Genomic DNA, 47,588 nt, shown 5'->3' on the forward strand with positions numbered 1-47,588 from the left:
CGGGTTCCTAAGTGCGACGGGATGGCTTCGCTCAGCGCACCTTCGCCAGCCCGACGCGGGAACACCATCGGTGTCGGCTGGCAGCAATGCGGACAGACCATGCAAGGATAGGACAGACCAGCGGACCGGGTCATGACTTTGTCCACGTATGGGCGCCGAGGGCCCGACTCCGGAACGTCTCAGGGGACCCAGAGTGAGATTTGATAGGGCAGTGATGATCGCGGTGGACCGACAATGCAAATTGGTCGTTCCGAGCTACCAGGGTAGCGGTTCACGGTCGTTGAAGAGTTGGCCGGTGGGTCCGTCGTCGGGGAGGGTGGCCAGCCAGATCGGGGCGGTTCACTCTACCAGCCACAACGCTTAAGTCACTGGTATTGAGGCTAGGGCGGGCAGTTTTCGTCGACCGAGGCGCTCTACCAGGACGGTGTGACAATCGAGGGGCGACCGGGATCAGTTTTCGCCGCGTTCCCGATGCTGTCGGAGCCGCTTGTCATCCGCCCCGCTTCCTGCACCCGCAGTGTCGGCGGCGGCCAGCCAGTTCAGGGCCCTCGCCGTAACTATGCCCGCACATGGCTGGATTACGCCCACACGACCATCGGGAAACCGTCCCAGCCTCAACCTTGGCGGTGTCACAAGGCACCAACGGGGAGGGTTACGACGTGGACGCTCTCACGACGGCTGTGCGCACGCTTTTGGAGGATCCGGACGCATCTGTGGAAGTGGAGGTGTCGACGCCGGAGGAAGCGGCGCGCGCCGTCCGGCTCTTCAATCAGGGACTGCGTAGCGGTCGCGGGGTCCACCGCAGGATGGCTGAGGGCGCTTTGCGCGGCGCCGAGACGCTCTCGACGGACCGCCTGCAGGTCCTCTCCGAGTTCGTCCAGAACTCCGATGACGCGGGAGCCGGCCAGTTGCGCGTCCTGCTTCGGTCCGACGACATGCTGGTCGCCCACGACGGAGCCGGCCTGTGTCTGGCCGATGTACTCCCGCTCGGCATGCGCTGGCTCACCGGCAAGACCGCTGACGCCGCGGCCACCGGCCGGTTCGGCATCGGACTGTCCACGCTGAGGGCCCTCTCGACGGTGTGGGAGGTGCACTGCCACCCGTTCCACGTGCGCTTCTGCGGAACCGACCTCGAGCCCGCGCCGCCGCCCAATTTCCCCGACGAGATTTCCGGTCCCGAGTGGACCGTCTTCCGTATCCCACTGGCCCCCGGAAAGCTGACCGCGGCCCGGCTCTTCGAATGGTTCGACGACTGGAACGACGCTTCCCTGCTCTTCCTGTGCCATCTCCGCGATCTGGAGGTGACGGCCGGCGAGCACAGCGCCAGACTGACCCTGGCCTGGACTGACGTGGCACGGCATCGGCTAACGGTCCAGGGCATCGAGCATGAGGTGAGAGTGCGGCACGCCCGGACGACCGACGAAGCGGTGTGGCGTGTGTACACGGCGCAGGTGGAACCGCAACCGGAATGGGAACGGAGCCACAAGGCACTGGGCCCGGTCGTGCCCGTGGGTATCGCGCTCCCCCTGGGGGGCGAGGTGTCCGGCAGTGTCCATGCCGGCCTGCCTGTCGCCCCGTTGGACGTGGCAGCCCGCGTCCATACCCAGTTCGACCCCGTCGCCAGCCGCGAAGGGTTGGCCGACAGCCGCCTCAACGCACAGCTCGTCCCCGTGATTGCCGACCTATGGGAAACCGCCGTACGCGACGTCCTGGAGAGGGTGGATCACACGGCGTGGCACCTTGTTCCGCTTCCCCGCCCGCCGGGCTCCGCACCGGCGCACCTGCTCCAGGACCGGATCCGCACCGAGCTGCTCACGCGCGCCCGGCAGTCACTCGCTGCCGACCTGGTCCTGCCGGTCGCGGGGGGTGGGCCTGCGGTCCCGCTGTCCGACTTCGCGGTCGAGGAGGCCACGCTGTCGGGGGTCCTCGACGACACCGACATCGCACGGCTGTGCGAAGCCCGATACGCCCTGCCTGCCGCCGTCCGCGACAGCGGCGGCCGCTGGCGGAACGTCCTTGCGGACTGGCGTGCGGCGGGTGCCGCGTCCCTGCGCGCAGAGGTGCGGCTCATGGATGCCCTCGTCTTGTTCTCCGACGACGAGTGGCAGGACGTCACGCGGTTCGTACGGCTTACCGCAGTCGCCCTCGAGGCTGGCCACGAGTACGCGCTGGCCGCCCGGACGTGCCTGGTCACCGCCGACGGGCGCCGCCTTCGGCCACAGCCCGTGGAGAACGCGTTTGCGGACGCGTCCGGCGGGGCCAGCGGCCCCCTGGATGTGCTGGGCGTGGTTCTGGACCTGCATCCCGCCTACGCGGAGGACAACGTCCGGGCGAAGAGCGTCATCGCCTGGCTGCGTCGCCGGGACTGTCTGGTGCGCCGCAACGACACGGCAGCCGTACTGCGGATCGTCTCCCGGCTCGGACAAGCCGGGAGACGACTTACCGACGGCGACGAGGCGACGGAGGCCGCCCGGCTCGTAGCCCTGCAGCAGGCGCTCAGCGAGCTGCCCAAGAAGCAGCGCGACCGGCTCGGTCCGGGCATCGGACGGGCCGTTCTCCTCAACGGCTTCACCTACGACAAGGACGGGACCGAACAGGCCCGCCGCGTGCAGCCCGGCGCCGCCTATCTCCCTCAGTCGCTGGAGAGCGCCGACGGGGACCGGTTCGAGGTCGCGGCACGCAGGACACCCAGTCTCATCTGGGTGCGCCGCTCCTACGCGCGATCACTGCTCCCCGCCGCCCGGGCAGGCGGTCTAAGCGGAACGGCCTTCCTCCGGCTGCTGGGCGTGGCGGGCGCTCCACGGCTCACTCCGGTGCGCGAGCTGTACAACCCGTGGGACACCAAGACGTACCCGGGAGACTCCCGTCTCGGCCTCGCGCAGAACTGCAGGTGGTCCGTCACAGGCCGGCGGTCGGAGATGGCGGCCAAGGGAGCCGACCACACCCTGGACGATCTGACCGGCGACGACCTCTTCGCCGTGGTCGAGAACATCGTCGCTGAGAAGGACGTAGACGAGCGACGCCGCCGCACAGCCGCACTGCTGCGCACTCTCACCGCACCGCTGACCGGTGCGGACCAGTCCGTCGTCCCCATGGCCCGGGGCCACTACAAGTGGAACCTCAGGGGTGAGACGGCGGCCCTCTGGGTGTGGCGGCTCCGGGAGACCGCCTGGCTGGAGGACAGCCACGGCCGGCTCAAGCCGCCGGCCCGCCTCACCTTGCGGACACGGGACACAGAAGCCCTGTACGGGCTGGAGGATCCCGGCTACCTGCACCCGGCCATTCACCAGGCGCTGGCCACCCGCACGGAGGTCCTCACCGCACTCGGTGTCTCGGGCAATCCCGACGTCCCACGCCTGATGGAACGGCTGCGGGAACTCCGCGACCGCTGCGACGACGCCGACACCGAGGCCGGCGTGCCGGACAGCCTGAGAGCTGAGGCGCTGCTGGTCTACCAATCCCTGGCCCGGCGTCTGACGCACCGCTCGGCGGACACCTCCTCGACCGCGGTCGAGAAGCAGATCCGCAACGCGTTCTCGTACGAGGACCTCGTCCTGACCGACCGGGGCTGGTCGAGGTCCGGTGAGTGCTTCCGGGGACCTGCAATCCTGCGCGGCTTCCGCCCCTTCACCCTGACCGGGGCGGACGTCGACCCTCTGTGGCAGGCGCTGGGCATCCCCGAGCCCGGGCTCGACGACCTCATCGACGTACTGAAGAAGATGTCCGCGACCGGTGCCGCCCCCGACGCCGAGCGCGAACGGGTCATGCTCGAGGCTCTGCGCCGCCTGCGAGACATGCTCTCCACCGACGACAAGCCCATGCCACCAGGGCTGCAGAGCAGGCTACGCAACCTGCCGCTGTGGACCACGGCCGGCTGGGTCAAAGGCACGAGTCGGCCGGTGTTCGCCGTGGCCGACGCCCAGGTCGAGCGAGCAGTGACGAGCCACCTGCCGCTGTGGAAGCCCGGAGGAAACGTACAACAGTTCACGGCACTGTTCGGACGGCTGCGCGTCACGCCCCTGGACGTCGCGGGTGCCCAGGTCACGTATGAGACCGGAGATGTGAACGCGGCCGAGGGGGCACTCCTGGACCAGCCGGTCGACGCGAGCCTCACTGGGGACTTCCGTCGGGGAGTCGCCGCGCTCCAGGACCTTCTGGTGCGCGACGAGCCCGAAATGGCGGAGGCTTTCACCGACTGGGCGTGGCTAGCGGGCTTGGAAGTACGGCTGTTCCCCGGTCTGCGGATCCGCATCGATCCGGGACCCAACCACGAGCCCATCACGCTCCCCGTCGACGCGCAGATCGACCGCAGCCGCAACACGCTGTTCCTAGACTCGCACGCGGCAATGACCACCAAGTCGGGAACGGGAGCGGCGATCGCCGCGCACTTCGCGGAAGCACGGTCGCGCGTGGGCCACACCTGGCGGGACGTTTGGGAAGAACGCCTGGTGCAGGCGGAGGCCGGGACGGCGCTCACTTCGGCAGCGCAGCGAGACCGCGAGGAACGGCAACGGCTCGCCGAAGAACTACGCCAGCGTGCCCAGCTGGCCCCCGTGGCTCCCACCACGCGGACGCCGAACGTGCAGACCACCCCCCAGCGGGGCACCAGCACCAGCCCTGCTGGCCCCGCTGGCCCGATCGGCTTCGTCCCGCCGCCACGCACCGGTTCAGCGCCTGCGCCCGGAAACCCTGGGCCTAGCAACCAGTCCGGCCCGCAGCACACGCCGGTCGCGCGCCCCCTAGGACCTGTCTGATAATTGATCTTGTGGTGGGTCGTGGTGAGCTGACGGATGCGGCGTGGGAGCGGATAGCGCCGCTGTTGCCGGGTGTTGACGGGCGGGGTCGTCCGTGGCGGGATCACCGGCAGGTGATCAATGGTGTGTTGTGGCGGTTGCGGACCGGGGCTCCGTGGCGTGACCTGCCGGAACGCTATGGCCCGTGGCAGACGGTCTATGAGCGGTTTGCCCGGTGGGAGGCGGACGGGACCTGGGGCCGCCTGCTGGAGGAGGTCCAGGTCCGCGACGACTCGTTCGGGGTGGTGGAGTGGACCGTGTCGGTCGACTCCACGATCAACCGGGCCCACCAGCACGCCGCCGGCGCCCGCAAAAAGGGGCGGGCGCGGGGGACGAACTGGAAGATCCGGCACGCACGCAGGCTGGCCAGGCGCTGGGCCGGTCCCGCGGCGGGCTGACCACCAAGGTCCACCTTGCCTGCGACGGCCGGGGCCTGCCCCTGGCCGTCCTGCTCACGCCGGGCAACGTCAACGACTCCACCGCCTTCGACGCGGTCCTGGACGCGGTGCGAGTGCCCCGGACCGGGGCCGGCCGGCCGCGCCGCAGGCCCGACACGGTCATTGCGGACAAGGCGTACTCCTCACGGGCGATCCGCCAGGCCCTGCGGCGCCGGGGCATCCGCGCGGTGATCCCCGAAAGGGCCGACCAGAAGGCCAACCGGATGCGGCGCGGACAGGCCGGCGGCAGGCCACCGGCCTTCGACCGCGACCTCTACAAGGCCCGCAACGTCGTCGAACGCTGCTTCAACCGGCTCAAACAGTTCCGCGCCATCGCGACCCGCTTCGACAAACTCGCCGCCCGCTACCGGGCCGGACTCCACCTCGCGGCACTCATCCTCTGGCTCCGCGAACCCCGACAAGAGCATTTGCCAGACACGCCTTAGTGGACGTGGTCGTCTTCGACGTGCTGCCCGGCAAGGTCACCCGCACTGGAGTGCCGTCCACACCGGACAGTAATTCTGCCCGGACACCGGGGGCAAGGAGATCTGCGCACCACCGACACGGCACCCCACTCCCCCAGCCCAGGCCCGGAGGCGCCCCGCCGAACAGCAAAGCCTCACCCCTCGGCTACGAAGACCACGACAAGGAGGAGCTCGTCATCCAGGCGCTCCGCCGGATCCTGCAAGAGCGGGGTGTCGAGCTGGAGGACCAGCGGGGTGCGTCAGGCGTGGGCGCCGACGCATATGACTCGACCGGACGCTACTACGAGATAAAGGCCCACGGATGTGCCGTCCCGGGTGAATTGTCCCTTACCCGTTCGGAGTTCGTACGGGCCTGGGCCGAGCGTGAAAACTACACGCTCGTGATCGCTTCACATTTGGAGAAGGGCGCCGGCAAGCCGACCCTCCGTATGGTGAACGACCCCGTGCACCGCTTCGAAGTCGAACTGCCAACGGAGGTCCGTCTCAAGGGCGTACGGGACCTGTCAGTGGAATCAACCATGCACGAGTGGCCCGGCGAGGACTGACACCGCTGGTTTGTCAGGACGCTCACGCGCCCAATGCTGACCATTTGCTGACCTGAACGGCCGCACTACGCCTCTGACCTGCGCAAACACCCAGATGCTAGATCTTCGACTTGAACATGGTACGCAGCATTGCGGCACTCCCGGTGTCTGGCTCCCTGCCTGCATCCGTGCAGGTCAAGGGCGTTTTCCGTACCCTCTGGCAAGTCGCGCGCTCGGCCGGCGTTCACCAGGTTCTGCAGGACTCTCGCTGACCGATTGCCGACTTCCTGACACGCCGTCAGGCAGGGACGGAATGCCGGCGCCGGCTCTCCGGCCCCTGCCGTGACGACCACCCCAGGGTACGCAATGCCCTGGGACCGGATCGGGCCGGCGACCGGGTGCGACGGCGCCTCGCCATGGACCGCGGGACGGACCATGCGGGCATCGGGCTTGCTGTGTGCGCTAACAGACTCGGGGAGTGCTCAAGGCCGGCCCACCGCCCGACCCGCGTGGCGTCAGGCGGTCGGGCATCCGGGCGCGGGCGGTGAAGAATTTCGGAGAATGGTCGAAAGTTTTTTGTGTTACCGATAACAACAGGCTTGTTGGGTCCTGCCGGCTGGGCTACGTTACGGTCGTCGCTCCCCGGCGTCGGCCGGGTGCCGGCGGTGACGGACAGGAAACCCGGCGCAGGATGTCATGTCCGTGACATGGAATCGCGGGCGTGCGCCGACGTGAGCGGCCTGCACGGAAGCCCGCGGAGAGCCGGGCGGTCCGCCTTCCCTCCCAGGGCGGCGGCCGCCGTCTGGGAGCGCTCCCGCTCCTCTGCTCCGTCAGAAGGGAGACGCATGGAACATCCGGTCCGGGCGAACGCGCGGCTCGCCCCCTTCCGAATGCTCCGCATGCCGAGCGTCACCGCCGAGAACGAGAGGAAGCGGGACGCCACCGAGCCGTCCCGCGGCCCGGTGTACGTGCTGGTGAACCGCAACAGCGGCACGGCACGGACCCAGGACTTCGGCCACGGTGAGCTGCTCAGGGCGAACAACGATCAGATGCTCACCTTCAATCCCTGCCGGCTGCAGTTCCTCTACCAGGGGATGAGCCCGAGCGCCGGCGGTGACCACATCCCACTGCCCTGGCGGGCACGGGTCTGCCGACCCAGACCAACTCCGCCTGCTGACCACCCGTGCCGGGTGTCCCCGCACCTGCCGCGGGGGCACCCGGCCACACCGGGGGAGCCCAGCGAGCCGGTCTCCCCACGCGATGAAGGAGGACCGCATGTCGACATATCGACCACAGAAGGGATCCTCACATGGCGAGCAGTAGGCACCGCCTGGTGCCGGTCGTCATCGCGGCGCTTCTGTCACTGGCCACCGGCGGCCCGGCCATGGGCAGCAGCCCCGAGGACGGCACACGGTCCACCGAGGCCGGTACTCATGCGGCGACCGCCGGCTGCGGCAAGACCCCGGCTCTGCGGGACGGCACACACACGATCCAGAGCGGCGGAGGACAACGCAGCTTCATCCTGGACATCCCCGACCGCTACGACAACACCCACCCCCACCGCCTGGTGTTCGGATTCCACTGGTGGGGCGCCACCGCCGACGACGTCGCAACGGGCCGGACGGTGGAGAGAGGAACCTGGGCCTACTACGGCCTGCAGCGCCTGGCCGGCGACAGCACCATCTTCGTCGCACCCCAGGGCATCGACAACGCGTGGGCCAATTCCGGCGGCCAGGACGTCACCTTCGTCGACGACATGATCGCGATGATCGAGCAGGATCTGTGCATCGAGACGACGCAGCGTTTCGCCCTGGGGTTCAGCTACGGCGGTTCTATGAGCCATGCGCTCGCCTGCGCCCGGCCCGACGTCTTCCGCGCGGTCGCCGCCTACGGCGCCCCGGGGCAGGTCAGCGGGTGCAGCGGCGGTACCCGGCCGGTCGCCTACTTCGGGGCGCACGGCATCAGGGACAGCGTCGCCGGCATCGCCAGCGGCAGGTCGCTGCGCGACAGGTTCGTCAGAAACAACGGATGCACCGCGCAGAGCCCGCCGGAGCCGGCTCAGGGCAGCCTGACCCATATCACCACCGCGTATTCGGGATGCCGTGACGGGTATCCGGTGGTGTGGGCCGCCTTCGACGAGGGTCATATCGCCGCGCCGCAGGACGGGGCCGCCGGCGACAGCGGCTCCCGTACCTGGCTCCCGGGCGAGACCTGGAACTTCTTCACCCAGTTCGGTGACGGCACCGATCCCGGCGACGACCAGGCCCCGACGGTGCCCGGAACGCCGGCCGTTTCCGCGGTGACGGCCACCTCCGCGACGCTGAACTGGGCGGTGTCCAGCGACAATGTGGGGGTGACCGGCTACGACGTGGTCCGGGTCAGCGGCGGTGCCGAGACCACGGTCGCCTCCTCCGCCACCAACCGGGTCACCGTCACCGGCCTGAGCCCGGCCACCGCCTACACCTTCGCCGTCTACGCACGGGATGCGGCGGGGAACCGCTCGGCGCGCTCCGCCACCGTCACGGTCACCACCGAGGAGACGACCGCCGGTTCCTGCGGTGTGGGCTACCGCGTGGTCAACGACTGGGGCGGTGGTTTCCAGGGCGAGATCGTCATCCGCAACACCGGCACCGCCGCCCTCACCGGCTGGACCCTGGCCTTCGACTTCACCGCGGGCCAGGCCGTCACCCAGATGTGGGGCGGCACACCGGCCCAGAGCGGCGGCACGGTGAGCGTCACCCCGGTGGACTGGACCCGCACCATCCCGGCCGGCGGCTCCGTCACCGTCGGATTCATCGGGACCAGGGGCGGCACCAACCCGGCCCCGGCCGCCTTCACGCTCAACGGCGAGACCTGCGCCCTCGCCTGACCGGCGGCGCACAGGACCGCAGCTCCGCGCGGGTTGCCGCAGGTGCCCGCGCGGAGCTGCATCGACGCCGCCGGGGCGCTCCCGGCCGCTCCGCGGGGCGGCGCATCCCGTACCCTCCGACTCGCCGAGGAGCCGCCATGCGCAACCAGGGCCTGGGGTCCTGGCCGGCCCGGCGGGCCCGCCGCACCCCGCACCGGACGGCACTCGTCCAGGACGACGGCGACGCCCCGCTCACCTACGACGCCCTGCACCGGCGCACCGCCCGGCTGGCGCACGCGCTGCGCGCCCGGGGTGTGCGGCACGGCGACCGGATCGCCTATCTGGGCCCCAACCACCACACGTTTCTGGAGACCCTGTTCGCCTCCGGGATGCTGGGCGCCGTCTTCGTCCCGCTGAACACCAGGCTGACCGCGGCGGAGCTCGGCCACCAGGTGCGGGACTGCGGCCCGGCGGTGCTGGTGCACGCCCCTTCGCACCGCGGTGAGGCGGCCGCGCTGGCCCCGGAGGCCCGGCCGGCCGTGGTGCTGGAGACCGGCCCGCGCTACGAGACCTGGCTGGCCGAGGCGGTCGACGATCCCCTGGACGAGCCCGTCCGCGCCGACGACCTGTGCCTGATCATGTACACCTCGGGCACCACCGGCCGGCCCAAGGGCGCCATGCTCACCCATGCCAATCTCATCTGGAACGCGGTCAATGTCCTGATCGACCACGACCTGCTGGCCACGGAACGGGCCTTGGTGACCGCTCCGCTGTTCCACGCCGCCGGTCTGGGCATGATCGCCCTGCCGGTGCTGCTCAAGGGAGGTACCTGCGTGCTGGCCGGCTCCTTCGACCCCGGCCGCACCCTGGAGACGATCGCCCGCCACCGCATCACCTTCATGTTCGGCGTGCCCACCATGTACGAACTGATGTGCCGGCATCCCGCCTGGCAGACCGCGGACCTGTCCACGCTGCGCCTGCTCACCTGCGGCGGGGCGCCCGTGCCCGCCCGGCTGATCCGCAGCTGCCTGGAGCGCGGACTGACCCTCCGGCAGGGCTACGGCATGACCGAGGCCGGGCCCGGCGTGCTCTCCCTGGCCGCCGAGCACACGGCGGCCAAGGCCGGTGCGGCCGGTGTCCCGCACTTCTTCACCGACGTCAAGGTGGTCCGGGCCGACCTGACCGAGGCGGCACCGGGCGAGACGGGCGAGATCGTGGTGCGCGGTCCGCACGTCGGCCCCGGCTACTGGGGACTGCCGGACGCGACCGCCGACGCCTTCACCGACGGCTGGCTGCGCACGGGGGACGCCGCCCGCGCGGATGCCGACGGCCACCTCGTCATCGCCGACCGGATCAAGGACATGTACATATCCGGCGGCGAGAACGTCTGCCCCGCCGAGGTCGAGGAGGCCCTGCTGGACCACCCGGACATCGCCGACTGCGCCGTCATCGGCGTACCCGACGAGACATGGGGCGAGACCGGCCTCGCCCTGGTCGTTCCCCGCCCCGGTGCCGGCATCGACCCCGAGCGGATACCGCCCTTCCTGGCCCGTACCCTGGCCCGGTACAAGATCCCGCGCTCGGTGCTGGTGGTGGACGAACTGCCCCGCACCGCCTCCGGAAAGCTTCTCAAGGACCGGCTGCGCGCCCGGTACGCCCCGGCCCCCGTACCGGGCCGGCCGGGACCGCGTCCTTCCTGAGCCGCCCGGCCGGCCGGGTTACCATCCCGGAACGATCCCGGCCGCCCGCCCCGCCGGCGGGTGCCGGGCGCGGGAACCGGGCGCGGGAACCGGGCGGTGAAGGGAAGCGCATGGTGGCGGGGGGAGCGGGCGCCGGGGACGGCGATGCGGCACGGGCCGTGAGTGCCCAGTCGCTGATCTTCGCTCTCTTCGGCGACCAGGTGCTCGGCCGCGACGTGGCGGTGGCAACCGGCGGCGTCATCACGGTACTCGGCCGGCTCGGCGTCGGCGAGCACGCCACCCGGGCGACGATCGCCCGGATGTCCGGCCGCGGCCTGCTGCGCCCGGTCCGCCGTGGCCGCCGGGTCTTCCTCGCGCTGACCCCGCGCGCGGACGCGGTGTTGCGCGACGGCCGCGACCGGCTGGAGGCCGACATCGTCCTCGGGGACTGGGACGGGCGCTGGACACTGCTGGCCTTCTCCGTACCGGAGGCCCGGCGGGCCGACCGGCATGCCCTGCGCACCCGGCTGAGCTGGCGCGGCTTCGGACCGCTGCGCAGCGGCCTGTGGGTCTCCCCGCGGGACACCGATGTCTCCGGGGAACTGGGCGAGCTGGATCTGCTGGAACACTGCGAGGTCTTCCGGGCCGAGGCGGCACGGTGGACCGACCCCGCCCGGATCGTGCGGGAGGCATGGGACCTGCCGGTGATCGCCGCCGGATACCAGCGGTTTCTCAAGCGGTGGTCCGGCGGTTCTCCGGTGCCCTCGGACGCCCTGTCCCGGCGGACGCTGCTGACCGCCCAGTGGCTGCTGCTGATCCGCCAGGACCCCCGGCTGCCCGGGGCCGTGCTGCCGGCCGACTGGCCCGGCGTCGCGGCGCAGGACCTCTTCCGGACGTTGCATGGCCGACTGGCCGCTCCGGCCCGGGACCTGGCCGAGGACGTACTGGAAACCGTCGCCGCCCCACAGTGAGCGGCCGGGCGTTCCGCCCTGCCCGGCACACGCCTGCTCCAGTATTTGTCGATGCCTTGACGGTCGTCATGAACATGCCTAACTTCGCAGTCGTGGGCGGACCGTCCGAGAGGAGGAAGGGTGACACGAATCAGGGCCGCGTCGGCGGCCGCGCTCAGCGCCTTGGTGATCATCATGGCCGGCCTCGGCCTGGCCACCCCGGCCACCGCCGCATCACTGGTGGAAGTGCCCGATTTCGGAAGCAACCCAGGCAATTTACGCATGCACGTCTACGTGCCGGACTCCCGCCCGGCCAGCCCTGCGGTCCTGGTCGCCATGCACGGCTGCGGCGGCTCCGGTCCCGGCTTCTTCCAGAGCAGCGAGTTCGGATCGCTGGCCGACCGGCACGGCTTCATCGTCATCTATCCGACGGCCACCAAGTCCACCGCGATGGGCAACTGCTTCGACGTGTGGTCGGACGCGTCCAAGCGGCGGGGCGGTGGCAGCGACCCGGCGTCAATCGTCTCCATGGTGGACCATGTCGTGCGGAACCATGGCGGCGACGCCGGGCGGGTCTTCGTCACCGGCTCCTCCTCCGGCGGGATGGAGACCAACGCCCTGCTCGCCCTCTATCCGGATGTGTTCCGGGCCGGAGCGGTGTTCATGGGCGTTCCCTTCGACTGCTTCGCGGGGGAGGCGGACTTCCCGCCCTGGTCGAGCCGGTGCACCGGCGGCAGTATGGACCGCACCCCGCAGTCCTGGGGCGACGCGGTCCGTCAGGCCCACCCGGGATACTCCGGCCCCCGCCCGCGGGTGCAGCTCTGGCACGGAACCGACGACACCCTGGTGCCGTACCAGCTGCTGAGGGAGGAGACCGAGCAGTGGACCAACGTGTTCGGGCTGAGCCAGAGCCCGACCTCCACCGACCAGCCCCAGCCCGCCTGGAACCGGCAGCGCTTCGCCGACTCCGGGGGCACCGTGCGGGTCGAGGCCATCTCCGTGCAGGGCGCCGGTCACAGCCTGCCCGGAAGCGGCATGGCCGCCGAAGCCATCGCCTTCTTCGGACTTGACGGCAGCAACCCCGGCACCACCGGAGGCACCACCACCGGGGGCACCACCACCGGAGGCACCACCACCGGAGGAACCACCACCGGAGGAACCGGGGACGGGACCTGCCGGGTGAGGTACACGCCGAGCAGCTGGAACAACGGGTTCACCGCCGATGTCACCGTGACCAATACCGGCTCCGGCACCGTCAACGGCTGGACACTCACCTGGAACTGGGCCGGCGGCCAGCAGGTCACCAACGGCTGGAACGCCACCGTCAGCCAGTCCGGTACCCAGGTCACCGCCCGCAACGCGGCCTGGAACGCGGCCATCGCGCCGGGCGCCGCCGTCAGCTTCGGCTTCCAGGGCACGCACAACGGCAGCAACCCGGCCCCCACCGGTTTCACCCTCAACGGGACGGACTGCACCTCGGGCTGACCGCACCGCACACCGCCGATCGCACGGGCACCGCACCGCGGTCGGCCTGCTGAGGTCCCCGGGACCGGACTCGGCCGGGTCCCGGGGACCTCGGCACGCCCGGTCAGCCGTGGGTGGCGCCCCGGCGGGCCCATGGCCTCCCGCACGGCCGCGGATTCCGCCGGCCGGGCTGAGGAGCGGGGCGCGGGAGGGTCAGCGGGCCGGGACGGGGCCGCCTCCGCTCCACTGCGCCAGCCAGTCCGCCTCCTCGCGTTCCTTCTCCCGGTGCAGCGCCTCGGACGGCTCGGACATGACGACCCGGGGGCCGTCGCGGTGGTAGAAGTCGCCTTCGCCCTTCGCCGCCCGGCGGCCGCCGAGTTCCAGGTAGCAGTGGCCGTGGCCGGTGAAGTGCGGTTCCGGCGCGTCGTGGCCCAGCGCGCGGGCGACACCGGAGGCCACCGCCTCGGCCTGCCCCCGGGCGAAGACCGCGGCCTTGGGCAGCGGCTTGCCGTTGAGCAGCGTGATGGCGGCGTTGTCACCCAGTGCCCAGATGCCGTCCGCCGCGGTGCGCAGGGTGTGGGCGTCCACCGGCACCCATCCGGCCGGGGAGAACCCGGCGCCGGCCACCGGTTCCGGGGGCCGGTGCGGCGGCACCGCCAGCAGCAGGTCGAAGGGGACCCGGGTGCCGTCCGTGAACACCACCTCGCGGGCCGCCGCGTCGACCCGTTCCGCCTGGTGCCCGGGGTGGAAACCGATCTTCCGCTCCTCCAGCGCGGAGACCACGGCCCGGCCCACCGCCGGGCCGGCCACGGGCATGGGCTGCGGCTCGGGCGTGTAGACGTCCAGCGCCACGCCGTCCCGGGCCCCGGTCTCGTCCAGCAGGCAGGCGGCCAGCATGGCCCCTTCGTACGGCGCGGCCGGGCAGCGGTAGGGGAGGGAAGGGACCAGGACGACGATCTTGCCGGAACGCATCGCGCGCAGCCGGGCGTGGGCCCGGACGGCGGCGTCGGGGCTGTAGTGGTGCACGGCGCTGCCGTCGGCCAGTGCCCGGTCCAGGCCGGGCAGGGCGGCGGTGTCGTTGCGTGCGCCGAGCGCCAGCACCAGGGCGTCGTACCGGAACTCCCCCGCCGAGGTGCGCACCGTGCGGCCGGCCGGGTCGAGGGCGGTGACCTGGGCGGTGACCCGGCGGGCGCGGCCGAGGGCCTGCCGGGCGGGGACCACCCTGACCTCCTCCGGGTCCCGCCAGCCGCGCATCAGCCACAGCAGCGAGAGCCCCTGGAACTGGCTGCCGGTGCGGTCGATCAGGGTGATGCGGTCGGATTCGGGGAGGTGCCGCTGGAGTTCCCGTACGGTGCTCAGGCCGCCGAAGCCGCCGCCGAGCACCACGATGTCGCGCTGCGCCATGATGCGTGTCTCCGTGATCTGTGGGGTGTGTGCCGTGCCGGTGCGGCCGGGTGGTCAGACGTTGATGACCTGGCCGGCCCAGAGGGTCCAGTCGGCGAGTTCCTTCATGGAGGACCGGTGGGCGCCCTCGATCAGGCCGTCCTCGGCGAGGGCGCGGGCGTCCATGCAGGTGCCGCAGCAGCCGATCTCCCCGCCCAGCCGGACCAGGCCGGACGCCATCCGGCCGGTGTTGTAGTAGCCCTGCGGTGTGTTCTGGCCCTGGGCCGCGGCGACCACGGCGTCGCCGAACAGGAAGACCTTCACCTCGTGGCCGTCCCGGCGGGCGACCTCGGTGGCCCAGCGCAGGCCGTTGTAGACCCGCTCGGTCCCGTACGGCGGATCGTGCAGCACGAAGAGGATGTTCATGTCCGCTCCCTTTCAAAAGAACTCTTGAATAGTAGAGAAGCAAGGAGGCGGTGTCCAGGCTTGCAGGGCTTGCAGGGCTTGCAGGGCACGCGGGCCGCGGGCCATGCGGGCCGGCGCCGCCGCGGCACGTGCCCGGCCCGGCGTCCGGCGTCCGGGGGCCGGGGTCCGGTGGTCCGGCGTCCGGGGAGAAGAAGAAACCCCGGGCGGGTCGCCCGGGGGTTGTTGTCACTCGGCGGACGTGGTGCTCACCGGCAGTCCGCCGGCGCGCCATTCCGGCATGCCGTCCTCCAGGACCAGGGCCCGCAGCCCGGACCGCCGCAGGATCTGCGCCGCCTTGGGCGCCAGCACACAGTGCGGGCCGCGGCAGTAGGCGACGATGTCGGTGTCCTCGGGCAGCAGCGACAGCCGCGTGCTGAGCTCCTGGAACGGAACGGAGACCGCGCCCGGGATGTGGCCGGCCTCGTACTCCTCCACCGGCCGGACGTCGATCACGCAGACGTCCCCGCTCAGCGACCGCCGGACCAGCTCCTCGCGGGTGATCCGCTCCAGGGTGCCGTCCCCGTCCAGATAGGACCGGAGGATCTGCTCCACCTCGGCGAGCCGGGATTCGGCCAGCGTCCACAGCCCGCGCAGGAAGACGCCCACCTGTTCGTCGGCGAGCGAGTAGAGCACCCTGGTGCCCTGCCGGCGGCTCTCCACGATCCGGGCGCTGCGCAGCACCTGGAGATGGGCGGAGGTGTTGCCGACACTCATGCGGGTGGCATGGGCGAGCGATTCGACCGAGCGCTCGCCCTGGCCGAGGATGTCGAGCAGCTCCAGCCGCTTGGCGCTGCTCACGGCCTTGCCGATGCGGGCGAGCTGGCCGAAGAGGTCCTCGCGTACCGCCCGCTCCGACATGGCATCCCCCTTCGCTCGCCATTCAAAAGATAACGAGAGGTCTTGAGGGCAGGCAACCCGCAGCCGGCGAGGCCCCGGGCCGCGGCGTCTGCCGCGGCCCGGGGCCGGGGTGCCGGTGTTGTCCGGCGGAAGCGAAGCGGCGTCCGGTCAGGCGACGGCGAGCGAGGCGCGGCGCAGTTCCGCCGCCAGCTCCTCGTGCACCCGGGCGGTGAGCAGGGTCCCCTCGGCGGTGTGCTCCTCGCCGAGCACCTCGCCCTCCCGGTGCACCCGGGCCACCAGGGCGCCCGCGGTGTACGGCAGCAGGGTCTTCAGCTCGACCTCGGGCCGGGGCAGTTCGGCGTCGATCAGCTCCAGCAGCTCCTCGACGCCCTGCCCGGTGTGGGCGGACACCACCATGGCGCGCGGTTCGGCCCGCAGCAGGCGCTGAAGCGTCAGCGGGTCCGCGATGTCGGCCTTGTTGACCACCACGATCTCGGGCACGTTCTGCGCACCGACCTCGCGGATGACCTCCCGGACCGCGGCCAGCTGCGCCTCCGGCTGCGGGTGCGAGCCGTCCACCAGATGCAGCAGCAGATCGGACTCGCCGACCTCCTCCATGGTGGAGCGGAACGCCTCCACCAGGTGGTGCGGCAGGTGGCGCACGAAGCCGACGGTGTCGGCCAGGGTGTACACCCGCCCGGTCGGCGTCTCGGCCCGCCGCACGGTCGGGTCCAGGGTGGCGAACAGCGCGTTCTCCACCAGCACGCCGGCCCCGGTGAGCCGGTTGAGCAGCGAGGACTTGCCGGCGTTGGTGTACCCGGCGATGGCCACCGACGGGACGCGGTTGCGGCGCCGCTCGCCGCGCTTGACGTCCCGGCCGGTCTTCATGTCCGCGATCTCCCGGCGCAGCTTGGCCATCTTCTCGCGGATCCGCCGCCGGTCGGTCTCGATCTTGGTCTCACCGGGACCGCGGGTGGCCATGCCGCCGCCCGACGACCCGGAGCCGCCGCCGCCCATCTGCCGGGACAGCGACTGACCCCAGCCGCGCAGCCGGGGCAGCATGTACTGCATCTGGGCCAGCGATACCTGCGCCTTGCCCTCCCGGGACTTGGCGTGCTGGGCGAAGATGTCCAGAATCAGGGCGGTGCGGTCCACCACCTTGACCTTGACCACGTCTTCGAGATGGATCAGCTGGCCGGGGCTGAGCTCGCCGTCGCACACCACGGTGTCGGCGCCGGTCTCCAGCACGATGTCGCGCAGTTCCTGGGCCTTGCCCGAGCCGATGTAGGTGGCCGGGTCCGGCTTGTCGCGGCGCTGGATGACGCCGTCCAGGACGAGGGCGCCGGCCGTCTCGGCGAGCGCGGCCAGTTCGGCGAGGGAGTTCTCGGCCTCGGCCGCGGAGCCGGAGGTCCAGACGCCGACGAGCACCACCCGCTCCAGGCGGAGCTGCCGGTACTCGACCTCGGTGACGTCCTGGAGTTCGGTGGAGAGCCCGGCGACGCGGCGGAGCGCGGCCCGCTCCTCACGGTCGAACTGCTCACCGTCCCGCTCCGCGTCAAAGACGTTCCACCCGGCGTCCTCATCCATCAGGGCGTCGGCCCGCCGTCCGTTGGCGCGTGGCTGGTGTTCCTGAGGAAGAGAAGTGAAAGTCAAGTGATTCCTTACGTAGCAGAGCAGGATGACTGGCTTCCGGTACAACGTGCGCACCGGCCGGGACATTCCCGTACGGCCCGTACCGGGCCGGCGGCCGCCGGAAACCGGGCTCCATAGTGGCACGGCGGTCCCCGGCCGTCATGCGGTTTCTCCGCCGCCGGGCGGGACGGGCCGCCAGCCGGGGTGGCCCGGCATGGCCGGGGTGCGCTCGCCGTACAGCCAGTCGGTGAGAAAGCCGCTCAGCTCCCGGCCGGAGACCTGCTCGGCCAGCGCGACGAAATCCGCGGTGGTGGCGTTGCCGTCCCGGTGCCGGGCCACCCACAGGCGCTGGAGCCGCTCGAAGGCGGCGGCACCGATCCGCTGCCGCAGCGCGTAGAGGGCGACCGCGCCGCCGTCGTAGACCACCGGGTGGAAGATTTCCGGGTGCCCCTCCCCCTCGGGGCCGTGCGGTGCCGCGACCGGGCCGGCCTGGGCCCGCCAGACGTCCGAGCGCTCGTAGGCGGCGCGGACCCGCTCCTCCAGGGCCGGGCCGCCGTTCTCGGCCGCCCAGGTCCACTCGTACCAGGTGGCGTGCGACTCGTTCAGCCACAGGTCGCTCCACTCGGCGGGGGTGACGCTGTTGCCGAACCACTGGTGGGCCAGCTCGTGCACCATGACCTCCTCGCGCTGCCAGTCCGGGACCCGTCCCTGCCCGGCGAGGAAGAGGAAACGCGGGAAGAGGGAGAGGGTCTGGGTCTCCAGGGCGAAGGGGAAAACGGCGTCCGCGACCAGCACCCCGTAGTGGCTGAACGGGTAGTCGCCGAGACGCTCCTCCAGCCACCGCAGATGGCCGGGGGTGCGGGCCAGCCAGGGCTCCAGCGCCTCCCGGTCGGCCCGCGGCACCACGTCGCGCAGCGCGACCGGGGACGCGGCGTCGCGGTGCACCACCGCCAGGTCGCCGAGCGCGATCTGCACCAGCTCCGGGGCCATGGCGTGCCGGGTCCGGTAGCTCCAGGTCACGGTTCCGGCGTCGCCGGGGCCGGAGTGGGAGCCGGGGCCGGGCACCCGGCCGACGGGAATGCCGTTGGCGACCGCGGTCACCCCCTCGGGAACGCTGATCCGGAAGCTGAACAGCGCCTTGTCGGAGGGATGGTCATTGGCCGGGAACACCCGGTGTGCCGCATCCGGCTGCGCCGCGGTGACCAGGCCGTCCGCGGTGCGGATCCAGGCGGTGTGCTCGGCCCCGGTGGGGCTGGTGTGCTCCACCGTGACCTGGAAGGTCCGGCCGGCCGCGGGCGGCACCGCCGGGTCGATGACCAGGTCCTCCTCGGCGGTGGCGAATCCGGCGGCCGCGCCGTCCACGGTCACCGACCGCACCTGCCCGGCGGAGAAGTCCAGGTTGAAGCGGGGCAGAGCGGTCTCCGCCCTGGCCACCAGCGTGGTCCGGCCGGCCAGCGGCCGGGCGGGGTCGCCGTCGTAGGCCAGCTCCAGGTGGTAGCTGAGCACGTCATAGCCGGGATTGCCGAGGTGCGGGAAGAGGCGGTCGCCGACGCCGGCCGCCGCGGGCGCCGGAAGCCGGGCCGCGGTCAGCGTGACCGCGGCGGCGACGGCCGCGGCGGCCGCCAGGGCACGGCGGCGGCGGGAGGACCGGGGAACAGAGGTGATCATGGCCCATCGGTATCAGCGACCCGGCCCCGCGGGCCGCCGAAACCCTCCCGTCCCACCCGATCAGGTGGCCGGTGCCGCCGGCCCGGCCACGTCCCGTACCGGCCGGGCGGCGTCAGGCGGCGGTGGTGCGCAGGGCCCGGGTGACGTCGTAGACGCCGGGCACCCGGCGCATGGCACGCATCACCTGCGGCAGGCCGCTGGCATCGGCCAGCCGGACCGTGTAGGTGTGCCGGACACGCTGCTCGCGCGGTGGCTCGACCTCCGCCTGGAGCACGTCCGCGCCGTTCTCGGCCAGCACCTCGGCCAGGTCGGCCAGCAGATGCGGCCGGCCCAGTGCCTCCGCGCAGAGCGTCACCCGGCAGCCCGCGGTGGCCGAGCGCCAGCGGACCCGGACGGCGTCCCGCCCGGCGGCCCTCATCTCCCCGGCGGCGGCGCATCCGCTGCGGTGCACGGTGACGGTGCCGCCGCGCACCGCGAACGCGGTGATCTCGTCCGGCGGCACCGGGGTACAGCAGCGGGCCAGCCGCACCTGGGCGTCCGGAACACCGGCGACCAGCACCGGGACGGACTCCCCCGCCGCGGCGGGACGGGCCCGTCCGGCCGGCCCGGCCACGGACCCGGCGCCGGACCCGGCCACCGGGACCGGGGCGGCAGCCCGGGCGGGCCCCTCGGCAGGGGGCAGCGGCCCGGGCACCACCGTGCCCTCCTCGGACCCGCCCAGCCAGCGGCGGATGGCGATCCGCGCGGCCGGCGTGCGGGCGTGCTCCAGCCACTCCGGCGCGGGGCCCGAGGTGCCCTCCGGGGCCAGGATCAGACGCACGGTGTCGCCGTCCCGCAGCCGGGTGTGCAGGGGCAGCAGACGCCCGTTGACCAGGGCGCCGATGCAGGCGTGGGCGGCCCGGCCGTGCCGGGCGTAGGCGGCGTCCACGCAGCTGGCCCCGGCCGGCAGCGGAAGCGGCCGCTGCTCCCCGGCGTGCTCCGCCACGACCGTGATCTCCCGGTCCTCGGCGAGCTCGCCCCGCAGCTCGGTCCAGAAGGTGTCCGGGTCGGGGGCCTGCCGCTGCCACTCCAGCAGCCGGGACAGCCAGCCGGGGCGGGTCGGGTCGGCGCGCTCGGAATCCTCGCCGGCCGGGCCGCCGCCGGCGGCGGCCGGGCCCGCGCCCTCGCCGCCCTCGGCGGTGCCGGAGAGCGGATCGCCCAGCGCGATCACCCCGGTCTCGGCCACCCGGTGCATGCGGTGGGTGCGGATCAGCACCTCGGTGACCGCCCCCGAGCCGTCGGCCAGCGCGGTGTGCAGCGACTGGTACAGGTTGAACTTGGGGGCGGCGATGAAGTCCTTGAACTCCGAGACCACCGGGGTGAAGCAGGTGTGCAGCTCGCCCAGGGCGGCGTAGCAGTCGGCGTTCTCCGGCACCCGGATCAGCAGCCGGGCGTAGTCGTGCGGGCCGAGCCGGCCGTCGCGCTTGAGGGCGTTGCGGTGCACCGACACCACGTGCCGGGGCCGGATCGCCACCTCGGCGGCGATGCCCGCCTCCCGCAGCACGGTGCGGACCGCGTCCGCGACCGGGGCGAGCGGCTCGCCCTGTGCCCGGTGGCCGCGCATCAGCTCCAGGGCCCGGGCGTGCTCCTCGGGGTGCAGCACCTTGAAGACCAGGTCCTCCAGCTCGGTCTTGACCGCCTGCACGCCCAGCCGTTCGGCCAGCGGGATCAGCACGTCCCTGGTCACCCGGGCGATCCGGGCCTGTTTCTCGGGCCGCATCACGCCCAGGGTGCGCATGTTGTGCACCCGGTCGGCGAGCTTGATGGAGAGCACCCGGACATCGCTGCCGGCCGCCACCAGCATCTTGCGGAAGGTCTCCGGCTCCGCGGCGGCGCCGTAGTCCACCTTCTCCAGCTTGGTGACACCGTCCACCAGATGGGCCACCTCGGGGCCGAACTGCTCCCGTACCTGGTCGAGCGTCACCTCGGTGTCCTCCACGGTGTCGTGGAGCAGCGAGGCGGTGAGGGTGGTGGTCTCGGCGCCCAGCTCGGCCAGGATGAGCGTGACGGCCACCGGGTGGGTGATGTACGGCTCGCCGCTCTTGCGCATCTGCCCGCGGTGGGCCGACTCGGCCAGCACATAGGCGTGCCGGAGCGGGCCGAGGTCGGCATCGGGGTGGTGCTGGCGGTGGGCGCGGCCGATGTGCTCCACGGCATCGGGCAGCGCGCCGCGCAGCGGGCCGGAGAGCAGAGCGGCCCGTCCGGCCCGGATGAGCCGCCCGACGTCGATGCGGTTGCCCCGCCAGCGACGGGGCATGGTCGAGCCGGTCGCCTCTGCGCTGCTCATGGACACCTCCGCGGCCTGTCGGATGACCGGGCTCTGCAGGAGCTCAAGGAGGCGGCGGCGGGTGGCCTGGGTCAGGGGCCGTCGTCCGCGCGTCCCACACGCTGTAATCTCCCCGTAGTGGCGCCGGTGCTTGATGGTACCGAGCCCACCACGGGCCATTGGACGGGGGCCGCCCGGATCCGGCTGCTTCACCCGTTCGAGGGACGTTTGTCCGCGGCGAAGTGGCCGAAACCCGCCGGTGGGGTGGCCGGTCGGACGGTGGGCGTGATCCGGTTCAGTCCGGCAGGCCGAGCCAGGCCGGATCCAGGATGCCCTCCGCCACGATGACCGCCGGTCCGGTCATCTCGACGGAGCCGTCGGGGTGTTCGGTGATCTCCAGCCGGCCGCCGGGCACGTCCACGGTGTAGTGCACGGGGGTGCCGTCCACGGCCGGGTCGCGTCCGTCCCGGCGGGCGGCGGCCACCATGGCGGCGCAGGCCCCGGTGCCGCAGGAGCGGGTCTCTCCGGAGCCGCGCTCGTGCACCCGCAGGGCGATGTGGCCGGGGCCGCGGTCGGTGACGAACTCCACATTGGTGCCGTGCGGGTAGGCGGCGGCCGGGGTGACGGCCGGGGGCTCCCGCAGCGCGCCCGCCTCGGCCAGGTCGGCGACGAAGGCCACCGCGTGCGGATTGCCCATGTCGACATGGCGGGCCGGCCAGCTCCGGTCGCCCACGGCCACGGTGACCGACTCGCCGGGCCCGGAGGGCAGCCGGGCCGCGCCCATGGCCACCGTCACCGCGCCGTCCCCGCCGTCGCCGGTGAACCGGACGTGGCGGATGCCGGCCCGGGTGCCGATCGGCACCTCGCCGCGCCCGGGGCCGATCAGCGCGGCCCGCTGCAGGTAGCGGGCGAACACCCGGACGCCGTTGCCGCACATCTCGGCGACGGAGCCGTCCGCGTTGCGGTAGTCCATGAACCACTCGGCCTCGGCGGCCAGCGCCCGGCCCTCCGGAACGGCGTCGCAGCGCACCACCCGCAGCAGGCCGTCACCGCCCAGCCCGGCCCGCCGGTCGCACAGCCGGGCCACGGTGGCGGCGGACAGCTCCAGCCGGCCCAGCGGATCGGGCAGGATGACGAAGTCGTTCTCGGTGCCGTGCCCCTTGAGGAAGGGCACCGGCTGGCTCGGCGCCCGGCGGTCGCGGTCCTGCTGTACGTCCTGCTGTGCGGTGGTCACACCCCCGATCGTACGGCGCTGCGGCGGCGGTGCCCGCCCTCCCCCGGGCGCGCGCCGGCCGGGGGCCGCCGGTCCGGGGACTCCTCAGCGCAGTGCGGCGACCCGCCACACGGCGAACACCAGGAACACCACCACGGCCAGCGCGTACAGGGCCAGCAGCCGCCAGTCGGGGCGGCGGCCGGAGCCGCGCGGCGGCAGCCCGGGCAGGGTGTAGCCGACCCGGCGGGCGGCGATCAGGCCCCAGCCGGCCGCGCTGGAACCGATCAGCAGGCCGAGCATGGCCACCACGGCGCCGGTCTCGTCGAAGGCGAAGGCCAGCGGGAAGGCGAACATCAGCGAGCCGAGCAGGCTCAGCAGCAGGATGGGGGCGAGCTGGATCAGCCGCAGACGGCGCGGCGGACGCAGCTCGGCATAGGACTCGGCGGGCTCCTCCGGCTCACCGCCGCCCGGCTGCCCGGGCTGCGGGCCGGAGGCCGCGGAATCCGCGGGGACGTCGAAGATCTCCGCGGCGACGCCCGGTGCGGCGTCCGTCGCCACCGGCAGATCGCCCCGGCGGTGTGCCGGGGGTCTTCCCGTGCGGCCATCGTTCTCCCGAGGGCCGGCTTCCATCGCCACGCGCCCTCCCAGCGTACGGCTCAAACAGCAGCAGCAAGCTTGATGATGGCACGTCCGGGCTGGGCAACCACGCGCCTGAGGCGTTCCTATGCCATCACGTGATCAGGATGTGACCGCCCGTTCGACCAGCGCCCATGCGTGTTCCGGAAGCCGGTCACGGCCGGCCTCGCCGCCGTCCAGCCAGTGCACCCGCGGGTCGCGGCGGAACCAGGTCTCCTGACGGCGGGCGAACCGGCGGGTGGCGCGTACGGTTTCCGCACGTGCCTCGGCCTCGGTGCACTCCCCGGCCAGCGCGGCGAGCACCTGCTGGTAGCCCAGTGCGCGGGAGGCCGTGCGGCCCTCGCGCAGGCCCCGGGCCTCCAGCGCCCGCACCTCCGCCACCAGTCCGTCCCGCCACATCCGGTCCACCCGGGCGGCGATCCGCGCGTCGAGTTCGGGGCGGTCCACGGCCACCCCGATCTGCAGCGTCCGGTAGACGGACTGCTCCTCACCGGGACCGGGGAGGTTGGCGGTGAAGGGCCGTCCGGTGATCTCGATGACCTCCAGCGCGCGCACGATCCGGCGGCCGTTGCTGGGCAGGATCGCGGCGGCGGCACGGGGGTCGGCGGCGGCCAGGCGGGAGTGCAGGGCGCCGCTGCCGTGGCGGGCCAGCTCGCCCTCCAGGCGGGCGCGGACCCCCGGGTCGGTGCCGGGGAAGCGCAGCGCGTCCACGGCACCGCGGAGGTAGAGGCCGGAGCCGCCGACCAGGACGGGGATGCGGCCCCGGTCGAGCAGCCGGTCGATCTCGGCGCGGGCCAGCCGCTGGTACTCGGCGACGCTGGCGGTGACCGTGACGTCCCAGATGCCGAGCAGCCGGTGCGGCACGCCCCGCCGCTCGGCCTCGGTGAGCTTGGCGGTGCCGATGTCCATGCCGCGGTAGAGCTGCATGGAGTCGGCGTTGATCACCTCGCTGCCGAGCCTGCGGGCGAGATCGACCCCGAGGTCGGACTTGCCCGCGGCGGTGGCCCCCACCACGGCGATCACCTGCGGGCCGGACGGAGGCGACGAGAAGGAGGTCACCCCCGCATCCTCCCAGACCCCCGCACGCGGCCACCGCGGCCACCGCGGGACCGGGGTGCTCGTGGAGTGCTCAGCGGGCGGTCCAGAGAGCGGTGAAGTAGGCGACGCCGTAGGGGGCACCGTGCCAGAGCAGGCGGGCGTCCATCCGGGAGCTGCCGGCCGCACCGGACAGCACCTGCCACGCCGGGCGGCCGGCCGCGCCCAGTTCGGCGGCCAGGGCCGGGTCCAGCCCGGCGAGCGCGGCGGTGTCGGCCCCGGCCAGCGCCCGGGCCACCGCGTCGTCGAAGGGGATGGCGCGTTCGTCCAGGTAGCCCGGGGCCTTGCGGTCGCGGCAGACGCTGCCGTCGCCCATCACCAGCAGGGCGACACGCTCGGCCGCGGCGGCCAGCAGGCGGCCTTCGTCGGCGCAGCGGTCCGGCTCCATGGCCGGGCCCACGGCCAGGCCGGTCACCGGAGCCGCCGTCCAGCCCGCCTCGGCGAGCAGCCAGGCGCCGACGGTGAGGGAGAGGGGCAGGCGGCCGCCGTCGTCCGGGCGGGCCGGGTCGGGGGTGCCGAGGGTGACCTCCAGGGGCAGGCCGTAGCCGTGGAAGCCGCCGCGGGTGCCGGCCGGGTGGACGGCGGGGCCGTCGGTGCCGTCCGGGCCGACCACCACGACAAGGGCGGGCCGGGCGGCGGCCAGGGCGGCGACGGCCTCCCGGCAGGCGGCCCGCGCCCCGTCCAGTTCGGCGGCGGCGTCCCCGGCGACGGCGGGCACCAGCAGCGGCGGGCAGGGACAGACGGCGGCGGCGACCAGCATGATCACCACCCTAGACCGGGCGGTCCCGCGCGGCAGCGGCGGCCGGGCGCACTTCTGCCGGGGCTCGCGCCCGCTCCGGCCCGCAGCCCCGGCAGCGGTGCGGGCGGAGCCGCCCGGACGCGCCCCGCGTCGCCGTGCCGTGGTCAGTGCAGGCTGCATCCTCCGGCCGGCTCCGGCCGGACTGCCGGGGCGCCGACCGTGGGCATGCCCAGCATCACGCCCCCGGCCCCGCCCTGCTGCCGCTCCGCCGCCTGCCGCAGCTCCCAGGCGTCCCCGGAGCGGGTGCGCCGCACGCCCAGTGCCGGGCCCTCGGCCAGCAGGTGGTGCGGGGCGGCGTAGCTGATCTCGACGGTCACCAGGTCGCCGGGGCGCGGCGGGGCCGCCTCACGGCTCCCGCTCCCGCCACCGGCCGGGACCGGGTTGAAGTGCACCAGGCGGTTGTCGGGCGCCCGCCCGGACATCCGCCGGGTGGCGTCGTCCTTGCGGCCCTCGCCCTCGGCGACCATCAGCTCCAGCCGCCGGCCGACCTGCTTCTTGTTCTCCGCCCAGGAGATCTCCTCCTGGAGGGCGACCAGCCGCTCGTACCGCTCCTGGACGACCGCCTTGGGGATCTGGCCCTCCATCCCGGCGGCCGGGGTGCCGGGCCGCTTGGAGTACTGGAAGGTGAACGCCTGGGCGAACCGAGCCTCCCGCACCACGTGCAGGGTCTGCTCGAAGTCCTCCTCGGTCTCGCCGGGGAAGCCCACGATGATGTCGGTGGAGATCGCGGCGTCCGGGATGGCGGCACGCACCTTCTCGATGATGCCCAGGTACCGCTCCTGCCGGTAGGAGCGGCGCATGGCGCGCAGCACCCGGTCCGAGCCGGACTGGAGCGGCATGTGCAGCTGGGGCATCACGTTCGGCGTCCCGGCCATGGCCTCGATCACGTCGTCGGTGAAGTCGCGCGGGTGCGGGGAGGTGAAGCGGACCCGCTCCAGCCCCTCGATGCCGCCGCAGGCGCGCAGCAGCGCGGAGAACGCCTGCCGGTCGCCGATGTCGGAGCCGTAGGCGTTGACGTTCTGCCCGAGGAGGGTGATTTCGCTGACGCCCTCGGCGACCAGCGCCTCGATCTCGGCCAGGATGTCCCCGGGCCGGCGGTCCTTCTCCTTGCCGCGCAGCGCGGGCACGATGCAGAAGGTGCAGGTGTTGTTGCAGCCGACCGAGATGGAGACCCAGGCCGCGTAGGCGCTCTCCCGCCGGGTGGGCAGGGTGGAGGGGAAGGCCTCCAGCGATTCGGCGATCTCCACCTGGGCCTCTTCCCGCACCCGGGCGCGCTCCAGCAGCACCGGCAGTCTGCCGATGTTGTGGGTGCCGAAGACCACGTCGACCCAGGGGGCGCGGCGGACGATGGTGTCGCGGTCCTTCTGCGCCAGGCAGCCGCCGACCGCGATCTGCATGCCGGGCCGGGCGGCCTTCCTGGGCGCGAGCTGGCCGAGGTTGCCGTAGAGGCGGTTGTCGGCGTTCTCCCGGACGGCGCAGGTGTTGAACACGACCACGTCCGCCAGGTCGGAGTCGCGGGGGGCGCGCACATAGCCGGCGGCCTCCAGCAGCCCGGACATCCGCTCGCTGTCGTGCACGTTCATCTGACAGCCGAAGGTCTTCACCAGGTACGTACGCGCGCCGTCCGACATGCCAGAACTCATCCAAACCCATCCGCGGGGCGGCGCTGCCGCGCCGCCGTCTGCCCGGTCGTCTTCCCGCCCGCCCGGCCGTCCCCGGCCGGGGCGAGGCCGGTTCCCCAGTCTAAGGGCCCGCACTGTCAGCACTCATGCCGCTTTCCGGGAGCGGGCCGGGGGCGGCACACTGTGGCGGGTGAACATCCGTCTGTCCCCGCCGGCCCGTGCCCGCCGCCCGCAGCCGCCCACCCGGCGCCGGCTGCTCGGCTGGGGCGCGGCCGGGGCGGGCGCGCTGGCGGGGGCGGCGTGGTGGAGGACCGCGGCCGACCACGGTCCGGGGCCGCGCGGGCGGCTCACCATGAGCACCGGGGTGCCCAGCGGGGTCTATGTGCGCTACGGACAGCTGCTCCAGGCCCAGCTCGCCCGGGAGCTGCCCGGCATGGAAGTGGTGCTGCTGCCCAGCGAGGGCTCGCTGCAGAACATCCAGCGGCTGGTGTCCGGCGAGGCCGACATCACCATCGCCACCGCGGACTCGCTGGTGACCTACCAGCTCGGCGGGGGCCCGGAGTCGGGCCGGCTGCGCGCCCTGGCCCGGCTCTACGACGACTACATGCAGCTCGTGGTGCCCGCCGGCTCGCCGGTCGAGTCGGCCGCCGGGCTGGCCGGGCTGCGGGTCGGCGTCGGCCAGGACGGCTCCGGAGTGCAGCTGGTGGCCCGGCAGATGCTCTCGGCGGCCGGGCTGGACATGGAGGAGGACCTGCGGCCGGTGCGGGAGGGCATCCACACCATGCCGCGGCTGCTGGAGAACAACCGGCTGGACGCCTTCTTCTGGTCCGGCGGGCTGCCCACCTCGGCGGTGGAGAAGCTGTCGCTGCGGATGGACATCCGGCTGGTGCCGCTGGGCGAGCTGCTGTCCGGGCTGCACGTGCTGGGGCAGGAGGGCGCGCACTACCGGGCGGCGGTGGTGCCCGCGGACGTGTATCCGGACATCCGCACCGGCGGCGCGGTGGACACCATCGCGGTGGCCAATCTGCTGGTGGCCATGGAGTCGCTGGACGGGCAGCTCACCGAGCACGTCACCCGGGCGGTGATCAGCGGACGGGACCGGATCGCCGAGGAGGTGCACGCGGCGCAGCGGGTGGATCTGCGCACCGCCGTCTACACCCGGCCGCTGGAGCTGCACGAGGGCGCCGTGCGCTACTACCGCTCGGTCAAGTCCTGAACCTCCGGGCCCCGCTCCCCGCCGCCCCGCTGTGCGCCGCCCTGCCCGGGGACGGCGGCGGGCGGCGGGTCCGCCCGCCGGGGCCGGGGCACGGGGCGCCACCGCGGCCGGCGTCCGCTGCGGTGCCCGGTGGCCGCCCCGGTGCCCGCCCGTGTGTCCGTGCCCCTTTCCGTGGCCCTTTCCCTGCCCCTGTCCGTGGCCCCGACCGATGCCCTGTCCGGGTCCGTGTCCGCCGGGGAGGCGGCCAGCGACGCGGCCAGCACCTCGGCACGCGGCCGGTCCGGGCCGGGTGCCGAGCTGCCGGGTGCGGTGCGCGGCACGGAAACGGTGACCGCCAGGCCGCGCGGCCGGTGGTGGGCGTAGTCCAGCCGTCCGCCGCCGGCCGCGAGCAGCGCGCCGACGATGGACAGCCCCAGGCCGGAGCCGGAGACGTTCTGGTGGCGTCCGCTGCGCCAGAACCGGTCGCCGATCCGGGCCAGTTCCTCGTCGGTCAGGCCCGGGCCGTTGTCGGCGACGGTGACCCTGGTCCACTCGCCCTCGGCCGCGACGGTCACGGTCACCCGGCCCTCGCCGTCGTCCTCGGTGAACTTCAGGGCGTTGTCGATCAGGGCGTCCAGGGCGCTGGAGGTGGCGACCGGGTCCGCCCAGCCGGTGAGCGCGCCGGGCCCGGCGGCCCGCAGGTCGATGGACCGGCGCAGCGCGACCGGCCGCCAGGCCGCGATGCGCTCGGCGACCAGCCCGGCGATGTCGGTGATCCGCGGGTCGGCCGGGCTGTGCTCGGCCAGTGCCAGGTCCAGCAGCCCGTCCAGCACCTGGGCCAGCCGCCGGCCCTCGGCCCGCACCGACTCGTACTCCTCATGCCCCTCGGGCAGCTCCAGGCCGAGCAGCTCGATCCGCAGCAGCAGCGCGGCCAGCGGGTTGCGCAGCTGGTGCGAGGCGTCCGCCACGAAGGCCCGCTGTTGTTCCAGCACCTCCTCCACGTGGTCGGCCATCTCGTTGAACGAGCGGGCCAGGCGGCGCAGCTCGGGCGGGCCGCCGGCGGCGGCGACCCGGGAGTTGAGCCGCCCGGTGGAAATGGCGTGCGCGGTGCGGTCCAGCACCCGGACCGGGCGCAGCACCCAGCGGGTCATGCCGTGTGCGGCGGCCAGTGCGAGCAGCATGGCGGCGGCCTCGGCGGCGGCCACCGGCATCCAGCCGCGCAGCACCCGGGAACGCATCGGCCCGGTGGGCGAGTCGGTGAGCACCACGGCGACCACGTCGCCGTCCCTTATCACCGGGGAGGCGACGACCAGCCGGGCGCCGGCGTCCCAGGGCCATATCTGGCCGGGGCCGTGGCTGCGGCGGCCGGCCAGGGCCTCGGCGAAGGCGCTGTCGAAGGCCCCGGCGTGGGCGCTGTCCGGGGTCATCCGCCAGTCGGCGGGGGCCTGCGCGATGGCCAGGCCGTTGCGGTCGAAGACGCCGGCCCGGATGCCGTAGAGGTCGTAGTAGCGGTTCAGCTCGTCCTGGAGCTGGGTGAGCGCGCCGCCGACCGGCTGGTCGCCGGGCACCGCGGCGAACTGGGCGAGGGAGGCGAAGCGGCTGGTGTCGTCGATCCGGTCCACCACCACCCGCTGCTGTTCCCGGGCCGCCTGGCTGGCGGCCAGCGGCACGCCGAGCGCCAGCAGCAGGCCCGCGAGCAGCACGGTCAGCAGCAGGAGAAGCCGGGAGCGCATGCCGGGCGGGCCGCTCAGGCGCCGGGGAGGACGAGCCGGTAGCCGACGCCGCGCACCGTCTCCACCAGCTCGGGCCGGCGGAGCTTGGCGCGCAGCGAGGCGATGTGCACCTCCAGGGTGCGGCCGGTGCCCTCCCAGCTGGTCTGCCACACATCGCTGATGATCTGCTCGCGGCGGTAGACCACGCCGGGGCGCTGGGCGAGCAGGGCCAGCAGGTCGAACTCCTTGCGGGTGAGCGCCACGGGCTCACCGCCGACGGTGACCTGGCGGCCGGGCAGGTCGACGGTGAGCGGGCCGGCCCGCAGCACGCTGCCGGTCTCCCGGGAGCCGCTGTCGGTGCCGGGGGCGGATTCGGCGTCGCCGCTCTCGCTGCCGGTGCGGCGGCTGACCGCGTGGATGCGGGCCAGCAGTTCGCCCATGTCGTAGGGCTTGACCACGTAGTCGTCCGCGCCCAGATTGAGTCCGTGGATACGGGAGCGCACGTCGGCGCGGGCGGTCACCATGATGACGGGGGTGCCGCTGAGCCGGCGGATGCGTCCGCAGACCTCGAAGCCGTCCACGTCGGGCAGGCCGAGGTCGAGCAGGACCACGCCGAAGGTGTCGGTGCGCAGGATGTCCAGCGCCTCCTCGCCGCCCCTGGCGTGCCGCACCTCGAAGCCGTGCCGGCCGAGGACGGCGATCAGCGCCGCGGCGACATGGTTGTCGTCCTCGACGAGCAGCAGTCGCACCGTGCCTCCCTTCCCGCGCTTCCGGACGGCGTCGCCCCCCGCCGGGGCTGTGCCGGGCCCTCGCCGCGTCCCTCGCGGCGGCCCGCACCGGGGCCCTCCCCGGGTGCTTCCCGGCATTCCTACCCGAGGATGGACGCCGATGGCACCAGGATGCGTCAAGAGAACCAGGACCCGGGGTGCCTTTCGTTATGCACCCGGTACCGCAGGTGACAGCCGCTCACGGTGTGCGGCGGTGCGATTCCTTTTCGTGATGCTCAATTTCCGCTCAGATCTGCTGACGCACTCGGGGCCGCTGGCTAGGGTCCCTGGAATCGACGAGGACGGAGCGAGACCAGACCGATGAGCGACGACGTATCGCTGACCAAGGACCCCGCGGACGCGCCGCCGCTGGCGGAGGACCTGGTCGTCCTGCGGGACGTGAACAAGCACTTCGGTGCGCTCCATGTGCTCCAGGACATCAATCTCACGATCCGCCGCGGCGAGGTCGTGGTGGTGATCGGCCCCTCCGGCTCCGGCAAGTCGACGCTGTGCCGCACCATCAACCGCCTGGAGACCATCGACTCGGGCACCATCAGCATCGACGGCAGGGCACTGCCCGCGGAGGGGCGGGAGCTGGCCAGGCTGCGTGCCGATGTGGGCATGGTGTTCCAGTCGTTCAACCTTTTCGCGCACAAGACGGTGCTGCAGAACGTCACCCTGGGCCAGATCAAGGTGCGGCGGCGCGGGCGGGCCGAGGCCGAGGCGAACGCGCGGGCGCTGCTGGACCGGGTCGGGGTGGCGAACCAGGCCGACAAGTATCCGGCGCAGCTCTCCGGCGGGCAGCAGCAGCGAGTGGCCATCGCCCGGGCGCTGGCCATGGAACCCAAGGTGATGCTCTTCGACGAGCCCACCTCGGCGCTGGACCCGGAGATGATCAACGAAGTCCTGGAGGTCATGCAGCAGCTGGCCCGCGAGGGGATGACCATGGTGGTGGTCACCCACGAGATGGGGTTCGCGCGCTCGGCCGCCGACCGGGTGGTCTTCATGGCGGACGGCCGCATCGTCGAACAGGCCGAGCCGCACCAGTTCTTCGACAACCCCCGCAGCGACCGGGCGAAGGACTTCCTGTCCAAGATCCTGCACCACTGAGCTTTGTCCCGGATGCGGACCGCCCTCCGGACACATCCCCTACGCACCCCTTACCACCAACCCTAGGGAAGACGCATCATGAAGATCCGCAAGGCAAGTGTTCTCGCCGCCACCGCTCTCGCCCTCACCCTCACCGCAACCGCGTGTGGCTCCGACGATGACAACGGCGGGGGCAATGGCGGCGGCAACGGGGGTGGTGGCGACAAGATCACCATCGGCATCAAGATCGACCAGCCGGGCCTGGGCCTGCAGACACCAGACGGCGGCTACGAGGGCTTCGACGTGGACGTCGCCCGCTATGTCGCGGCCGAACTCGGCTACGAGGAGAGCGACATCGAGTTCAAGGAGTCGCCGTCCGCCGAGCGCGAGAACATGCTGGTCAACGGCGATGTCGACATGATCTTCGCGACCTACTCCATCACCGAGGAGCGCGCCGAGCGGGTGGACTTCGCGGGCCCGTACTTCATCGCCCACCAGGACCTGTTGATCCGTGCCGATGACGAAGTCACGGACGTGGAGCAGATCAACGAGATGACCCTGTGCTCGGTGACCGGCTCCACTTCCGCACAGAACGTCCGCGACGACTTCGCCCCGGACGCCGGGCTCCAGGAGTTCGGCGGCTACTCCGAGTGCCTGACCGGTCTGGAGAGCGAAGCCGTGGACGCCCTGACCACCGATGACGTGATTCTCGCGGGTTACGCGGCGCAGGACGAGCACGCCGGCAAGTTCAAGCTGGCCGGTCTGAACCTGAGCGACGAGCGCTACGGAGTCGGCCTGCCCAAGGGATCGGACCTGCGGGACGAGGTCAACGCCGCACTGCAGAAGATGATCGACGAGGGCGCGTGGCAGGAGGCTGTGGAGAAGCACTTCGGCCCGGCGGGCTACGAGGCCGAGGAGGCCCCGGAGATCACCGAGACCAACTGAGCCTTCCGGGCGTGGCGCACCGCCCGGACGGGTGGTGCGCCATTCCCTCCCTCCGACCCCCTGACGAGAGACGACGTGTTCGATTTCCTCGATCTTGAGCGATACGACCTGCTCGGCGCCTTCTGGGTGACGGTGCAGCTCACTTTCTGGTCCGCTGTCGGCTCGCTGATCTGGGGCACGATCCTGGCGGCGATGCGGGTGGCGCCGGCCCCGGTGCTGCGCGGCTTCGCCACCGGCTATGTGAACATCGTGCGCAACACGCCGCTTACCGTGATCATCGTTGCCTGCTCCATCGGGCTCTACCAGACGCTGGGCGTGACCCTGAGCGGCGGTCCCAAGCCCGAGGACATCAACTTCCGGCTGGCCATCCTCGGCTTCATCGCCTACACCTCCGCCTTTGTCTGCGAGGCACTGCGCTCGGGTGTCAACACGGTCCCCCTGGGACAGGCGGAGGCTGCCCGCGCGCTGGGCCTGAACTTCGGCCAGGTGCTGGGCCTGGTGGTGCTGCCGCAGTCGTTCCGCGCCGTGGTAGGTCCGCTGGCCAGCGTACTGATCGCGCTCACCAAGAACACCACGGTCGCCGCGGCGATCGGGGTGCACGAGGCGGCGTGGTTGATGAAGGCCATGATCGAGAACGAGGCGGACGCGTTGTTCCTGGTCTTCGCCGTGTTCGCCTTCGGGTTCGTCGCCCTAACCCTTCCCACGGGTCTGCTGCTGGGCCTGGTGAGCAAGCGAGTGGGAGTCAGCCGATGAGCGGTTCCGTACTGTACGACGCCCCCGGCCCGCAGGCCCGGCTGCGCAACCTGCTCTACAGCCTGGGCTTTATCGTGGTGGCCGCCCTGGTCGCATGGTGGGTGGTGCGCGGGCTGAGCGACAAGAACCAGCTCGACTGGAACAAGTGGAGCCCGTTCTTCACCGACAGCCGGGTGTGGACCACCTATCTGCTGCCCGGACTGGTGAACACCTTGAAGGCCGCCGCGCTGGCCATGGCGCTGGCGTTGCCGCTGGGTGCGGCTCTGGGTATCGCCCGGCTGTCGGAGCACGCATGGCTGCGCTGGGCCGCGGGCACGGTGGTGGAGTTCTTCCGCGCCATCCCAGTGCTGATGCTGATGGCCTTCGCCAGCGCCTTCTACGCCGTGTACACCGAGATCAGCTCCGATTTGCGTCCGCTGTACGCGGTCGTGACCGGCCTGGTGCTGTACAACGCGTCGGTGCTGGCCGAGGTGTTCCGTGCCGGGATTCTGGCCCTGCCACAAGGACAGACCGATGCCGCCAAGGCCATCGGCATGCGCAAGAGCCAGACCATGCTCAGTGTGCTGCTGCCGCAGTCGGTCACCGCGATGCTCCCGGCGATCGTCAGCCAGCTGGTGGTCATCGTGAAGGACACCGCACTCGGCGGCGCCCTGCTCGGCTACGCGGAGCTGATCTCCAAAACCCGGCCCATCTACGGCAATTACGGGGCCAATGTGATCGCCACCCTGACCGTGATCGCGGCCGTCTTCATCGTGCTCAATTTCCTGCTCACCAGCTTCGCCGGCTGGTTGGAGCGCCGGCTGCGGCGGGCCCGGAGGCGCGGCGGCACCGTGCTGGCCGCTGCCATGGACGAGCAGATCGAAGGTCCGGGCCAGCCGGTTCCGGCCGCCTCGGCCCTTCGGCAGGAACCGGAGGACGAGCAACACCGCGAACCGCGGGGCCCGTAGGCGGCCGACGGGCCGGGAAGTAGTCCGGCGGCCCACGCGTGCTGCACGGTGCCGCTGGTCGACGTATGTCTGCACCGACTTGACGGGCCAACAGCCGCTGGGTTGCATACTCCTGTGCAGCCCGTGATCATCGCCGGCGCGGGCCCGACCGGGCTCGCGCTGGCGCTCGCCCTCGCCCGTCACACCGTGCCCGTGCTGCTGCTGGACGGCACCGCCGGCACGGAGGGCGAGGCGGCGGACCGGCGTCCGGCCCGCAGCTGTGTGCTGCCCCCGGACACCTCGCACTGGGCCCGGCCGCCCGCGGTCCGCCGGCAGGCCCTGGCCTGGTCCGGCTGGCGCACCACTCACCGCGGCAAAACGGTCCAGCACAGCCGGTTCCCGGCCGACGCCGCCCCGCTGCATCTGCCGCAGGACGCGCTGGAGGCGGGGCTGCGGGACGCGGTGCGGCGCACCGGGCTGGTGGAGATCGCCCGGGCGTGCCGGATCACCGGGCTGGAGCAGGACGACAAGGGCGTCACGGCACAGCTGACCGGCGACCGGGAGCGGCGCGGCAGTTATCTGGTGGGCTGCGACGGGGCCCGCTCCACGGTGCGCAAGCTGCTTCAGGTGCCGTTTCCGGGGCGGACCGCAGTGGAGCGCTATGCGGTGGCCGTGGTGCGGACGGCGCTGCTGTGGCCGGGCGCGGAACCGGACGAGGGGGCGCTGCACCGGGCGCTGCCCGGGCCGGGCCGCACCCTGGAGGTGCTGGCCCGGCCGCTGAGCGGAATGCAGTGGCGGCTGGACTGGCCGATGCCGCCGGACGGCGAGCTGGTCACCCCGCAGGCCCTGCTGGAGGCGCTGCACCGCACCCTGGCCGCCTGGCACGAGGGAGAGGTCCCGCCCTACGAGCTGCTGGACACCGGGGTGCACCAGTGCCACCAGCGGCTGGCCCGCCGCTGGCGGCGCGGCCGGGTCTTCCTGGCCGGGGACGCCGCCCATCTGCTGGGCGCCCTGGGCACCCAGCAGATCGCCGAGTGCCTGCGGGACGTGGACAACCTGGCCTGGAAGCTGGCCGTGGCCTGCCACCAGGATGATGCCGGGGAGCTGCTGGACAGCTACGAGCGGGAACGCCGCTCGGCGGTGGGTACCCGGCTGCGGGCCGTGGACCAGGCACTGCCGCTGGTGCGGGGGCGCGGCGGCGACCGGCAGACGGTGCGCGGCCGGGGCCGGCTGGCCCTGCTCACCGACGCCCATCTGGGCCTGGGCACCCTGGGCGGACCGGGCAGTTACCCGGTACCGGGCGGCGACCACCGCCATGCCCGGACGCCGGCCACAGCCCCGGGCTCACCGGCCGCCGATGTGCCGGTGACGGCGCTGGACGGCACCCGCGCCACGCTGCGCGAGCTGCTGGGCGGTCCGCTGCTGGCGGTGCTCACCGCACCGGGCTCCCGGGTGTGGGACGCCAAGCACTGGCTGTCCGCCGGGCTGATCCCGGAGCTGGCCGAAGCGCTGCGGAGCGTGCCGCTGCCGGCCGAGCTGCTGGTGACCGAGGAGTATCCGGGCGCGGGCGCGCACACCCTGCTGCTGGTCCGGCCGGACGGCCGGCTGGCCGCCGCTCTCCCCGCCCCCGACACCCCCGCGCTCCGCCACACCATCACCGCCCTGCTCGCCTGAGGGGTTGGCCGATCACCGGTGATCCGGAACGCGGACGACTTCGTCAGTCTCGTCTCGGGCACACTGGCGCTGAGACGGCAGCACTGCTTCCCGAAGTGGTCAGGTCTCTCCACCGTCGGCCTGCGGCTGTCGGAGGAGAGAAGGCTGCTCTGTCTGAGGCTCGGCGATGCGGCGGCAGGCGTGCGACGACTTCGGCGTGGTTGCTGCTGATGCCGGGTTTTGGCCGGTATCGACACGGTTCTGGCGCCGCCAGGTGTCGATCGTCCGGCCACTGTTCCCCAGGCGCTGGGCGACCTTGCGGCCAGACTCGATGAGGACGAGGACCTTGCGACGAATTCGAGCGGGAAGCTGCAGGGCATGTGGATCTTCTCCGGACGCTGGATGACTGATCGCCCAGCAACCCGGACTGCGCCGAATCCGCGGCACATCACGGACTCCACAAGACTCAGTACAGTTCGCTGGACCGCTTGTTGGAACGGCCTGCCCCACCCCGGCGCCTCATCCCGCGCGTCGCCGGGGTTTTCGCAGCGTCCGCAGGGCCGTGGCCCGTCCGGCAGTCGCACGGAACTCTCCCGATCTGGCCCCGGACGGCCCCCGGCCTGAAGAACAAGCACCGGGCCAGACACCATGACGTCGACAAAACAGCCAAACGCGGCGAATCGCTCAGGGAACATCGAGGCCACCGACGTTGAACGCCAAGCCCAGACCCTCCGCCTGAGGCTGGAAAAGATTCTGCGATGCCTTCTTGCGCATTACGTGCAACCGGAATTGGAATCAATTCTTCCGGTTTCTCGAGATGCATTTGTCGCCCATCACCCCTTTCTTCACCCTTTGATGGAGCGCGAAGCTCAAGCAACCCTCAGAAAGCCCTTGTCGCACTTGCCATTTCCCAACAGGAGTGGAAGTGTTCTAGTTGCACGGAGGACATGAAAAAGCTCTCCGCGCACACAAGGATGAAGGGTGGCATTCAAGCCGATGTCGCACTTCTGTCACCCTGGTCATGACGCCCTTGCGCGTTTACCGCTGAGAGTAGATAGGTGAAGAAACTTGCTCAAGAGTACTCGCGCTCGACGCTCCGTTACGTCAGCGCTGGGAGTGCTAATGGCCGGCATCTTCTCGTTGGGTGCCACGACGACAGCATCAGCTTCCCAAGTTGGCGCCATGGCACATCCCACCGGTTGCAGTTACGACGTCTGGGGGAGTTGGGGGACCCAAGCCTCGTGCTCTAGCCACAACGGTGGCTCTTACCGAGCAGTTGCCATATGCAAGCACCCGGAAACGAACCAGTTCAAGTGGTTCTACGGCACATGGAAGCAATTCGGAGTCTCCACTGCGTACTGCGAGGGAGCATATCGAGCGAGTTCTGCGGGTGTCGAAACTTCTTCCAGCAAGAAGGCCTGAGAACGACCAGAGCGATCGAGATGGGAGCAGCTCAATGAAGAAGATGAGTGCAGCGCTCTTCACTACCGCAGTGGTGGCAGTCCTCGGATTCCCAGGCACGGCCACCGCAGCTGAGCCCAGCACAGAGACACAGCAGAACTTCGGCGATATTTCCATCATGGCCCATCCGACCGGCTGTACCTACGGCAAGTACACCAACGGCTCCTCTGCCGAGTGCAAGCAGAGTAACGGTGGAAGCTACAAGGCAGTCGTCAGGTGCCGCACGAGTGACAACACCATCATAACTCGTGAGCCGGAACTCTGGAGGACAAGCGGAATCTCCTACGTCTTCTGCCCGCCGATGACCTTTTATGAGAGCTCGGGCATCAAGACAAAGTCTACCAGTTGACCTGGGGCTGTTGTTGTGGGTCCGTCAGCTCACTGGCGGGCCCTTTTCACTTTCTCGAGAGATGTTTGTAGGCCATTACTGACCCTGAGCTCGTGATGGGGCCATGGTGTTGATCAGGCCGAACTTGGCGAGGCAGCCGTCGAGCAGGTGCGGCCGGTACTGGATCTCCTCGGGTTCACGCTTCAGAACGCGGACGAGCTGATCAAGACTTGGCACGAGCATTCATCCCGTCCCTTCCTCTGCCGGCAGCACGGCGAGGCGGGCATGGGCGACCGCTCCAGCCCTCCGCATGCCAGCCGCGCACCGAGCGGCGGATCATCAAGGTGCGGATTCTGCGCCGCTGGGGACCTGCACGGATCGCGGGCCTGCTGCGCCTGGTGCCCTCCACCGTGCACCGGGTACTGACTCGCTACGGCCTGGCCCGTCTCGCGCACCTGGACCGGGCCACCGGCCGCGTCATACGCCGCTACGAACGCGCCAGGCCCGGCGAGCTGGTGCACGTGGACATCAAATAGCTCGGCAACATCCCCGACGGCGGCGGCCACAAGGTCCTCGGCCGCCAGGCGGGCGCAGGACGCGTTCCGGCGCCGGCTACAGCTATGTGCACACCGCCGTCGACGGCCACTCCCGCCTGGCCTACAGCGCGATCCTCACCGACGAGAAGAAGAAGGCCGCCGGCGCCTTCTGGGGGCGAGCGCAGGTGTTCTTCGCCTCCTGCGGGAGCACCGTCGAGCGGGTGCGGACCGACAGCCAGCTCCTGCTACAAGTCCCGTCTGTGGCGCAATGCCCTGGCCGCGGCCGGGATCACCCACAAACGCACCCGCGCCTACCGGCCGCAGACTCCATCTCGCCTGCGACGGTCGTGGCCGGCCCCTGGCCGTCGTCATCACGCCCGCCGGCAACGTCAACGATTTCACCGTCTTCGACGACGTCATGGACGCCTTGAGGGTGCTCCGAACGGGCGCCGGACGGCCCCGCCGCAGGCCCGACGCGGTCATTGCGGACAAGGCGTACTCCCCCGGGCGATCCGCCAGTCCCTGCGGCGCAGGGGCATCCGGGCGGTGATCCCGGAGCGGGCGGATCAGAAGGCCAACCGTGTGCGGCGCGGACAGGCCGCCGGCCTTCGACCCCGACCTCTGGCCTGGTGCCATTCATGCCATACCGGATCCGCCTCGACGTCTTCAGCGATCACATAGATCGAAAGACCCGTCATCCTCCGGTCGCCGGTGATCGCTACCCGCTTCACGTTCCCGACCACACGACCATGATCAACGATCAGCAGCTGATGCCTCACCGCCTACCGTGCAAGAGCTCAACAGTAAGGGTCGAGGAACTCCGGGTCCTCGCCTTCGGCTTCCAGGGCTTCGCGGACCACGCGGAGGGCCAGGCCCTCTGGGTAACCCTTGCGGGCCAGCATGCCCGCCAGCCGCCGGATCCGTTTGTCACGCTCCAGGCCACGGGTGGCGCGAAGCTTGCGTGCCACCAGCTCCCGGGCCGTCTCGGCCTCACGCTCGCTGCCCAGTTTGGAGACCGCGTCGTCGATCAGCACGCTGTCCACCCCCCGGGTGCGCAGCTCGCGGGCGAGCGCCCGCCGGGCCAGCCCTCGGCCGTGGTGGCGGGACTCCACCCAGGCGTCGGCGAAGGCCGCGTCGTCGATCAGCCCGGCTTCCTCGAAGCGGTCCAGGACCGCTACCGCGGCGTCCTCCGGGATGTCCCGTTTGCGCAGGGCCTCGGCGAGCTGCCCCCGCGTGCGCGGTGAGCCCGTGAGCAGGCGCAGGCAGATCGCCCGGGCGCGTTCCACCGGATCGGCCGGAGCTCCGGGCGGACCCGACCGTTCCGCTTCGTCCCGTGATCGCGGCCGGTGCACGGCCTAGCTCTTGGCCGCCGCGGCCTTGGCGGCCCGGGTGGTCCTGGCCGCCGGTGCCGCCGCCGCAGGGGCGGGAGCGGGCACGGCGGCCGCCGTCTCACTGCCGGCGGCGTCCGTGCCGGGCTCGGGTGCCTGGGTCCGCGGGCCGATGCCCAGCTTCTCCTTGATCTTCTTCTCGATCTCGTTGGCGAGGTCGGGGTTGTCGCGCAGGAAGTTGCGGGCGTTCTCCTTGCCCTGGCCGAGCTGGTCGCCCTCGTAGGTGTACCAGGCGCCGGACTTGCGGATGAAGCCGTGCTCCACGCCCATGTCGATCAGGCCGCCCTCACGGCTGATGCCCACGCCGTAGAGGATGTCGAACTCGGCCTGCTTGAAGGGGGGCGCGACCTTGTTCTTCACGACCTTGACCCGGGTGCGGTTGCCCACCGCCTCGGTGCCGTCCTTGAGGGTCTCGATGCGGCGGACGTCCAGCCGCACCGAGGCGTAGAACTTCAGCGCCCGCCCGCCGGTGGTCGTCTCCGGGGAGCCGAACATCACGCCGACCTTCTCCCGGAGCTGGTTGATGAAGATCGCCGTGGTCTTGGCCTGGCTGAGCGCGCCGGTGATCTTCCGCAGCGCCTGGCTCATCAGCCGGGCCTGGAGACCCACGTGCGAATCGCCCATCTCGCCCTCGATCTCGGCCCGCGGCACCAGGGCGGCGACCGAGTCGATCACGATCAGGTCCAGCGCACCGGACCGGATCAGCATGTCGGTGATCTCCAGCGCCTGCTCGCCGTTGTCCGGCTGGGAGAGGATGAGCTGATCCACATCGACCCCGAGCTTCTTGGCGTACTCCGGGTCCATCGCGTGCTCGGCGTCCACGAAGGCGACCGTGCCGCCGTTCTTCTGGGCGCTGGCCACGGCGTGCAGGGCGAGGGTCGTCTTGCCGCTGCTCTCCGGGCCGTAGATCTCCACCACCCGGCCCCGGGGCAGACCGCCGACGCCGAGCGCGATGTCGAGCGCGGTCGAACCGGTGGTGATGACCTCGACCGGCTCCTGGGACCGCTCGCCCATGCGCATCACAGCGCCCTTGCCGAACTGTCGCTCAATCTGTGCGAGGGCGGCGTCCAGCGCCTTCTCGCGGTCCGTACCTGCCATGGGTGCCACCGTCTTCTGGTTCGATCGCTTCACGTCAATGACGCTAGCGCCTGCCACTGACAATCGGGTCCGGGGCGGCCTCCGGCAGCCGCCGCCCCTCCATATGAATGGATGTTCGATTTTCGTGTCAAGCGACTCGCCGGGCCTGTGGAAAACCGCAAACCCGCAGCTCAGAGCGGTATGCGAGGGGTAAATCAGCAGGTCGTGGCCGGTGCCGTCGCCCCGTTCAGCGCAGCCGGGCCGGGACGTCCATCGCCCGGCACACCGCCCGCCACACGTCCTTGGCCTCCCAGCCCGCCTCCAGCGCCTCGTACACCGTGCGCCCGCCCAGCTCGGACATCACATGGTCCCGCGCGAAGGAGTCCGCGTAGGCCTCGCCGAAATGCTCCCGCATCCGTTCCCAGAAGTCCGTCAGCCGCATGTTCCCAGTATCCCCCCGACGTCCCGAGCGGCTCAGCCGCCCAGCGCCCGCACCCCCGCCGTGACCGCCACCGCCACGCCCACCACCAGCAGGAACGGCGCCCGCAGCAGCACCGCCGCGCCGGCCGCGGCCAGCCCGGCCACCCGGGCGTCCAGCACCGGCGAACCGTCCCCGCCGTCCGCGGTCTGGATCGCGGTCAGGGCCGCCAGCAGCGCCACCGGGAGCAGCGCGGCCAGCCGCCGCACCAGCGGGCGCTCCAGCGCCCCGGCCGGCACCGACAGCCCCAGCAGCTTGACCAGGTAGCAGCCCACCGCGGTCAGCCCGATGGCCAGCCACACGGCGGCCGGGTCCATCGCGGTCACCGGGTCACCTCCCGGTCGTCGAAGCGGCCGTGCACGAACAGCACGGCGGGTGCCGCCAGCGCGGCGACCAGCACCGGCACCCCGGCCGGCAGCAGCGGCAGGGTGACCAGCGCCAGCAGCGCCGCGAGCACCGCCGTGGCCCGCTCCACCGCGGTCTTGAGCATCGGCACGACCAGGGCCAGGAACACGGCGGGCCCGGCCGCGTCCAGGCCCCAGACCGCGGGGTCGCCCAGGCCGGAGGCGCCCAGCGCGCCCAGCAGGGTGGTGAGGTTCCACAGCAGGTAGAGGGTGAGGCCGGTGACGGCGAAGCCGAGGCGCGCCGCCCGCCGGTCCGGCTGCGCGAAGGACACGGCGGCGGTCTCGTCGATCACCCACTGCGCGGCCAGCGGCCGCAGCCAGCGCGGCGGCCGGATCAGGGCGGACAGGCGCAGGCCGTAGAAGCAGTTCCGCACCCCGAGGAAGAACGCCCCGGCCGCGGCGGTGAACGGATTGCCGCCCGCGGCCAGCGCGCCGACCAGCGCGAACTGCGAGGCGCCGGTGAACACCAGCAGGCTGAGCGCGCAGGTCTGGGCCACGCTCAGACCCGCCGCGGCGGCGGTGGCGCCGAAGGCGAAGCCGGAGACGCCCACCGCGACGCCGACCCCGAGGGCGTCGCGCACCGCGCCGCGCGCGGTGTCCGGCTCCGCGGCCGGGGCGGGTGCCGGGGCCGGACCGGCGGCCGCACCGGGGGATGAGGGGTTGACCCGATCGTTCACCCCGGCAGCCTAAGCGGACCCCCGGTCCTCCCGTCTTGTACGTTCTTGCACCTCAGGGGCGGCCCCTGCCGGGCGGTCGCCCGGCAGGGGCCGGCGGTCCGCCGCCGGGACCGGCCCTCCCGCCGGTCCGGCCCGGTCAGTGGGCGTGGGCCCGCCGGTAGGCGGCGGGCGGGACACCGACGATGCGGGTGAAGTGGCGGGTCAGATGCGACTGGTCGGTGAAGCCGGCCGCCGCCGCGGCCTCGGCCGGCCGGGCCCCGGCCGCCAGCAGCGCCCGGGCCCGCCGCACCCGGCGGTCGGTCAGCCAGGCGTGCGGCGGCATCCCGTACCGCTGCCGGAAGGCCCGCAGCAGCGCGAACGTGCCGGTGCCCAGCTCCGCGGCGAGTTCTTCCAGCGTGGGCGGCGCGGTCATCCGCTCCTCCAGCAGCAGCCGCGCCCGCTCCGCGTTCCGCGCGCCCGCGCCGCGCGGCACCCGCTCCGGCAGCGGTCCGCCGTGGTCGCGCAGCAGCCGGGCCAGCACCACCCGCAGCAGGGTGTCCGCGGCCAGCGGATCGTCCTGCTCGGCGGCCCGGTGCACCTCGGTGATCAGCCGCCCGGCCTCCGGGTCGTGCACCAGCACCCGGCGGAAGCCGACGGTGCCGCGGTCCCGCCCCGTGTCCCCGCTCTCCGCGGCCACCTCGGCCACCAGCTCCGCCGAGGGGTAGAGGGTGGCGTACGCCCAGCCGTCCGGCCGCCCGGCCCGGGCGGTGTGCGGCACCTCCGGGTTGATCATCACCACGCTGCCGGGTCCGGCGCATTCCGTGCCGCCCGGCAGCCCGACCGCCTCCACGCCCGCGGTCACCGCGCCCAGCACATAGCCGCCGTGGGTGTGCCGGGGGAATTCGTGCCCCACGTAGCGTGCGCGCAGCAGTTCCAGGCCCGGCAGCCGGGCATAGCGCCAGTGCCGCGCCCATTCGCCGCCGCCGGCCGGGCCGGCGCTCCCGGCGCTCCCGGCGCTTCCAGGGGCCACTCTCATGCGGCCCATTGTGCGGTGCTGTCAGCGGCGGGGTGCACCATGGGTCGCATGACGGACGGCCCGGCCTCGGCCCTGGAAGCGTTCTCCCCGGCCACGCGCGCGTGGTTCACCGGGGCGTTCCGCGCGCCCACCGCCGCCCAGGAGGGCGCCTGGCGGGCCATCGCCGCGGAGTCGGACGTGCTGGTGGTGGCGCCCACCGGCTCCGGCAAGACGCTGGCCGCCTTCCTCGCCTCCCTGGACCGGCTGGCGGCCGTGCCGCCGCCCGCCGATCCGCTGCGCCGCTGCCGGGTGCTGTACGTCTCCCCGCTGAAGGCGCTCGCCGTGGACGTGCAGCGCAACCTCCGCTCGCCGCTCACCGGCATCCGCCAGGAGGCGGTCCGGCTCGGTCTTCCCGAGCCGGAGGTCACGGTGGGCGTCCGCTCCGGGGACACCCCGGCCGCCGAGCGCCGCTCGCTGGCCCGCCGCCCGCCGGACATCCTGATCACCACCCCGGAGTCGCTGTTCCTGATGCTGACCTCCGCCGCCCGGGACGCCCTCGCCGGCGTGGAGACGGTCATCCTGGACGAGGTGCACGCGGTGGCCGGCACCAAGCGCGGCGCCCATCTGGCGCTCTCCCTGGAGCGGCTGGACGGGCTGCTGCCCCGCCCGGCCCGCCGCATCGGCCTGTCCGCCACGGTCCGCCCGGTGGACGAGGTGGCCCGCTTCCTCTCCCCGCAGCGCGGCGCCACGATCGTCCAGCCGCCGGCCGAGAAGGAGTGGCGGCTGTCGGTGGTGGTCCCGGTGCAGGACATGGGCGAGCTCGGCGCCTCCCGGGTGCCGGACGCCCCGCTCTCCCCCGGCGGCCCGGCCCGCGCGGGCGGCCCGGGCGCGTCCGGGGAGCGCCCCTCCATCTGGCCCTCGGTGGAGGAGCGGATCGTCGACCTGATCCAGGCGCACCGCTCCACCATCGTCTTCGCCAACTCCCGCCGTCTGGCCGAGCGGCTGTGCAACCGGCTGAACGAGATCGCCCACGAGCGCGCCACCGGCGAGACCCTGCCGGAGGCGCACGGCCCGGCCGAGCTGATGGGCGGCTCCGGCGCGGGCAGCAGCGCTCCGCCCGTCCTGGCCCGGGCACACCACGGCTCCGTCTCCAAGGAGCAGCGCTCCCAGGTGGAGGAGGATCTCAAGGCCGGCCGGCTGCCCGCGGTGGTGGCCACCTCCAGCCTGGAGCTGGGCATCGACATGGGGGCGGTGGATCTGGTGGTGCAGGTGGAGTCGCCGCCCTCGGTGGCCTCCGGTCTCCAGCGGGTGGGCCGGGCCGGGCACCAGGTGGGCGCGGTCTCCACCGGTGTGGTGTTCCCCAAGTACCGGGGCGATCTGGTGCAGTCCGCGGTGGTCACCGAGCGGATGCGGCAGGGCGCCATCGAGGCGCTGAAGGTCCCGGCCAATCCGCTGGACGTGCTGGCCCAGCAGGTCGTGGCGATGACCGCCATGGACACCTGGGACGTGGACGAGCTGCTGGCCGTGGTGCGCCGTGCGGCGCCGTTCTCCGCGCTGCCGGAGTCCGCCTATCACGCGGTGCTGGACATGCTGGCCGGCCGCTATCCGTCGGACGCCTTCGCCGAGCTGCGCCCCCGCCTGGTGTGGGACCGGGTGGCGAACACGGTGCGCGGCCGTCCGGGGGCGCAGCGGCTGGCGGTCACCTCCGGCGGCACCATCCCGGACCGCGGGCTGTTCGGGGTCTTCCTGGCCGGGGCCGATCCGAAGAAGGGCGGCGGCCGGGTCGGCGAGCTGGACGAGGAGATGGTCTACGAGTCCCGGGTCGGCGATGTGTTCACGCTGGGCACCACCTCCTGGCGGATCGAGGACATCACCCGGGACCGGGTGCTGGTGTCGCCGGCGCCCGGGGTGCCCGCCCGGCTGCCGTTCTGGAAGGGCGACCAGCTGGGCCGGCCGCTGGAGCTGGGCCGGGCGCTCGGCGGGTTCCTGCGCGAGCTCGGCGGGCTGGACGCGCCGGCCGCCCGGGAGCGTCTGGCCTCCGCCGGGCTGGACGCCTGGGCGGTGGACAACGTCCTGGCCTATCTGGCCGAGCAGCGGGAGATCGCCGGCCATGTGCCGGACGACCGCACCATCGTGGTCGAGCGCTTCCGGGACGAGCTGGGCGACTGGCGCATCGTGGTGCACTCGCCGTTCGGCGCGCAGGTGCACGCCCCGTGGGCGCTGGCGCTGGGCGCCCGGCTGGCCGAGCGGCACGGGCTGGACGCCCAGGTGCTGCACGCCGACGACGGCATTGTGCTGCGGCTTCCCGACGCCGATCTGCTCGGCCTGGACGGCTTCGCGGACGGGGAATTCGACGGCACCGACGGCACCGACGGCACCGACGGCACCGCCGGAACCGCCGGTCTCCCCGGGTCCCCGGCCCCGNCCGGAACCGCCGGTCTCCCCGGGTCCCCGGCCCCGGGGGGTGCCCCCGTGCCGGACACCGCGCGGGACGCCTCCTACGACGACGCCCAGGCCCCGGTGGGCGCCTCCGACGTGCTGTTCGCGCACGACGAGGTGGAGCAGGTGGTCACCGACCAGGTGGGCGGCTCGGCGCTGTTCGCGGCGCGGTTCCGGGAGTGCGCGGCGCGGGCGCTGCTGCTGCCCCGGCGCAGCCCGGGCAGGCGCACCCCGCTGTGGCAGCAGCGGCAGCGGGCGCACCAGCTGCTCTCGGTGGCGGGCGAGTTCGGCTCCTTCCCGATCGTGCTGGAGGCGGTGCGCGAATGTCTGCAGGACGTCTTCGACGTCCCCGGCCTGCGCGAGCTGATGCGGGACATCGAGTCGCGGCGGGTGCGGGTGGTGGAGGTCACCACCCGGGAGCCCTCGCCGTTCGCCCGTTCCCTCCTCTTCGGCTATGTCGCCCAGTACCTGTACGAGGGGGACAGCCCGCTGGCCGAGCGGCGGGCGGCGGCGCTGTCGCTGGATTCCCGGCTGCTCTCCGAGCTGCTGGGCCAGGCCGAGCTGCGCGAGCTGCTGGATCCCGAGGTGCTGCACGAGCTGGAGCGGGAGCTCCAGTGGCGGACCGAGGAGCGGCGGGTGCGGGATGTGGAGGGGGTGGCCGATCTGCTGCGGCTGCTGGGGCCGCAGACCGAGGAGGAGCTGGCCGGGCGCGGCGCCGCTCCGGAGTGGGCGCGGGAGCTGGGCCGGGCGCGGCGGGCGATCCCGGTGCGGTTCGCCGGGCGGGAGCACTGGGCGGCCGTCGAGGACGCCGGGCGGCTGCGGGACGCCCTGGGTGCGGCGCTGCCGATCGGGGTGCCGGAGGCGTTCACCGAGCCGGTGAAGGATCCGCTGGGTGATCTGCTGGCCCGCTATGCGCGCACCCACGGGCCGTTCACCTCGGCGCAGGCCGCGGCGCGGTTCGGCCTGGGGGTGGCGGTGGTGGACGGCGCGCTGCGCCGGATGGCCGCGGAGAACCGCATGGTGCAGGGGCGCTTCCGGCCGGTGCCGGCCACGGCCCCGAAGGCCGGGGAGCCGGATCACGAGTGGTGCGACCCGGGGGTGCTGCGCAGGCTGCGGCGGCGTTCGCTGGCCGCGCTGCGGCAGGAGCTGGAGCCGGTGGCGCCGCAGGCGCTGGCCGAGTTCCTGCCCCAGTGGCAGCACGTCCCGGCGTGGACCGCCGAGCCGGAGCCCGGCCGGGCCGGCGCCTCCCCGGCCGGTGCCCGCTCCTCCGGGGGCGGGCTGCGCGGGCCGGACGGCCTGGTCCGGGTGATCGAGCAGCTCCAGGGGGCGCCGGTGCCCGCCTCGGCGCTGGAGAAGCTGGTGCTGCCGGCCCGGGTGCAGGGCTACGCGCCGGCCATGCTGGACGAGCTGACCGCCTCCGGCGAGGTGGTGTGGGCGGGTGCGGGCGCGCTGCCCGGGAAGGACGGCTGGCTGTCGCTGTACCCGGCCGACACCGCGCCGCTGCTGCTGCCCCCGCCCCGGCCGCTGGAGCTGTCGCCCGTGCACCGCGCGGTCCAGGAGGTGCTCTCGGGCGGCTACGGCCTGTTCTTCCGCCAGCTCGCCGACCAGGTCCGGGCCCGCCTGGCCGCTTCGCCGCCCGCCCCGGGGCCGGAGGGCTCCGGGGCGGGCGGGCGGGAGCGCTCGCCCGTGAACGGTGTCCGCCCGGCGGGCCCCCGCACCGGCGGCTCCGCACCCGGCGGGACGGCCGCGGGCGCCTTCGTGGGGGGCGAGGCGGGGGATGCGGTGATCTCGGATGCGGTGTGGGATCTGGTGTGGGCGGGGCTGGTGACCAACGACACCCTGGGACCGCTGCGGGCCCTCCTCGGCTCGGGGCGCACCGCCGGGTCCACCGCGCACCGGGCGCGGCGGGCCGCGCCGCGCGGCCGGTACGG

General features: G+C 72.7%; 34 protein-coding genes and 3 pseudogenes. 17 read left to right on the forward strand and 20 right to left on the reverse strand.

Annotated elements, in window-relative coordinates:
* The first annotated feature begins 659 nt into the window (after positions 1–659).
* The 7 genes from GQS09_RS06585 (at position 660) to GQS09_RS30290 (ending at position 13,201) form a co-directional block, all read left to right on the forward strand.
* Positions 660–4,754 (forward strand): proline-rich domain-containing protein, encoded by a 4,095-nt coding sequence (locus GQS09_RS06585; protein WP_165985043.1) that lies wholly within the window; start codon positions 660–662, stop codon positions 4,752–4,754.
* A gap of 14 nt (positions 4,755–4,768) precedes the next feature.
* Positions 4,769–5,676 (forward strand): IS5 family transposase gene (locus tag GQS09_RS06590; RefSeq protein ID WP_165985044.1). Its coding sequence is split into 2 segments (ribosomal slippage): positions 4,769–5,117 and positions 5,117–5,676, totalling 909 coding nucleotides; the frame shifts between segments, so codons are not numbered across the junction.
* On the forward strand, positions 5,676–6,260 hold the full coding sequence (locus GQS09_RS06595; RefSeq protein WP_165985045.1) for a DUF3883 domain-containing protein: 585 nt from the start codon (positions 5,676–5,678) through the stop codon (positions 6,258–6,260). Before GQS09_RS06590 ends, GQS09_RS06595 begins: the two co-directional genes overlap by 1 nt.
* A gap of 1,288 nt (positions 6,261–7,548) precedes the next feature.
* A complete protein-coding gene (locus tag GQS09_RS06600) occupies positions 7,549–9,108 on the forward strand; it encodes a cellulose binding domain-containing protein (protein WP_165985046.1) in 1,560 nt (519 codons plus the stop codon).
* Positions 9,109–9,245: 137 nt separating this feature from the next.
* Positions 9,246–10,787: a long-chain fatty acid--CoA ligase gene (locus tag GQS09_RS06605; RefSeq protein WP_165985047.1), complete on the forward strand. Its 1,542-nt coding sequence runs from the start codon at positions 9,246–9,248 to the stop codon at positions 10,785–10,787.
* Positions 10,788–10,897: 110 nt separating this feature from the next.
* The gene (locus tag GQS09_RS06610) at positions 10,898–11,737 is read left to right on the forward strand and encodes a PaaX family transcriptional regulator C-terminal domain-containing protein (RefSeq protein ID WP_165985048.1); all 840 of its coding nucleotides are present in this window, start codon (positions 10,898–10,900) and stop codon (positions 11,735–11,737) included.
* A 120-nt stretch (positions 11,738–11,857) separates the two neighbouring features.
* Positions 11,858–13,201 (forward strand): PHB depolymerase family esterase, encoded by a 1,344-nt coding sequence (locus GQS09_RS30290; protein WP_313896017.1) that lies wholly within the window; start codon positions 11,858–11,860, stop codon positions 13,199–13,201.
* Positions 13,202–13,393: 192 nt separating this feature from the next.
* Here GQS09_RS30290 and GQS09_RS06620 read toward each other — a convergent pair whose 3' ends face one another.
* The 11 genes from GQS09_RS06620 to miaB all read right to left on the reverse strand — a co-directional run bounded on the left by GQS09_RS06620 (position 13,394) and on the right by miaB (position 26,844).
* Positions 13,394–14,584, reverse strand: a complete 1,191-nt coding sequence (locus GQS09_RS06620; RefSeq protein WP_165985049.1) for an NAD(P)/FAD-dependent oxidoreductase — start codon at positions 14,582–14,584, stop codon at positions 13,394–13,396.
* 54 nt (positions 14,585–14,638) lie between these two features.
* Entirely contained in the window at positions 14,639–14,989 is a 351-nt protein-coding gene (locus GQS09_RS06625; RefSeq protein ID WP_165985050.1) for a DsrE/DsrF/TusD sulfur relay family protein, read from the reverse strand.
* A gap of 225 nt (positions 14,990–15,214) precedes the next feature.
* On the reverse strand, positions 15,215–15,886 hold the full coding sequence (locus tag GQS09_RS06630) for a metalloregulator ArsR/SmtB family transcription factor (protein ID WP_165985051.1): 672 nt from the start codon (positions 15,884–15,886) through the stop codon (positions 15,215–15,217).
* A 147-nt stretch (positions 15,887–16,033) separates the two neighbouring features.
* Entirely contained in the window at positions 16,034–17,518 is a 1,485-nt protein-coding gene (hflX, locus tag GQS09_RS06635; RefSeq protein WP_243761167.1) for a GTPase HflX, read from the reverse strand.
* A gap of 138 nt (positions 17,519–17,656) precedes the next feature.
* On the reverse strand, positions 17,657–19,165 hold the full coding sequence (locus GQS09_RS06640; protein ID WP_165985053.1) for a M1 family metallopeptidase: 1,509 nt from the start codon (positions 19,163–19,165) through the stop codon (positions 17,657–17,659).
* Positions 19,166–19,277: 112 nt separating this feature from the next.
* The gene (locus GQS09_RS06645) at positions 19,278–21,491 is read right to left on the reverse strand and encodes a bifunctional (p)ppGpp synthetase/guanosine-3',5'-bis(diphosphate) 3'-pyrophosphohydrolase (protein WP_165985054.1); all 2,214 of its coding nucleotides are present in this window, start codon (positions 21,489–21,491) and stop codon (positions 19,278–19,280) included.
* Positions 21,492–21,765: 274 nt separating this feature from the next.
* Positions 21,766–22,644: a diaminopimelate epimerase gene (dapF, locus tag GQS09_RS06650; protein ID WP_313896020.1), complete on the reverse strand. Its 879-nt coding sequence runs from the start codon at positions 22,642–22,644 to the stop codon at positions 21,766–21,768.
* A 144-nt stretch (positions 22,645–22,788) separates the two neighbouring features.
* Positions 22,789–23,313, reverse strand: coding sequence for a hypothetical protein (locus GQS09_RS06655; RefSeq protein ID WP_165985074.1), 525 nt, complete (start codon positions 23,311–23,313; stop codon positions 22,789–22,791).
* A 108-nt stretch (positions 23,314–23,421) separates the two neighbouring features.
* The gene (miaA, locus tag GQS09_RS06660) at positions 23,422–24,378 is read right to left on the reverse strand and encodes a tRNA (adenosine(37)-N6)-dimethylallyltransferase MiaA (protein ID WP_165985055.1); all 957 of its coding nucleotides are present in this window, start codon (positions 24,376–24,378) and stop codon (positions 23,422–23,424) included.
* A gap of 70 nt (positions 24,379–24,448) precedes the next feature.
* Positions 24,449–25,174, reverse strand: coding sequence for a class III extradiol dioxygenase subunit B-like domain-containing protein (locus GQS09_RS06665; protein WP_165985056.1), 726 nt, complete (start codon positions 25,172–25,174; stop codon positions 24,449–24,451).
* A 143-nt stretch (positions 25,175–25,317) separates the two neighbouring features.
* Complete coding sequence (gene miaB / locus GQS09_RS06670) at positions 25,318–26,844, reverse strand: tRNA (N6-isopentenyl adenosine(37)-C2)-methylthiotransferase MiaB (protein ID WP_207957535.1); 1,527 nt, start codon at positions 26,842–26,844, stop codon at positions 25,318–25,320.
* 181 nt (positions 26,845–27,025) lie between these two features.
* On the opposite strand from miaB, the gene GQS09_RS06675 reads away from it, so the two are divergent.
* A complete protein-coding gene (locus GQS09_RS06675; protein ID WP_313896019.1) occupies positions 27,026–28,051 on the forward strand; it encodes a TAXI family TRAP transporter solute-binding subunit in 1,026 nt (341 codons plus the stop codon).
* Positions 28,052–28,353: 302 nt separating this feature from the next.
* Here GQS09_RS06675 and GQS09_RS06680 read toward each other — a convergent pair.
* A pseudogene (locus tag GQS09_RS06680) lies at positions 28,354–29,763 on the reverse strand (sensor histidine kinase); the annotation flags it as partial.
* Between the two features lie 14 nt (positions 29,764–29,777).
* Positions 29,778–30,491, reverse strand: a complete 714-nt coding sequence (locus tag GQS09_RS06685; RefSeq protein WP_165985060.1) for a response regulator transcription factor — start codon at positions 30,489–30,491, stop codon at positions 29,778–29,780.
* A 339-nt stretch (positions 30,492–30,830) separates the two neighbouring features.
* Between GQS09_RS06685 and GQS09_RS06690 the strand changes: the two genes are divergently transcribed.
* The 6 genes from GQS09_RS06690 to GQS09_RS06715 all read left to right on the forward strand — a co-directional run bounded on the left by GQS09_RS06690 (position 30,831) and on the right by GQS09_RS06715 (position 37,685).
* The gene (locus GQS09_RS06690) at positions 30,831–31,619 is read left to right on the forward strand and encodes an amino acid ABC transporter ATP-binding protein (RefSeq protein ID WP_165985061.1); all 789 of its coding nucleotides are present in this window, start codon (positions 30,831–30,833) and stop codon (positions 31,617–31,619) included.
* A gap of 78 nt (positions 31,620–31,697) precedes the next feature.
* Entirely contained in the window at positions 31,698–32,543 is an 846-nt protein-coding gene (locus GQS09_RS06695; protein ID WP_165985062.1) for a glutamate ABC transporter substrate-binding protein, read from the forward strand.
* 75 nt (positions 32,544–32,618) lie between these two features.
* Positions 32,619–33,296, forward strand: a complete 678-nt coding sequence (locus tag GQS09_RS06700; RefSeq protein WP_165985063.1) for an amino acid ABC transporter permease — start codon at positions 32,619–32,621, stop codon at positions 33,294–33,296.
* Complete coding sequence (locus tag GQS09_RS06705; RefSeq protein WP_165985064.1) at positions 33,293–34,243, forward strand: amino acid ABC transporter permease; 951 nt, start codon at positions 33,293–33,295, stop codon at positions 34,241–34,243. Before GQS09_RS06700 ends, GQS09_RS06705 begins: the two co-directional genes overlap by 4 nt.
* Positions 34,244–34,357: 114 nt before the next feature.
* Positions 34,358–35,896, forward strand: coding sequence for an FAD-dependent monooxygenase (locus GQS09_RS30295; RefSeq protein WP_165985065.1), 1,539 nt, complete (start codon positions 34,358–34,360; stop codon positions 35,894–35,896).
* A 1,435-nt stretch (positions 35,897–37,331) separates the two neighbouring features.
* The gene (locus tag GQS09_RS06715; protein ID WP_165985066.1) at positions 37,332–37,685 is read left to right on the forward strand and encodes a hypothetical protein; all 354 of its coding nucleotides are present in this window, start codon (positions 37,332–37,334) and stop codon (positions 37,683–37,685) included.
* 75 nt (positions 37,686–37,760) lie between these two features.
* Here the strand turns inward: GQS09_RS06715 and GQS09_RS06720 are convergent, their stop codons facing one another.
* The gene (locus GQS09_RS06720; RefSeq protein ID WP_165985067.1) at positions 37,761–37,901 is read right to left on the reverse strand and encodes a hypothetical protein; all 141 of its coding nucleotides are present in this window, start codon (positions 37,899–37,901) and stop codon (positions 37,761–37,763) included.
* A 27-nt stretch (positions 37,902–37,928) separates the two neighbouring features.
* Here GQS09_RS06720 and GQS09_RS29165 point away from each other — a divergent pair.
* Together GQS09_RS29165 and GQS09_RS06730 are read left to right on the forward strand one after the other, a co-directional pair.
* A pseudogene (locus GQS09_RS29165) lies at positions 37,929–38,545 on the forward strand (DDE-type integrase/transposase/recombinase); the annotation flags it as partial.
* Entirely contained in the window at positions 38,469–38,750 is a 282-nt protein-coding gene (locus GQS09_RS06730) for a transposase (protein WP_399552432.1), read from the forward strand. The pseudogene GQS09_RS29165 and the gene GQS09_RS06730, both read left to right, overlap by 77 nt.
* Positions 38,751–38,997: 247 nt before the next feature.
* Here the strand turns inward: GQS09_RS06730 and recX are convergent.
* The 6 genes and pseudogenes from recX to GQS09_RS06760 form a co-directional block, all read right to left on the reverse strand.
* A pseudogene (gene recX / locus GQS09_RS06735) lies at positions 38,998–39,504 on the reverse strand (recombination regulator RecX); the annotation flags it as partial.
* Positions 39,505–39,555: 51 nt separating this feature from the next.
* A complete protein-coding gene (gene recA / locus GQS09_RS06740) occupies positions 39,556–40,686 on the reverse strand; it encodes a recombinase RecA (protein WP_165985075.1) in 1,131 nt (376 codons plus the stop codon).
* A gap of 226 nt (positions 40,687–40,912) precedes the next feature.
* Complete coding sequence (locus GQS09_RS06745; protein ID WP_165985069.1) at positions 40,913–41,107, reverse strand: DUF3046 domain-containing protein; 195 nt, start codon at positions 41,105–41,107, stop codon at positions 40,913–40,915.
* Between the two features lie 32 nt (positions 41,108–41,139).
* Positions 41,140–41,460, reverse strand: a complete 321-nt coding sequence (locus GQS09_RS06750; RefSeq protein ID WP_165985076.1) for an AzlD domain-containing protein — start codon at positions 41,458–41,460, stop codon at positions 41,140–41,142.
* Positions 41,461–41,465: 5 nt separating this feature from the next.
* Positions 41,466–42,224, reverse strand: a complete 759-nt coding sequence (locus GQS09_RS06755; protein WP_165985070.1) for an AzlC family ABC transporter permease — start codon at positions 42,222–42,224, stop codon at positions 41,466–41,468.
* A gap of 136 nt (positions 42,225–42,360) precedes the next feature.
* Positions 42,361–43,239, reverse strand: coding sequence for an AraC family transcriptional regulator (locus tag GQS09_RS06760; RefSeq protein ID WP_165985071.1), 879 nt, complete (start codon positions 43,237–43,239; stop codon positions 42,361–42,363).
* A gap of 48 nt (positions 43,240–43,287) precedes the next feature.
* On the opposite strand from GQS09_RS06760, the gene GQS09_RS06765 reads away from it, so the two are divergent.
* A partial coding sequence (locus GQS09_RS06765) for a DEAD/DEAH box helicase (protein ID WP_243761168.1) occupies positions 43,288–47,588 on the forward strand: 4,301 nt, incomplete at its 3' end.

The sequence above is a fragment of the Streptomyces sp. YIM 98790 genome, from assembly GCF_011421595.1.
Lineage (GTDB): Bacteria > Actinomycetota > Actinomycetes > Streptomycetales > Streptomycetaceae > Streptomyces.

Bases quoted from the DNA above. Each gene is read 5' to 3' on its own strand.
- GQS09_RS06600 (WP_165985046.1), top strand. From the start codon at position 7,549: ATGGCGAGCAGTAGGCACCGCCTGGTGCCGGTCGTCATCGCGGCGCTT.
- GQS09_RS06605 (WP_165985047.1), top strand. From the start codon at position 9,246: ATGCGCAACCAGGGCCTGGGGTCCTGGCCGGCCCGGCGGGCCCGCCGC.
- GQS09_RS06610 (WP_165985048.1), top strand. From the start codon at position 10,898: ATGGTGGCGGGGGGAGCGGGCGCCGGGGACGGCGATGCGGCACGGGCC.
- GQS09_RS06620 (WP_165985049.1), bottom strand. From the start codon at position 14,584: ATGGCGCAGCGCGACATCGTGGTGCTCGGCGGCGGCTTCGGCGGCCTG.
- GQS09_RS06625 (WP_165985050.1), bottom strand. From the start codon at position 14,989: ATGAACATCCTCTTCGTGCTGCACGATCCGCCGTACGGGACCGAGCGG.
- GQS09_RS06630 (WP_165985051.1), bottom strand. From the start codon at position 15,886: ATGTCGGAGCGGGCGGTACGCGAGGACCTCTTCGGCCAGCTCGCCCGC.
- GQS09_RS06640 (WP_165985053.1), bottom strand. From the start codon at position 19,165: ATGATCACCTCTGTTCCCCGGTCCTCCCGCCGCCGCCGTGCCCTGGCG.
- GQS09_RS06645 (WP_165985054.1), bottom strand. From the start codon at position 21,491: ATGAGCAGCGCAGAGGCGACCGGCTCGACCATGCCCCGTCGCTGGCGG.
- GQS09_RS06655 (WP_165985074.1), bottom strand. From the start codon at position 23,313: ATGGAAGCCGGCCCTCGGGAGAACGATGGCCGCACGGGAAGACCCCCG.
- GQS09_RS06665 (WP_165985056.1), bottom strand. From the start codon at position 25,174: ATGCTGGTCGCCGCCGCCGTCTGTCCCTGCCCGCCGCTGCTGGTGCCC.
- miaB (WP_207957535.1), bottom strand. From the start codon at position 26,844: ATGTCGGACGGCGCGCGTACGTACCTGGTGAAGACCTTCGGCTGTCAG.
- GQS09_RS06690 (WP_165985061.1), top strand. From the start codon at position 30,831: ATGAGCGACGACGTATCGCTGACCAAGGACCCCGCGGACGCGCCGCCG.
- GQS09_RS06695 (WP_165985062.1), top strand. From the start codon at position 31,698: ATGAAGATCCGCAAGGCAAGTGTTCTCGCCGCCACCGCTCTCGCCCTC.
- GQS09_RS06705 (WP_165985064.1), top strand. From the start codon at position 33,293: ATGAGCGGTTCCGTACTGTACGACGCCCCCGGCCCGCAGGCCCGGCTG.
- GQS09_RS06715 (WP_165985066.1), top strand. From the start codon at position 37,332: ATGAAGAAGATGAGTGCAGCGCTCTTCACTACCGCAGTGGTGGCAGTC.
- GQS09_RS06730 (WP_399552432.1), top strand. From the start codon at position 38,469: ATGCCCTGGCCGCGGCCGGGATCACCCACAAACGCACCCGCGCCTACC.
- recA (WP_165985075.1), bottom strand. From the start codon at position 40,686: ATGGCAGGTACGGACCGCGAGAAGGCGCTGGACGCCGCCCTCGCACAG.
- GQS09_RS06745 (WP_165985069.1), bottom strand. From the start codon at position 41,107: ATGCGGCTGACGGACTTCTGGGAACGGATGCGGGAGCATTTCGGCGAG.
- GQS09_RS06750 (WP_165985076.1), bottom strand. From the start codon at position 41,460: ATGGACCCGGCCGCCGTGTGGCTGGCCATCGGGCTGACCGCGGTGGGC.
- GQS09_RS06760 (WP_165985071.1), bottom strand. From the start codon at position 43,239: ATGAGAGTGGCCCCTGGAAGCGCCGGGAGCGCCGGGAGCGCCGGCCCG.